The organism is Cytobacillus sp. NCCP-133, assembly GCF_026011715.1.
GTDB lineage: Bacteria > Bacillota > Bacilli > Bacillales > Cytobacillaceae > Cytobacillus.
Window position 1 is genome coordinate 113,350 of record NZ_BRVM01000005.1, and the last position, 57,671, is coordinate 171,020.

A 57,671-nucleotide genomic window follows, 5' to 3' on the forward strand; every position below is an offset into this window, starting at 1 on the left:
TTTTTTGTATAGTAAGAATATTGGAGGACTGAACAATGAAAAAGATCCTTGTCGCCGAAGATGAATTGGCCATATCCAAAGTTTTATGCGCTTATTTACAGCGTGAAGGATTTGAAATCCTTCCAGCTTATAATGGGAAAGATGCACTTGAATTATTTTTCAAAGAATCTCCTCATCTCGTGCTTTTGGACATCATGATGCCTGGAATGGATGGCTGGAGTGTACTTGGAAAAATCCGAGAAAAAAGCGCCTGTCCTGTTATTATGCTGACTGCACTGGGTGACATTGATTTCAAATTAAAAGGCCTGAATACAGGTGCAGATGATTATATTTCTAAGCCTTTTAACGGGGGCGAAGTTATTGCGCGAGTAAACGCTGTTCTTAGGCGTTCTCCAGATATATACCAGGATGAACATATTAAGCAATTTGGCAGTTTGGCCGTTCATTTTGATTCGCATACTATTTTCCTGAATGGAAAAGAAGTTACATTAACCCCGAGGGATTTATCCTTGCTGTTATTTTTAGCCAAGAGCCCAAACAGGACCTTTACAAGAGAACAGCTGATTGAGCATGTCTGGGGAATGGATTATGATGGGAGCGACCGTGCAGTTGATTTGGCCATCAAAAGAATTCGGCAGGCATTATCCGAATGGCCAGATGCAGAAGGCGAGATACGAACGCTGAGAGGGATGGGGTACCAATTCCATGTTTACAAAAAAAAATAAACGGACCACGCTGCTGCGATATTGGACGACCCGCTATTTATTTACCCTTGTAGCAGGACTCCTGATTTTAGCGGCCGGTTCTATGTGGTGGATCAGGCAGAAAACTCTTGATAATCGGCTGAATTTAATGCAGTACTTAGCTGTTGAAACTGCAGACCGTGTGGTGAAACAGGACGGCAATCTTGAATTTGACCCATTTTTTAACCGAATGCTGGAAGAAAGGGCAAAATTGCTTGAATTTAAATTTGAGCCACAGGTTTTTATCAGTGACTTAGATGGCCAGGTTCTTTACAAAAAAGCCGGACGCATGCAGAGAAACAGCCAAGTTGGACCTGGACTTGGAACATTGCCGCCTGAACTGGTCGACGGTGAAGAGAATGTTAAAAAACTGGAGATACAAGACGGCCAGGCTGTATATACAGTTAAGGCGCCAATATTGGTAAATGAAAGTCAAGTAGGCTGGGTTGTCGTCGTTCAGAATGCTGATGATTTGACGAACGTCAATCAGGAGTACCGGCTCCTATTAATTATGCTTATTGGACTTGGACTGCTTGGCTGGAGCGTGATTTACTTTCTGTCCCGGAAAATTTCACGGCCGATTCAGGAAGTCGCTTTTGCTGCTTCCAAGGTAAGCGAAGGAGATTATGACATTGACTTAAAAGCATCTGCTAATGAGGAAGAAATCCATGACTTGATTACTTCGTTTAAGGAAATGACGGACCGTCTCATGCATCTGGAAAAACTCCGGGCAGAATTGCTTGCCGGCGTCACTCATGATCTCAAAACACCGGTCACATCGATCAGCGGATTAATTCAGGCTGTCCGGGATGATGTTGTTACCGGTGATGAGAAGCAGGAGTTCCTTGATATTTCGTTAAAAGAAGTCAATCGCCTGCAGAAAATGATTGAAGACTTGCTTGATTTTAATTCCTTATCAGCTGGCGCTTTTTCCATTAGGCCAGAAAACTGCGATATGAATAAGCTGATTGAGGATATTGTCCGCCAATGGGCAGTGACACAAAAAGGGGATTTTCAATATAAGGTCAAGGTTCCCGATACCACTATTTACAGGACTACGGATCCCTATCGCCTGCAGCAAGTGTTAATCAATCTGCTGAATAACGCCGTCCAAGCGATTGATGCAGATGGGGTCATTACGGTCACTGTAGGGGAAAAGGCTATTGAAGTGCATGACAATGGATCAGGAATACCTGACCAAGAGCAGCCATTCATTTTTGAACGCTTTTATCGCGGAGAGCAAAAAAAGCTGAAAGTTAGAGGGCTAGGCTTGGGATTGCCCTTCAGCAAACTGCTTTTAAGAGCATTAAATGCCAATTTGCTATTAAAAGAAAGCTCAAAAAATGGAACTTCTTTTATAATCGAATGGGAAGAGATTCATGAAGGTGAAGAGAGCCATTCTATTGTATATAGACATGAATAGGATTATTTGTTTTATACAAGGAGGGAAATTGAATGAATGTAAAAGCAATATTTTTTGATGCATATGGAACACTATTTGACGTTCACTCTGTTTTAGAAACATGTGAACAGTATTTTCCGGATCGAGGGATGCAGATAAGTGAAGCCTGGAGACAAAAGCAGCTTGAGTACACCTGGCTCCGCTCCATGATGGACAAATATGAAGACTTTTGGAAGGTCACTGAAGATGCACTAGCTTACGCATTAAAAGCGCTCGGTCTGGATGCTGGAAAGGAAGTCCGCAGTGCTTTAATGAGGGAATATTTGCATTTGAATCCTTATCCTGAAGTTCAGAAGGCTTTAGAGAAATTGAATAGCCGCAAGCTGGCAATTTTATCAAACGGCACTCAGGCCATGCTGGATCTGCTTGTGGAAAATGCACGCTTAACACAAGTCTTCAGTGATGTAATTAGTGTGGATGAGCTGAAAATCTATAAGCCTTATATGGGTGTATATGAATTGGGAATAGATAAATTATTTATTGATAAAAATGAAGCTCTTTTTGTCACTTCCAATCCGTGGGATGCAGCAGGAGCAAAGACATTCGGATTCCGAGTGTGCTGGATAAACCGTTTTAACAAACCTTTTGATGAGCTAGGGGTACACCCTGACGTAGTGATCAGGAATTTGGAAGAACTGGCTGACAAGCTGTAAGTAGAAAATTCCTGAAAAATGCCTCCTATCCTTGATTGAATGATATTTATTCAATCAAGGATAAATTTTTAGGCGAATCAAATGCTATTTTTTTAAAGAAAAGAAGTTCTTATAAAATGGGCAGCCTTTGCAGACCCATGGGGAAATAGGATCGGATATTTTTGAATATATTGATGGTCAGGAAAAAGAGTCTCAAACCAATAGGGTTTTCCGTTAAAAAAGGTTGGGGGAAATTGCGGGTTAATACTCTTGAAGATTATCAGATTAGAATCGCAAGTGCAGAGGATAATGAAGAAATCATAGAACTGCTAAAAGAGACAGCATTATGGATTCTATCACAAGCAATTAATCAGTGGCAATATCTATTGGATGGCGGGGAGGATAAAGAGATTAAGGAAGCAGTCTATGAAAAAAAGACTCGATAAACAGAGAAAACTTATCTTAGAATCTGCTGGGAGAATGGTGAAAGCTGTGAATGCTGCATGGGATGCCGGCAATGTTGTTTGTGTTGCTGCAGGAAATTCAGGTCCGGCCAAAAAAGCTTGCAACCATTTTGGGCAGAGCCAGAATAATGGTTACCGATGTGAGAAATTTCATGACCATATTTAGATTATTGGAAATAACTGAGGCAAAGGCGTCCATCATTCCGCTTAAAATTGAACTATACGCTTCTGCCATTTCAATTGCCTGCTGGTTTTCAACCATAACATCTTCGAGCAGATCTTTGTCCTTTTCATACATTTTTACATAATTCATGCGCAGGATTTTTTGCAGCACAACTTTATTTGACTTCAATGAGGTCGGAAAATAAACGAGGCTTTTTTCTAATGCCAGAAAAGCATACAATTCTTTATTTTTTAGGACTGGTATTCAGAAGTTAGGGGTTTCAACCAAAATTTATAAAGCTTCATATTACTGAAAATTTCTAATTAATAATTCGGGAAGGAATTTTATTGTTAATAGAGTAATTAGGAAAGGAGACACGATTATGTGGTGGTTGATCATTGTGATTATTGCGTATCTCCCAATTTTCTATCGAATCTATAAACGCCTTGATTACTTGGAAGAAGAGGTTAAAAGACTGAAAAGAGAAAAGGGTGAACTGCTTGGGGAATATAGAGATACTTGAGATTGAATCAATAGAAGGGTACTTATCTGGATTAACAGAACTTTTAGTAAAGGTAGTAGGCGAAGGGGCATCAATCGGTTTCTTGCTCCCATTAGATAAATCAGCAGCGGAAGTCTATTGAGGAAGAGGATTTGCCCGGAAAGGCATGTCAAAGCTCGATTCATTTCTAAAGAGGGAATTTCCGGAATGCAGTGAGGTAGTTTTGGCAGTGAACAGATGAAATCATGCTGCCGAAAAAATTATATGAAAAAGCAGGTTTTCAGGGTACAGGCAGGAGAAAGATTGGGAAAATCGGTGAACAATCCATATACAGCTATTCCATTAAACAATAAAATCAGCATCCCTTTCTTCTGAGGGGTGCTGATTTATTTAAACCATCTATGAATGATATACAAAAAGAATATCGTAGCACTTGTTAGAATGATAACCATTAGATGAGCATCTGCCATTCTGTTTGCCTGGACAGCATCATAAATGGCGATAGATAGTGTCTGCGTTTTACCGGGGATATTTCCCGCGACCATCAAGGTTGCACCGAACTCCCCCATTGCCCTTGCAAAACCAAGGACCAGCCCGGCCAGAATTCCTTTATATGAAAGGGGGATAATGATATAGACCAGCAGCTGAAAATGGCTGGATCCGTCAAGTTCCGCAGCATCTACGGTGTCTTTATTGATAGATTCAAAAGCTGCCTGTATTGGGCTAATCAGTAAGGGCAGGGAAGCGATCATTGCAGCAATAACAGCAGCCTTCCATGTAAAAATGATCGGCCCTCTGGTCATTGCTTCAAACCATTGCCCTATAAAAGAATTTCTCCCAAGCAGCAAAATTAAATAATACCCTAAAACAGTTGGCGGTATTACAAGTGGAATAGTTACAATGATTGATAAAAACTTCGTCAGTTTGTTTTTCTTAAAAGCAAACCACCAGGATAAAAAAATCCCAATTACAAAAGATAATAGGGTTGCGAAAATAGAAATCCTCAATGACATCATTAATGGCGTAATAATATTTTCCATTATGGCAAATCAATCCCATACTTCATTAAAATTTTTTGGCCCTGTTTGCTCAGAATAAATTCTGCAAATTGCTTGCTTTCTTCTTTTTTCTCCGAATGAACAGGGATTCCAAGTGTTTGTTTAATTGGTGCGTGAGCTTTTGGATCTATGAGCTCATATGGCAAATCAGTTTCCTGGAGAAGTGCATATGCAATAATTCCTGCATCCGCATTGCCGGATTCCACATATTGATAGGCTTGTCTGATATTTTCAGCATAGACGATTTTAGGTTCAATATCATCCCTAATACCCGCAAATTCAAGGGCTTCTTTTGCAGCCTTTCCATATGGGGCATGCTCAGGATTGGCGATTGTTATCGTTTTAATTTCCGGTTTTAACAAGCCATTTAAATCGATTGGCTTACCGTCGGAATCCTTGCTTAGAATCGCGATTCTTCCTAATGCGTAATATTCTTTTGAATCCTTTTCAATCGCATTTTTATCAATTAGTTTATTGATATAAGACTCCTGTGCTGCTGTAAACAAATCGAACGGTGCGCCTTCCTGGATCTGCTGTGTAAGCAGGCCGGTTGAGCCAAAGGTAAATTCAACCTCAATCTTTGTTTCCTCCGTGAATTCATCCCCTATTTCTGATAGGGCATGGTATAAATCGGAAGCAGCTGCTACATAAATTTTCTCCTCTTTCTTTTCTTCCTGGCTGCATCCGCTAAGCGCTAAACTAAACGCTAAAAAGACCACCGCAAATAAAATTACTCTCATTAAAATCCGTACCTTCCGTAATTATGTAAGATTTTTATATAAAGTCATTATAACACCATCAACGATTATTCCGGGAATGATCACCGTGAAAAACATTGAAGTTCTACTATAAATGTAATGATAAGGGTTGTATGAAAATAGTATTCAACCATAAGAAAGCTTCCCGTCTAAATAGATGAAAGCGTGTGGAAGGTGATTGAGAGAAAGAGAGCGGAGATCGAAAATAAGGATGATCTCAATAAGGAAAAGCGGGTAGAGTGGCTGATAAGTGAGTATGGCAGGAAAGTTGCTCGCTTGGCGTTTACTTACACGAAGCATTGGCATTTAAATATACCTTTATGTTTAAGAGGGTGTCAATATGTGGAATGAGATAAATAGGTTTTCAATCGAAGCATGGTTTGACAAGGCCATAAATCTGATTTATAATTATCTTGAATTCAAGATAATTTAATTCGAAGTATTAAGGAAGGTGATAAAATGGCTCGGCATTGCCCCAATCAAACATTCCTGCTTCTAATGCAAACATCGAAGTCTATTCAGGAACGTGTTAGGGAAAATATCACCAGCTGCAGTCTAAGCATGACAGAGTTCTCGGTATTAGAGGCTCTTTATCACAAAGACATGCAGACAATCCATGAGATTGGGAAAAGAATTTTAATTACGAGCGGGTCGATGACTTATGTGATTGATAAACTCGAGGAGAAAGAACTAACAAAAAGGGTTGCATGTCCTAAAGACCGGCGTGCAATTCATATAGCATTAACAGACAAAGGAAATGAATTCCTTGAGGAGGTTATGCCTAAGCATGAAGGGTGGGTGGATTCTTTTTTTGAAGAATTAAACCCCGTTGAAATGGAAAATCTAAAGAATTTGCTTGAAAAAATTAAGCGGAAAACAGAAAAATAATGTTTTTAGTAAATATCTCGAAATAAAAATATTTGAATTAGAGAGTATGAATCCAGAAGAGATCGCATTGAACGATGATTGATCCCCTTCGAAGTAAGAGAATTGGACTGACAAAGGAGACAATAAGATGAAACATATTTTCCAAAAAGGGAAGGACCCTTCAAATCCCACATTATTATTGCTGCACGGAACAGGCGGTACAGAAGCAGACCTGCTTCCGCTTGCCGGCCACATTGACCCAAATGCGTCAGTATTGAGCGTACGTGGAAATGTACTGGAGAATGGCATGCCCAGATTTTTCCGAAGATTGGCTGAAGGAGTGTTTGATGAAGAAGATCTTGTTTTCCGTACGAAGGAGTTAAATGAGTTTTTAGATAAAGCAGCAGAAGAATATGGTTTTAATCGAGGGAATATTGTGGCGGTTGGCTACTCCAATGGAGCAAACATTGCAGGCAGTTTATTATTTCACTACCAAAATGCATTAAAAGCGGCAATTCTTCATCATCCGATGGTGCCAAGACGAGGGGTAAAGCTGCCTGATTTAAGCGGAAAGTCAGTTTTTATTGCTGCTGGAAACAATGACCCTATTTGTCCTGCAGAGGAGTCAAATGATTTAAAGACATTCCTTGAGAATGCAGGTGCTAAAGTAGAGCTTCATTGGGAAAATCAAGGACACCAGTTAACCTTTGGCGAAGTGCAGGCAGCGGCAAGCTGGTATAAACAGAAAAAATGTTAATGGATGAGGAAAAAGGGAAGATAATGAAAGAATAGGTGATAAAAAACATGGGGATATTATCAAGGTTATTCGGTAATTCAACTAAAAAGGAGTCGATCGATATGGCAAACATTAAATTGGCAGTTATTTATTACAGCATGGGGGGGACAAACTATCAATTATCAAGATGGGCTGAAGAAGGGGCAAAGGAAGCAGGTGCAGAAGTAAAGGTATTAAAGGTTCCTGAACTTGCCCCGCAATCTGCAATCGAAGGCAATCCCGCATGGAAGGCACATGTAGAATCCACAAAAGATGTAAAAGAAGTAACCCATGATGATCTGGAATGGGCAGATGCCATCATTTTTAGTGTCCCAACGAGATTCGGCAATATGCCATCTCAAATGAAACAGTTCCTGGATACAACAGGCGGACTTTGGGCTCAAGGAAAATTGGCTAATAAAGTGGTAAGTGCGATGACTTCTGCACAAAATCCGCACGGCGGCCAGGAAGCAACGATCCTTTCACTATATACAACGATGTATCATTGGGGCGCAATTGTCGCGACACCTGGCTACACCGATCCTGTTCTTTTCGGCGCTGGAGGAAACCCTTATGGAACAAGCGTAACCGTAGATCAGGACGGAAAAATGATTGAAGACGTAAAAGAAGCCGTTAAATATCAGGCAAAGAGAACAATCACTGTTGCTGAATGGGTTAAAAAAGGAAATCAATAATTGATTTGGCTAGGAGAGCAATTGGTTTTTGCCAATTGCTCTCTTTATTATGTTTTGAAGAAAGCAAAATTAAGTTTATAGCAGAAGAGCCCCTACACTTTTGCAATAACGCAGGAGAGCCTGTCAAAGAACCAGTGGCGAAAAGCTGAAGCTTTTAATATAACTTTTTTTAAAGGAATCAGATCAAATATAGAGAAGTATTACACATCAAATTATGGAGGTGCTCTGTAAATGTACGAATTAAAAACAAAAGAGAATGATAATAGTGTTCTTGAATTTATAGAAAAAGTGGAAAGTCCCAAAAAACAGGAGGATGCCTATAAGCTCCTCGATCTTTTTACAGAGACCACTGGCTATCTGGCGAAAATGTGGGGACCGAGCATAATTGGGTTTGGATCTTATCATTACAAATATGCGACGGGGCATGAAGGGGATGCACCACTTGTTGGCTACTCACCGAGGAAAGCAAAAATCAGCTTATATTTTGCGACAGGTGACCCAAAGCGCGAAAAATTGCTTGAGAAATTTGGAAAACATACTTCAGGAAAAGCGTGTGTGTACATAAACAAAGTGGCCGATATAGATGTAGAAGTCTTAAAGGAATTAATTCATCAATCCATTACATTTTTAAGAGAGACCTACCCGGAGAAATAGAATCCTGGCTCTGGCAAAGAGAAGTCGATAAGATTGCCTCTTAATATTTAAGGGCTTATTTGTAAAATGCTCTTAGACATGCTGTAAATATATAGGACTTAAGAGCCTATTTGGGGCCATCCAATTTACACTATTTAAAAAGGGTACTGGTCCTATGTTGTGGTATAGGATTTAATAAGTGCAAATAAGGAAACGAATAAAATAGGATGGAGGTTACATGATGAGTGATCAAGCAAAAAGTAGAATGAAAAGAAAAAGATGTACTAAATGGTCAAAAGTGGGACTTGATGGCATTATTTGAATCAATGGAAAACTGGGAAAAAGAATTGGAAGCGGTAAAAGAAGGTTTTTCGAGCGTCACAAAGTATAAAGGCAGGCTAAAGGAGAATGCTAACGTATTGCTGCATTGCCTGGAGGCAAGAGAAAATCTGTTGGAACGGTTTAACCTTGTTTCTATGTATGCAGACCTGCGTTTGTCGGGATCACACTGAGACTGAAAGACAGAAAGATGCAGCAAAAGCTTCAGATGCACGTTCTGAACTAAATGCAGCACTTTCATTTGTAGAAGCGGAAATACTGGCCATTCCTGATGGGAAGTTAGAAAAGTATCTGGAGGAAGAGGCGGAGCTTACCCCTTATAAAAAGTATTTAGAGGATTTGCATGAAAAAAAACCACATGCACTCGGGAAGGAAACAGAAGAAACCCTGGCTGCGCTTGGCTCACTTTTTAGTGCCTCTTTACCATTTATAACCGGGGAAAATGTCAGATATGCAGTTTGGATCATTTACAGATGAAGAAGGAAATGAATTGCCGCTTTCATTTGCACTGTACTCTGGAAAATATAGTTCCTCTCCATCCACTGAGATACGCAGAAATGCCTACGAATCTTTTAATAAAACATTGAATCAGTATAAGCATACATTTGCAGCAGCCTACTCTGCGAATGTGAATCATGAAGTAACCATGGCAAGATCGCGAAACTACGATTCTGTTACAGATATGCTGCTTCAGCAACAGCTGGTTACGAAAGAAATGTATCATATCCAGTTAGATGTGATTCAGGAGGAATTAGCACCACATATGCGCAAGTTTGCGAATCTGAAGAAACGGGTCTTAGGCTTGGAAAAGATGACGTTTGCCGATCTTAAGGCCCCGCTTGATCCGGCCTTCAAACTGGAGACAACCTATGAGGAAGCAGCTGAAACTGTGAAGGAAGCTTTGGAGATTATGGGTATTGAATACATGGAGATGATTCATACAGCTCTTTCTGAAAGATGGGTAGACTATGCAGATAACGTTGGCAAATCAACAGGAGCATTCTGTTCCAGCCCGTATGGTGCACATCCCTATGTATTGATGACTTGGCCAGATACCATGCGCGGTGCTTTTACGCTTGTACATGAACTTGGTGGTCTTGCCGGCCATTTTTACCTGGCTGGAAAAAACCAAAGAATGATCAATACAAGATCATCAAGATATTTTATTGAAGCACCATCCACAATGAACGAAATGCTGTTGAGCAACCACCTGCTTTCTAAAACAAATGATAGCCGAACGAAGCGATGGGTCATTCTTCAGCAGCTTGGAACCTATTACCATAATTTTGTCACGCATCTGCTGGAAGGAGAACTGCAGAGGAGAGTATATCATCTTGCCGAGAATGGAGAACCGCTAACAGCAAGTCTGCTATCCGAGCAAAAAGGAGAGGTACTGAAATCCTTCTGGAGTGACTCGGTGGAATTGGATGAAGGAGCAGGACTTGCATGGATGCATCAGCCCCACTATTATATGGGATTGTATCCATATACGTACTCAGCAGGATTGACTGTCTCAACAATTATATCCAAACAAATCCTTGAGCAAGGAATACCTGCAGTCGAAAGATGGCTGGAAGTTTTAAAAGCAGGAGGAACATTAAAGCCTCTTGAACTAATAAGAAAGGCCGGCGTAGATATGTCCAAACAGGATCCAATCCGAGAGGCAGTTGCTCATGTCGGCAGCCTGATTGATGAGCTTGAAGAAAGTTACAGCAGCAATAATTGAATTAAGAAGGCATTACCATTCCCTCCCGTATGGTATTTTCGGGCAGGGGATTTTCATTTAGTTTAAAGGTTATTATTTCATGAAATTTTTTTAGAAATAAAGATGTCTTTTACTTATGCACACTTTTGTTTGAGAATCTTATAATAACTAGGGAAAATTTTAAAAATAGCTTTATAGATTTACAGAAACACAGTGTTTTTCATTGCATTTCGTTTGCCTTGGAGATAAAATGTTTACCAAAGTAAACTTTTTCAGTTAGGCGCATATACTTTTATAAAAAATGAATATATATTTTTTTAGCACAAAAGTTTCTCTAGGGAAACTTTTTGGCGGCAATAAAAAAGGAGAGAAGAAAATGTCGCAGGAAGTATTATTTGCGTTTAGTTTAACGTTGTTTGCGGGATTAGCGACAGGGATAGGCAGTTTAATGGCATTTTTTACTTCTAGAACCAATACAAAGTTTTTGTCATTAGCTCTTGGTTTTTCTGCAGGGGTCATGATATATGTTTCCATGGTTGAAATATTTGTTAAAGCGAAGGATGCACTTGTAGGGGCAATGGGTGTAGTAAACGGGAACTGGGCAACCGTCGGCGGCTTTTTTGGCGGTATGATCCTGATTGCATTAATTGATCGATTTATTCCTAAAGGAGAAAATCCGCATGAAGTGAGAACAGTGGAAGAAATGAATGATCATGGCAAGGTTGTGGAGAATCAGGGACTATTAAAAATGGGGACATTTGCAGCGCTTGCTATTGGCATTCACAACTTTCCTGAAGGAATTGCGACTTTTACATCAGCACTGCAGGACCCAGGCTTAGGGATTGCCATAGCAACAGCGATCGCCATTCATAACATTCCAGAAGGAATTGCTGTATCTGTACCGGTTTATTTTGCAACCGGAAGCAAAAAGAAAGCTTTTAAGCTATCTTTTTTATCTGGACTATCGGAACCAATAGGCGCATTGGTGGCTTATTTGATTTTAATGCCTTATTTAAACGATATCATGTTTGGTGTCATTTTTGCTGCGGTTGCCGGTATTATGGTATTCATCTCACTTGATGAGTTATTGCCGGCAGCGAAAAAATATGATGAAGCACATACCTCCATTTATGGCCTTGTTGCCGGGATGGCGGTTATGGCGCTTAGTTTGCTTCTTTTTATCTAAACATGTTAAACAAAAGGCAGCCACTTTTCACAAGAAGGGACTGCCTTTTTTCGTTTGAGAATTCCTAATGTGCTCCGCCTTTATCAAAATTGCTTCCGCTAACGTCTGCAATATTCTCAATAGCCACTAAAGCATTTGGATCAATGTCATACACAATGGAACGAAGCGCTGATAATTCAATCCGGGTAACAATGGTATAAATAATTTTCTTTGGCTCGCCCGTAAATACACCCTGGCCTTGAATATAAGTCATTCCGCGCCCTAATTGCTTAATTAGTGCATCTGATATTTCCTCTGGCACATCCGAAATGATCGTTACTGATTTTAATTCTTCTAAACCTTCCACGACAATATCAATCATCTTATAAGCGATATAATAGGTGATAATCGAATACATCGCCGTTTCCCAGCTGAAAACGAGAAAAGCTGCCAGAATAAAGATGAATACATTGACAATCATAATAAACTGTCCGACAGATACAGGACGTTTTTTGCTGACGAGGATGGCGATAATTTCGGTTCCATCCAATGAGCCGCCTGTTCTGATCACAAGACCCACACCCGTTCCCAGAATGACAGCGCCGATTACTGTTGCTAAAAATAAGTCGTCCGTAACCGGTTGGAAATGATGTAAGTAAGCAGTACTTGCTGATAAAACAATTACCCCATATAAAGTATGTACTGTAAATTTCGTCCCAAGTTTTCGATAGCCGATATAAAGAAATGGCAAGTTCAAAATAATCAGGAATAAACTCATGGTAATCCCCGTTAATTCGGCGGCAATAATGGAAAGGCCAATCACTCCACCATCCAGAATTTTATTAGGTACCAGGAAAAACTCTAGTCCAGCTGCCGCAATCATGGCGCCAATCGTGATCATGAACAGCTGTCTTACTTCTTTTAAAATACGTTTATTCTTCCTCAATGCCACACGCCTCAAGCCCTTCTTTTGCTAAATACCTTCATATTATAGCATTTTTAGAGAAAAACCTTTAAAAATAAGCTTTCCAAAAAATAAAGTAAGGCATGTATAAGCCATTGCAGAATGTGATAAATTGGAAAAATCAACTAAAGCGAGGAAAGGAAGATGACTGCTATCTATGTGTACCGGGGGAAGGCAAGAGTCAAGCTAATATGAAAAAAGAGACATAAGCTGCCGTGCGATGAAAAAAGTTTTTAAAAAAAGAGCGCAGGAGCTCTTTTTTTGTGGCTGTATCTTAGGAACCACTTTTATTTGCAGCGAGTTTTTTCCGGTCTTTTGTGCCAGGAGGCTTTTCCATCCAGCGGTGCTTGATCATAATATCAGCACCGGTTTTCGCATATTTGGCAATTTCTATTGACAGCCGTTCGTAATTCATGGCCAAATCGCTTCGCTGGCTCGCGGCAGCTGCTGTTGCATAATTTCCTGTTCCGGCAGCGCTTATTAAGCTCATATGAAACATCATTAGCTTATCAGAAAAGGTTTGCGTGACTGAATTGCTTACACTGACATCAGGCAAGCGAGGAGTAGGTATGTCATTTTGCAGCAAAATGTCTGTAAAGATTTTTATATGTTTATTGGCGATTTCAGCTCCTCTAAGCATAAAGTCCGACACTTCTTTTACTGGCGATGTCTGAGCAAAGCTGAGGCATAAATTAACACCCATAGCGTTGGTCAAGACATTCATGTATAAATGGGATATCTCAATGGCATTTAATGGCCTTTTATTAGAAAGCGGATTGAGGCCGCTTAAATAATTCTTGCTTTCAATATATTCAGTTACATTCGGAGTTTCTATGTAGGGATGCCTCGCAAGCAGTCCTTTTTTGAGAGCAAGCCTATTGGACTTATTATATAGCACAGAGGTTTCATAAAGCCCTTTTGTATAGTAATCGCAAATGTCTTCTCTTGAACTCATGGACAGGAGGCCGCCATAAGAGATTAATCCTGTTCTGGCCATATGATTAGTATACGTCAAACAAAAGATATCAGAAAAAAGCCATGGTGCGTCCATATTCACGTCATTGTCAGAAAAGCCATCCGGAATGGCAAGCTTATCCTGTTTGAAGATCTTTTCCAATTTTTTTAGATGGGTGGAAGATAAGTCGTATGCATATTGGACGATTCCTTTTGTTTCTTTATCTTCAAGATGTTTAAGCATAAATCCCAAAATGCACTTTGCCATACTGTCATTCATATATGAAGTCCACAGGGAAGCGATTTCCGCTGCTGTTAAACGCGTTTTGTTCTGTTGCATTCCAAAGCCTCCTGAAAAAGCAGATATGGATATTCTCTCCAAGGATTGGATTATTATTCATCGAAAGGGGGATGATGTTATGTGAATCGGATTATGGTAATCGGAATTTCAGCAGGGGTAGGCAAATCAACATTTTCGCGGTATTTAGACGAAGCCTACAAGCCTGTCATTTGGACGCGCTCTATTGGAAGCCTGGCTGGGTCGAGAGCGAACTTGATGATTTTTCGGCAAGTCAGCTTGAAGTTGTGAAAAGGAAACAGTGGATTATAGAGGGGAGTTACAGCAGCACTTTTAACATTAGGGGCGAAAAATGCGACACCGTTATTTATCTGGAGCTTCCATTATATCTGCCTGTACAGAGTATTGAGAAGGTGGATCACGAACCTCGGCAAACCCGGCCGGACATGGCTGAAGGCTGTCAGGAAAAAATGGACTGGGCGTTTTTAAAGTTCATTATTACAACGTACGGACCCAGGAAAAAGAAAATGGAAAAGCGATTGCTGAAATTTGAAGACGCAGGGAAAAAGTTATCGTGCTGAAGGGAAAAAAAGAAATCAATTTATACATAAAAGAATTATTAAAAAAAAATGAAATTTTATTGATTAAGAGTCCGCGTAGAGGCTGGGAAATGCCTGGCGGACAGGTCGAAGAAGGCGAGTCTATTATAAATGCTGCAATTAGAGAGACGAAGGAAGAATCAGGAATTGAGATCGAGGTAACCAAGTTCTGCGGTGTTTTCCAAAATGTGAATAGCTCCATTTGCAATACGTTGTTTTTAGGTAAACCGGTCGGAGGAAAACCGGCTACAAGTCCAGAAAGTCTTGAAGTGGGATTCTTTCCTATTAAAATGCCATGGAAATGGTGACATGGAATAACTTTAAGCAGAGGATAGAGTATTGTTTGAATAATGAACTTCAGCCGTTTTGTGTGGAATTTTAACCAATGCCTGACTCTGCCAGCAGTATGTATTTAATGATATTAGAAATGGCAAAAACCCTCTTTAGGCAAGAGGGTTTTTATGTTTATTTTTTCGCAATAGGCCCTTCGAAGACCTCAGAGGTTTTTGCAAACTTAAATTCCTTCATTGCTTGTCCGCCAGATGAAAGATTCGGATAGAAGTTAACATGGTTTCCAGTGCTTTCATTTTTCCTGCTTCCCATTTCCTTTGCACGTTCGATTGCTTCTTCGAATAGAGTTGCATGGGCCGCTTCACGGTCAATCAGGAATTGGAACATTTCTCTTGCTCCGGGGTCCGCAACATGGCGATAAAGTTCTTCGTATACTTTTTTTGCACGAAGCTCTGCTGCAAGGTCTGATTGAAGGTTGGCAACGAGATCACCGACATTATTAATGAAGTTTCCAGTAAAAGGAGTTCCGGAAGAATCCACAAAATCAAGCCCATGTCCGTCAAGGATGGTGCTTTTTTGTACAGTTGAATTTTGATGGATCATACTATTGACATACCCTTTTGCATCTGACAGCATATTTCCCTCTCCGGTCATTTTGCGTTCGTCACTGCCCATTTCATTCATCATCTGGTCTTTGTCCGGTCCACCCATCAGCTGAGTAATACAAGAGCCAACCATTTCGAGATGAGAGATCTCTTCAGTAGAGATATCCATTAACAAATCGCGAATGGCAGGATCAGGAGTACTAAAGCTCTGTGCAAAATACTGTAAACAAGCCTTGAGTTCACCATTTGCCCCGCCGAACTGCTCGAGCACTGCAGCTGCATAAGCTGGATTTGGTTCTTTCACTTCAACAGGGAACAATAGCTCTTTTTTGTGGATATACATAGTCAGCCTCCATCCATATTTGTTTTTACATCATCCACATTCCCATCTGGTATTTGGATAAACATAATTTTGGAAAATTTATAAGAGCGGAATTGAATTCTTTTAAGTGGGAATCGCAAGGAAAACTGCCATAAAGAAAAGACAGGAGATTGTCCCTGTCTTTAAAAAAACCTACAAACATATTCAATGATGCTCAGATTTAAATCTTTCACAAAACGATTTCCACATTTACCCGTCCCGAAAAAAACACTGCACCGCCCCCCATATCAGAGAGCCGGTCCGGAGTCAGTGAATTGACAAGCTGCTGGGTGCCGGGCATATCTGCCCAAAGCCCTTGTGAAACGACGACCCCAGGAAGGACGAGTTCGCCAACAGCTGCTTTAAGTTCGCATTCTCCACGTTCATTCCACACGCGGACCCTATCACCATTCTTGATTCCTGTCCTTTCCGCATCTTTGGCATTTATATGAAGCCGAGGTTCTTTTTCAAGCTGAACATGTTTCTCATTATTGGAAAAGGTAGAGTTTAAGAAATTATGGTTTGGTGCCGGAACAAATAGGTAAGGATAGTTGCCTTGTTCCTCCAATGCTATGTATTCGGGCAAAGGAGGGTAGCCGGCATCTTTCATTCTTTGAGAATATAACTCTATTTTTCCGCTTGGTGTCAGAAGCCTTCCAGGGAATAGCGGCTTGGTTTTCGCTTTGATAAATTGTTTTTCCTTAAGGGTTTCAAGATTAATTTCCTCAATAAAAGGATTAGCAGGGAAATCAAGAGCTTTTTCAATCATTTCCTCTTCTGTTTCCTGAAAAGCTTGTTCATCATATCCCATGCCTGCAGCTAATAGACGGAATACCTCTACATTTGACTTGGACTCTCCAAAAGGCTTCATGACCGGCTGCTGGATTTGCATGTAATGATGCCAGTAGGAAGAGTAAAGGTCCATATTTTCATAGGAAGATGCTGCAGGCAATACGATGTCAGCGAATTTCGCAGTCTCTGTCAAAAATAAATCATGGACAACAAGAAATAAATCCTCCCGCATCAGCCCTTGTCTGACTTTATTGCCTTCCGGAGCTACAACAGCGGGGTTTGTCCCGTACACATACAGTGATTTAACCGGCTTTTCCAGTTCAATCAGGGAATGGCCGAGCTGATTCATATTGATGATGCGTGTATTCTTTTGTTCCTGGAGGTCTGGCCGCTGCAGGGCAGATGTATTAAAAGCAAGGTAACCTGAATTTCCTTTAATGGCACCTCCGCCTTTCAAAAGCCACTGTCCGGTGATGGCAGGAAGGCAGGAAATGGTTCGTATGCACATGCCGCCATTATCATGATGCTGCGGTCCATTGCCAATCCGGATAAAGGAAGGGGACGTGTCCCCGTATATTCGTGCAAGCTTATAAATGTCTTTAATAGGCACACCTGTAATAGCTGAAACCGTTGCCGGATCATATTGACCCACATGATCTCGGAGCTCTTCATGGCCCACTGTGTACTTCTGAAGAAAGTCTTGATCCTCCATGTTTTCGGCAAACAATATATGCATCATCCCAAGTGCTAGCGCAGCATCAGTTCCAGGTTTAATCGGAATGAACCAATCGGCCATTTTTCCGGTCTGATTTTTATGAACATCAATCACAACGATTTTGGACCCATTTTTCCGCGCCTTTTGGGCAAGGACCACCTGATGCATGTTGGTGCTAACTGCATTGATGCCCCAGAAAATGATCAGTTTTGAATGAATGGTGTCTTCTGGATCGATGCCCAGGCTGCCTCCCATTGTATAGCTGTATCCGACAGTACCAGCAGATTGGCAAATTGTCCTGTCCAAATGGGATGCGCCAAGTTTATGAAAGAAACGGCGGTCCATACCTTCTGCTGAAAGTCTGCCCATATTGCCATAGAAGCTATATGGAAGAATGCTCTCCGGCCCATATTCTTTAATGAGACTTTTCCACTGGGAAGTTATCGTTGCAATAGCTTCCTCCCAGCTGATTCGCTCAAATTGGGCTTCACCCTTATTTCCCACTCTCTTTAAAGGAAATTGCAGCCGCTTCCCATCATATAGCCGGTTGGGCATGTTACGGACTTTGTTGCATATATTCCCATTTGTAACGGGATGATTGGGATCACCTTCTATCTTCACGATGATCCCGTCTTTTTTATGGACAAGAAGACCGCATTGATCCGGACAATCAAGCGAACAAACGGAAGGGAATATACCATTGGAAATATCCCTGTAAGAGCTCATGACAAAACTCCTTCTCTGAATGTATTAAAATGATAATATCACAAAAAAAGAAGGAATGGTGATTGGTTGAACGGGATTTAAGCAATAAGCAATCTGATTGAAAAAAATAAATTGCAAAGTGATTATATTATCTATACATAGAAAAAACCGCGGATTATATCCTCGGTCTTTATTAGTTTGAAAACCCAAAATTTATTTGCGCAGTTCTTGTTCATTCGCCCGCATGCCTTGATAGGGGCTTGCCGCTTTAAGATTTTTTAGGAGCCTGCGGTGTTTTATTTCCATATTCTGAATATGATTCAGTTCCTCTATTAAATCATGAATGGACAGAATCTCATATAAGATGGCTGTTTCCGGCTGGACATGATGGTGTGTACGCGGTTTTAATCCGCCTGCGGGAACCTGCTGTTTTTGTTCAATAAACCATTGGGTAACCTCAATTATTTTTTGATGATGACTATCCGTTATAAGAAAGCCGGGATCATACAGGCTTGCTCTCAGATCATCGAGCACATCTTTTCTAAATTTTTGCTTTTTTTTATTTAATGTTATTTGGCTTGGTGGCAGAAAGATTAAGTTGCCAATGTGATAAGTGATTTGCCTTAATATCGTTAGCTTTTTGTATTCATAATGAAAGTCCCGCATATCATCCCGGCTAAAACGGTGATATTTATATTCCGCTTTTTGGTAAGTACATAAGATCTCTGTTTTTTCAATGTTTTTTATCAGATTCTGGAATGCCAAACGAATTTCTTGGTCAGGAGTCTGTAAGTTAAAAATTTCTAAGCCACGCTTATGTAATAGATCCCCAGCTCTTCTGTATAGGGAGTGAATGCTGCTCATAATGGAATTAGAATAATCCGGCGGCATAACAAAAAAGTTCACAGCAGTTGAAACGACAATGCCGGTAGAGGTTGTCCCCATTCTAATTAAAAAAGAGGATAAATAATGATCATGGACGGTAGAAATCATCGCGACACCTGTCAAGGTCGCGACCAGCATTCCGTCATGAAGCTTCAGCTTATGGCAGGCAATGATCGTAGCCAGTGAAACTGAGGCATAGGTATAAGGGCTGTCTCCGAATAAGAAAGTAAAAAGCACTGCAAATCCGGCGCCAATTGCTGCTGCAGGAAACCGGACATAAGCTTTTCGGATCGAGTCGGCAACAGTTGGTTCAATGGTAACGATGGCTGTTATGACCGCAAACATGGCTGGCCAATTCAGCATATGGCAGATAAAAGCCGTTATAAAAACAGCCAGTCCTGTTTTAGCAATTCTTCCGCCCATAAACTTGTAACGAATAGATAGTGTCATAAGCAATCCTTCTTTAATGCATCTTTATTTCAAATTATATAATCTATAGTAGTGCACAAAAGCATTAAGAGCAAATGGGAATTTTCTGATAAAACGGGGGATCTTCCCTGACAGCGAAGGATAGTATGTTAAAATAAACAACTATATAGGATCAAATAGAATGGTGTACATAGGGGGAAGAAGTCCTGGAGAAAACCGGCCATGCTGTAGGGGGAGTATGCCCATTCGGATTGGCTAAAGAACTTGATATTTACCTTGACGAATCGATGAAAAGGTTCGAAACACTATTCCCTGCATGCGGAAGCAGCAATTCGGCAATTGAACTGACACCAGCTGAAATAGAGGAATATTCGCCTGCAAAGGGCTGGGTGGATGTGTGCAAAGGCTGGGAAGCTGAACTAATCATTGAATGGCCGCCTGAGAAAATTACCAATAAGAATTAAAATTTTTCGATGAATGACAGGCATCTATACCAGGTATAGGTGCCTGTCACTTTGTAGTAATAAATTGAAAAATTAGCTGGTTAAGCTCTTTCGCAGCCTTTGTGGGAATACGGTGGTCAACATCCTCGATTACATGCAAGTCGTTTTGGGGCAATTTTTCATGCAATTGTCGGGCGTAGGGATGAAAGGGCTTATCTTTTTTACCGTAAACCAGTAAGATAGGCAGAGTGATTTCATTTAGCTGGTTGACACAATTGTATTTCAAACTATATCGATAATATTGCTCAATGTTTCGAAAATCGCCTTTTTTTGCTTCAGAAAACATTTGTTTAAATAGCTTTAGATTATCGGAATTACTCCAGGAGATAGACCAAGCCAATAAGTTTATAGCACCCTTACTTGAAAGCTTAATTCCCAATGAAATCTTCTTCCTCAAATAATCGTCATCTACATCTGGCATTGCCCCAATCACGATTCCCCCCAGAGCTCTTTCAGCAAACGTCAACATGTACTCCAAAACAATAGAACCACCCGTTGAATATCCACACAGGAACGCTTTGTTTATATTTAAGTGGTCCAATAGGCGAATGATATCTTTAACAATAAGGGGATAGGATACAGGTTCAGGGGAGTAGGGACTTTTTCCGTGTCCGCGAATATCAAAAGCAATTACTTGAAAATTGTTCGAGAGTCCGTCTAATTGATATTTGAAGTTCACTGAAGACAAAGTAGGCGGGTGGATAAAAACAATCGGAGTACCGCTTCCTTTTACAGTATAATACAGGCTGGCACCGTCCATATTCAGCATTGGCATGGATATGACACCTCAATTTTTGAATGTTGGCTTTCATAAAAAATTTTCTGCTAATATGTCTAATCAGATACACAGGGCATCCCTCTTACGGACACAATGAATATTTTTCCTTAGTTTATTACAAAAAATACATAGAACGGATTTATGTTCACTTTAATAGGCTCGTTTCTAAAAGATTGTTTTTTTAAAAGATAAAAAACCGGTGATGAATAAGGTTGGTTGGAATGTAAGGTGCTAATCCCGCGAAAATACATTCGCATTTCCTTTGTGTGGTGTTACTCAAGAAAGCTTATTCAAAGTCCTGCGGGAGGAGCGGGACAGGTGAGCCCCTAAAGGTCCTGCGCACCGAGGATGCTCACTCCCGCCCCGTGGAAAGCGAGCATCCTGGAATAGGAAACAACCTATGCTCACTTCCTGTTAAAAAGCACTAAAGTCTGCGAAACCAGCTTTTCATAATAAAGAAAGTATTTAATAGTGAAAAAACAGGAAGGCTGTATTATCATTGGTATTAATAAAGAACAAATCGATTTATAAGATGGGAGAGCGTTTTGATGGGGAAAAAGTTAATTATTGATCAAATTGACAGTTTAAAAGCTGATTTTTATAACATAAGCAAATATATCGGTGAAAACCCCGAGCTAGGGCATGAAGAATTCAAGGCCTGCAAGGTGTTGTCGGATGAATTAGAGAAGCATGGCTTTTCAGTAGAGACAGGCACGTGCGGATTGCCAACAGCTTTTACGGCAACCTTTGATAGCGGGAAAGAAGGGCCAATTGTTGGCTATATGTCTGAATACGACGCGCTTCCGGAAGTCGGACATGCATGTGGCCATAACTTAATTGGCACGATGGGGATTGCAGCAGGAATTGGATTAAGCAAAGTCATCTATGAAACAGGCGGGAAGGTCATCGTCTTTGGAACACCGGCTGAGGAAACAAAGGGCGGCAAAGTGACAATGGCGGAAGCGGGTATTTTTGACGAACTGGATGCTGCCATTATGCTTCATCCCTTGGATAACTACGTGAAGAGCGGTTCATCACTGGCAATGGACGCAATCCAGTTTGAGTTTTTTGGTAAATCAGCACATGCTGCTGCGAACCCGCATCTGGGAATCAATGCACTTGACGCTGTTCTGCAAACCTTCAATAGCATTAACGCACTGCGTCAGCATATTACTCCCGATGCCAGAATTCATGGCATCATCACAGAGGGCGGAAAAGCAGCCAATGTGGTTCCAGATTATGCTGTTGCACAGTTTTACGTCCGTGCTGCAAAAAGGGAATATGTAAATGAACTTGTTGAAAAGGTGAAGAAATGCGCGGAAGGTGCTGCTCTTCAAACCGGCACCACAATGAAATGGTCATTTTATGAACTTTCTTATGATAATATGGTCACTAACAATCCATTGTCTGATGCTTTCGCTAAAGAATTGATATCATTGGGAGTGAAAGAGGAAGAAATTATGGGACAAAAAGATGGTTCCGGTTCTCTCGACATGGGAAACGTTAGTCAGGCCGCTCCTTCTATTCATCCATACATTAAAATCTGCAGGGAGGCATATGCATGCCACACGCATGAATTCCGCGAAGCTGCCATGAGTGAGCAGGGAAGAGAAGCGATGATTCTCGGGGCAAAGGCAATGGCTCTAACGGGCTATGAAGTTCTGACGAGTAAAGAGCTATTAAAACAGATTAAACTGGAATTTGAATCCCAGAAAGCATTTGTATAACATAAAGAAAAGCATGATCCTTTTTCGCTTTACGAGCGGGATCATGCTTTTAATTTTTAAGAAAGGCTATTCCATTCAGAATATAAACCGGTTCCATTGCAGCCAGGGCAGTCAAACTGGTTTGCATGATAAGCAAATTCATTGCCAGGATAAAGTGAGAAGCCTCTGCCGTAGCAGTCCGGACATTTATTTTCTTCCTTCATGCGGTTGACATGATTTTGATATCTCGTTTCCCGCCATTCATTAAAGGCATTCAATAATCCCATCTTTTTCACCTCAGCCATTTTTTCTTTATTTTGAATAAAATGGGCAGATTTTATACATTCCTTTCCTACATCGTATGAAAAAGTGGGGACAAGTGTGAAAAAGTGTTCATCCAAATTTATTGAATGTCATAATAAGTTATTTTGCTGGAATATCTTCGAGCCATTTTTTCCGTACTGCATCAATGAAAATGCTGACATTCTTTTTTTCCTGCATGATGGGGGATAGAACGTAAGACAGTGTCCGTTTAAACTCCTGGTTTTTAATCCTGATGACAGATAGATTGTTTTGTATGATATCTCTTTTTACCACACTTCCCGATAATATGCTGATGCCCATCCCGCTTATGAGTGTTTCTTTTATCCCCTGGTTGCTGCTGATCGTGAGCAGGGATTTCACTTTTAGCCCATTTGAACGAATAAAATGGTTAAAATATTCACGGGTGCCAGAGCCGGTTTCCCTCATGATCCACGCCTGATTCTGAAGATCTGAAATGTTGACCTCATCTTTAGGGACCAGTGGGTGATGAATAGAAGACACAATGAACAATTCATCCTGCATAAAAGGGGTAACGGCTAGCTCTTTTTCATTTGTCTGGCCCTCAATCAACCCAATGTCAACGTGATGCGAACGGGTGGATTGAATAACTTCTTCAGTGTTTGCAATGGTTACCTGAAGGTTTAGTTCAGGATATTCCTTTTGCAAATCAAGTAATAAGGGGGGCAGAATATATTCGCCGATTGTAAAACTGGCCGCTATTTTTAGTTCGCCTTTAATTGTATTTTGCTGCTCAAGGATTTCCTGCCTTGTTTGCTCATAGATTGTAATCATCTGCTTGGCCCTGTCATATAATATTTCACCACTAGGCGTGATCTTTAAATATTTGGGAGACCGATGAAATAGCGTAGTCTGGAACTCCTTTTCAAGGTTTTTGATGTGGAGGCTGACACTTGGCTGAGACATTAGCAGAAGCTCGGCTGTTTTTGTGAAATTTTTCACTTCTGCCAATGTGACAAAAGTTTTTAATGCATCGTAATACATTTAATCACCACTTTATTATTAGTTTTATTAATAGCTATGATAATTAATATTTATTTTACTAATGTTAAATCATTCGGTAAAGTAATAGATATATATTTTTTACTATTAAAACCGACTTTTTTTATAGGAAAAGAGGAAATTTAAAGAAATACTATAAAACCAGTCATTTGTGCTGGTTTGTGAGGTGGATCGTGTTGCAACTTCAGGTAATGAACAGTCCGTTTAATCAGGAGCAGGCAGAGCTCCTTAATCGTTTGCTGCCGACTTTATCAGAAACCCAAACTCTTTGGCTTAGCGGCTATCTTGCAGCTCTGCAGTCATCATCATTACAGGCTGCACCTGCAGTCGCAGTGGAGGAAGTTCCAGCTGCAGCATCTGGCAAGGCAATTTCTAAGGAAGTGACCATATTGTTTGGATCGCAGACAGGGAATGCACAAAGCCTTGCCAAAAAGGCAGGAAAAACACTTGAGGAGCGAGGCTTTAAAGCAACAGTCTCTGCAATGAGTGACTTTAAGCCAAAGGATTTGAAAAAGGTTAACAATTTATTAATTGTAGTAAGCACACATGGTGAAGGGGACCCGCCGGATAATGCATTGACTTTTCATGAGTTTGTGCATGGGAGAAGAGCGCCGAAGCTTGAGGATTTGCGTTTCTCTGTATTGGCACTTGGCGACAGTTCCTATGAATTCTTCTGTCAGACTGGTAAGGATTTTGACAAGAAGCTTGAAGAACTTGGCGGATCAAGAATCACCCCTCGGGTTGACTGCGATCTTGACTTTGAAGAGCCAGCTGCAAAATGGATGGAAGCAGTGTTAGATGGATTGAGTGTAAGTGAAGGACAGAATGTCAGCCATTCAGAAGTAACGGCTGCGTCTGTTTCCGCACCTGTCGAATCCATTTACTCCAGGACCAACCCGTTTAGAGCAGAGGTTCTTGAAAATATCAATTTAAATGGGCGTGGATCCAATAAAGAAACACGCCATCTTGAATTGTCTCTTGAAGGGTCGGGACTAACCTATAAGCCGGGTGATAGCTTAGGCGTTTATCCGGAAAATGACCCTGAGCTTGTAGATTTGCTTTTACAGGAAATGAATTGGGATCCAGAGGAAGCAGTAAAGGTTAAAGATGAAATAGTAACATTGAAAGACGCGCTTCGTTCTCATTATGAAATTACGGTTTTAACGAAACCGCTTGTGGAAAAAGCAGCAAAGCTTTCTGAAAAGGAAGAATTGCAACTGCTTGCTTCAGACAGGGATCGGTTAAAATCTTATATGGAAGGCCGGGACCTAATTGACCTGGTACGCGACTATAAACCGTGGAATGGTTCGGCACAGGAGTTTGTTTCAATCTTACGAAAGATGCCTGCCCGCTTATATTCGATTTCCAGCAGCTATGAAGCAAACCCGGATGAGGTCCATTTAACAATCGGGGCTGTCCGGTATGATTCAAATGGCCGTGAGCGCAAAGGCGTCTGCTCGATTCTATGTGCGGAGCGCCTGCAGTCAGGTGACACGCTCCCTGTATTTATCCAGAATAATGAAAATTTCAAGCTTCCTGAAAATCCGGATACGCCAATTATTATGGTTGGTCCTGGAACAGGAGTTGCACCGTTTCGCTCGTTTATGCAGGAACGTGAAGAAAACGGGGCAGAAGGAAAGTCCTGGATGTTTTTTGGCGACCAGCATTTTGTGACAGATTTTCTCTATCAGACAGAATGGCAAAAGTGGCTTAACAAAGGTGTCCTTTCGAAGATGGATGTTGCCTTTTCCCGCGATAGTGAGGAAAAAGTTTATGTCCAGCACCGTATGCAGGAGAATAGCAAGGAACTCTACCAGTGGCTGGATGAAGGTGCAGCTGTGTATATCTGTGGCGATGAGAAAAACATGGCACATGATGTCCATAACACGCTCATAGATATTATTGAAAAAGAAGGCAGCATGAGCCGCGAACAGGCTGCAGCCTATCTTAGTGACATGCAGAAAAATAAACGCTACCAGCGCGATGTATATTGATGTGGAATGAAAGGAGTTTTCAGCATGGTGAACCCCAATTTAAAAGCGCCGGACGGACCTCCGAGTGACGTTGAAGGCATTAAAGAACGAAGCAATTATTTGCGCGGAACGCTCGCGGAAGTGATGCAGGACAGAATCAGTGCCGGAATTCCGGATGATGATAACCGGTTAATGAAGCATCACGGAAGTTACCTGCAGGATGACCGTGATCTTCGGAATGAACGACAAAAGCAAAAGCTCGAGCCGGCTTACCAGTTTATGCTTCGATTGCGACTGCCAGGAGGGGTGGCATCACCCGGACAATGGCTTGTTATAGATGATTTGGCAGAAAAATATGGAAACGGCACTTTAAAGCTGACCACACGCCAGACCTTCCAAATGCATGGGATATTAAAATGGAATATGAAAAAGACGATCCAGGGTATACATGCCACAATGCTTGATACCATTGCCGCATGCGGAGATGTTAACCGTAATGTTATGTGTATTTCAAATCCGGACCAATCGGAAATTCATTCGGAAGTGTATAATTTGTCCAAAATGCTGAGTGATGATCTGCTGCCTCGTACACGGGCTTATCATGAAATCTGGCTGGATGAAGAAAAAGTAGCCGGATCCCCAGAGACGGATGAAGTGGAGCCGATGTATGGCGCGCTATATTTGCCTCGTAAATTTAAGATTGGGATTGCTATTCCGCCTTCCAATGATATTGATGTCTTTTCACAAGACCTTGGTTTCATTGCGATAGTGGAAAACGGCAAGCTAGCTGGCTTTAATGTGGCAATTGGCGGTGGAATGGGCTTCTCACACGGAGACAAAGAAACCTATCCTCAGCTATCCAAAGTAATCGGATTTATTACGCCGGATAAGATCTATGATTTAGCGGAGAAGGTCATTACCATTCAGCGTGATTATGGCAACCGCTCTGTCCGGAAAAATGCCCGTTTTAAATACACCGTGGACCGTCTTGGTTTGGAGACTGTGAAAGAAGAGCTGGAGAATCGCCTGGGATGGAAACTTGAAGAGGCTCGGACCTACAAATTTGAATCCAATGGAGACCGATATGGCTGGGTGAAGGGTGTCCGCGGGAAATGGCATTTTACGATGTTCATAGAAGGCGGCCGTGTAGCTGACTTCGAAGGCTATAAGCTGAAAACGGCATTGCGCGAGATTGCTAAGGTTCATAAGGGTGACTTTAGACTGACCGCAAATCAGAATTTGATTATCGGGAATGTGGCTACGAAAGATAAGGCACAGATTGAAGCGCTGATCGAGCAGTATCACTTAACGGATGGCAGCTGCTATAGCGCACTGCGCCGCGGATCAATGGCCTGCGTGGCTCTGCCGACATGCGGATTGGCAATGGCCGAAGCAGAGCGCTACCTTCCTGTTTTAATAGATAAAATTGAAGGGATTGTAGACGAAGCAGGATTGAGAAACGAAGAAATCACCATTCGCATGACCGGCTGCCCGAACGGATGTGCACGACATGCATTGGGTGAAATCGGCTTTATCGGGAAAGCGGTTGGCAAATACAATATGTACTTGGGCGCCGCATTCGACGGCAGCCGATTGAGCAAGATGTACCGCGAGAATATCGGGGAAGAAGAGATTCTGAGCGAGCTGCGCGACATTTTGCCGCGGTATGCCCGTGAGCGGCAGCAAGGCGAACGCTTTGGCGACTTTGTCATCCGGGCCGGGATTATTGAAGCGACTACAGATGGAACGAATTTTCATTATTGAGATTAAGTTGGGAAAAGACAGGGCTTGTGAGCCCTGTCTTTTTTTGTACGGTAAGGACTGGTGGCTATAAGGCGGATAAAAGTATGTATGTAAGGGATAAATTTTTTTATACGGTAGATAAAAAAATTTATAAGGTGGATAAATCCCTTTAAAAAGGAGATAACCTAGAAAGTAATCAGAAGAAAGGTTATAGCAGCAAGCTAAAGTCGGTATTGGCGGCAGATTATTGAGAAGAAAAAGTGCTAAATAGATGTAAAGCAGGAAAAATTTTTTATGCAGTGGATTAGCTCTTTTATATGTTAGATAAAATAGGCAATAAGATGGATAAATCCTTTTATAAAGGAGATAACCAAGAAGGATATCTGTTACCTCTAGCCCAAAAGAAGGAATTTGATAATTAAACAAAGAAAAATTTTATAAAATTTATAGGGAGTGAAAATAGGATTATTAAAGAACGAAAAATTCCCCTTGTAATCTTAAAATTAGAAGCACTTCTTCGCAGATTACCGCCAACACATTCGAAAGTTCCACTGATAAAAGAGGAACTTGGAAAAAGAAAGGCGGGATTTAAAGGGGAAGTTTCATTGGATTTTCCACTTGACCTCATTCATAAGAAAAAATATTTTATATTGCATGATTTAAGGTTGCCTAGTGGTCCGCATTATTTACAAATTGACACACTTCTCCTTTCCGAAAAGTTTATACTTATTCTCGAGGTAAAGAATATAAGCGGCATTTTATATTTTGATACAATTTATAAACAGCTTTTTCGAGTAAAAGATGGGGAGGAAACAGTTTTTCCATGTCCATTGATGCAAATTGAAAGACATGAAATGCTATTTAAAGAATGGGTTTTGAATAATGGGTTCCCTACTGTGCCTGTTTATTCAATGGTAATTATCAGTAACCCTCATACTGGCATCAAAACCATTCCCTCAAATATTCGCCTCAATAACAAAATTGTCCATAAAAATAATCTTCCTTCCAAAATAGATAGTATTGAAGAATACTTGAATCAAAATTCACTCCCTGAAAAGTTTCTTAAAAAAATGATCCGTATGCTGAAAAAGCAGAATAGTGAGGCTGATCCGGATATTCTAAAAAGATTCCAAATAGAGGAAAGAGAAATATTAAGAGGAATTCACTGCCCGGACTGCAACTATTTACCGTTAAAAAGGTTAAAAAGAACATGGCATTGCCCTGAATGCAGAAAGAATAGCCATAATGCTCATATTCAAGCTTTGAGTGATTTTTATCTGCTTATTGGAGATTCAATTACAAATAAAAGATTTAGAGAATTCCTTCTGCTTGCTTCTCCAATCACAGCTACTAGATTAATAAAATCCCTAAACTTCCCCCATTCAGGAGCAAATAAGAGTCGAAAATATACTATAGTATTTCAGGATAGCGATAAATAAATGATTATCCTGCAACCCCAAAAAGAAAAAGAGGTATTCACCTAAAAATGTCGAAACATTTAGATAGTTAAAATGGATAAGGAGGATGGATCATGCGTAATGAAGAGATGCTGCTAATTCCAGGACCGACACCGGTTGTGGATTCGATTTATGATGCGATGGCACAGGAGACGAGGGGGCATACGGATCCGAGGTTTGCTGCAATTTATAAGAGTGCGATAGAAAAGACTCGGGAAATGCTTAAAACGGATGGCGAGGTGTTTGTGATCTCCGGCTCGGGAACAATTGCGATGGAAATGGCACTTGTCAATACGGTTGCTGCAGGGGAGAAGCTTTTAATTATCAGCCAGGGATTCTTTGGGGACCGTTTCATTCATTTAGCAAAAGCTTTTGGAATTGAGGCAGAAGTGATTCAGTCTGAGTGGGGGAAGCAGGCAGATCCTGCTTTGGTCGAGGAAAAGCTTGCAGGTGAAACTTTTAAGGCAGTGACGATAACGCATGCGGATACATCGACAGGAGTTGCTGCTGATTTGGATGCACTCGTGCCTATAATAAAAAAGCATGGGGCCCTTGTTATTTTGGATGGAGTCTGTGCAACTGCGGCAATGGAAGAGGACATGAGCAAGTCTTATGGAGACGGAAAGATTGATATCGTTTTGACGGGTTCACAGAAAGCCATTGGGGTCCCTCCAGGTTTGGCTATTGTTGCCTTTAACCAGACTGCCCTTGCTGCTCGGAACCAAATTGAAAGAGTGCCTGCCTATTATTGTGATATTTACAATTGGCTCCCAATTATGCATGATCCTCAAAAATACTTTGCCACTCCGCCTGTCAATCTTATTTATGGATTTGATGAGGGAATGAGATTGGTGCTTGAGGAGGGAATGGAGAATCGCTATCAGCGCCATGCAGCATACGGGAAAGCAGTACGTGCAGCGCTTGCCGTTTACGGGATGAAAGCACTAGCGGAAGAAAATGCTGCAGCTGACACTCTTAGCTGCATTCTATATCCAGAAGGAATGAACGACGCTGAATTCCGGAAAGCTTTAGCGGAAAAAGGAGTAATTGTTGCAGGAGCACTTGCCCACCTGGCTGGGAAAGCATTCCGGGTAGGACATATGGGGAATATAAATGAAGAGATGCTAGAAAACGCGATTGTTAAGATTGGTGAAGCAGTACAGGAACTCGGTTTTGAGGCTGATCTTGAACAGGCAGTTAGACGTTTTAGAGAGCTTGCTTTGCCTGTTGCTTAGGAAAGAGATAGATGTCTGAACAAGCATTGGCCCATTCTGAAGTAAAAGTATGGAAAAGTTGAAGCTTGTAGGATTTCGGGTTCTTTGCCCGCCTGAACAGTATTTAAAAGAAATATCGAAAGCAATCTCTTTACTATCTCTTCGCTTCGGAGAAATTAAGAACAAGGTAGGTGCTTTTTTTGCAGAGGACAAGCCGATAGAAGAAGAGGGTTATTGGATTTGTGTTGAAGTGAAGGAAATAGAGGATGTCTTAACGGGGATGACATCTTTGGAAATCCCTGCACAAAATATGCAGCCTATAGGCATAAGGGGTCAGATCATGAAGTCCTTAATTCAAAAGGAATCTATGCAATTGACTATGGGAAACAAGAAAGCACATGCACTTTTGAATTGATAAATAAAGAAACGATGGCTGCATCCTGTATTCTTCTATCCGCAAATAAATCGGGAATATCCATCAAGTGAAAATTTCTATCCGCATACATTTTAGTGCTGTCCTCACTTAAAGGCTGTTTTTGCTTCCTTAATGGAAAAACACCCTCTGCCTGAGAGGGTGTCTAATCTTTCAATTATAAATCCGACTTCGGATTGGTATTAAATGTGCCGTTTTTGTTTTCTTTTTCATGTCCGCGTACCTGGTCGCCACCATTCCCTTTTTCATGGACTTTTTTCCCGCCGAGCTTCACATTTGGATATTCTTGTTCTGCCATGGTTTTCACCTCCATGATATTTAAATTATCCAGATTGGAAGAAAATATATAAATTTTGGGGTTAATGTATGGAAATCACTTTGATCAGACATGGCCGGTCCTCCCATATTAATGACAGCCCCATGACTTTTCCTGATTTTAACGAATGGGTTAAGAAGTATGACAGCTATGGAATTTTAGAAAATGAGACGTTCCCTTCTGGATCAGCTGAAATAGTGAGATCAGCATCTATGTTGATCACAAGTGATTTGCAGCGGTCGATTGAATCAGCAAGGCTCTTGAATCCTGCTGCAAAAATTAAAGCAGAACTTCTCTTTAGAGAAGCGGAATTGCCATCAACAGGAATTGGGCCAAAAAGCTTGAAATTAAAACCAAAGTATTGGGCTGTTTTATTAAGAGTATTGTGGTTCCTAGGATATGGGAAGGGCTGTGAATCATACCCGGAAGCAAATGCCAGGGCAAAAGAAGCAGCATTAAAATTAATATCTTATGCTAAAGAGCATCAATCAGCAATCCTGGTTGGACATGGAATCTTCAATCAAATGATTGCTAAGGAACTTCAAAAGATGGGCTGGAAAGGCCAACACAGGACTAATTCAAAACATTGGCATGAAACAACATATAAAATTTGATAGGGGGATTGTGAAATGGATCAAAAACTTCTGTCAGTAAGGTTCAAAATTTTCGCATTAGAAGAGTGTCGGAGGTTAATCCCATAAGAGCGTTGGGCAAGCAGAGGGGTATGTTCCATATATATAACAACATTCGGAATCGTATAATTATTTAAAAGGGAAAGAGCATAAAAAGCATGTTGGGCAGCAGAAGGGCACGGAAAATAGTTTACTTGGGAGGCATAATTGCCTTTTGGAAATAATAAATTTCGGGCAGCTAAAATTTTGAATCTTGACAGCATCTGTTATACTTATCTAGGTAAGTATATATTGTTTTAACCTATTAACAGATATATCTTGCAAATATAAAGTGATAGGTGGAAATAAAAAAATGAGTCAAAAACCATACAGAGTTTTGCTGTATTATATGTATGTTCCGATTGAGTCTCCAGAGGAATTCGCGAGTGAGCATAAAGCGTTCTGTAACGAGCTTGGCCTGAAGGGGCGTATACTTGTTGCGAATGAAGGGATCAACGGGACAGTCTCCGGGACAGTGGAACAGACCGAGCGTTATATGGAAGCAATGAAGCAGGATCGTCGTTTTACGGAGATGGTGTTCAAAATAGATGAGGCGGATGGCCATGCCTTCCCGAAAATGAAGGTTCGTGCCCGTCCGGAATTGGTAACTCTTCGTCTTGAAGATGATGTCAATCCGAACCAGATAACAGGCCAGTATCTTGAGCCCAAGGAATTTTATAAAAGGCTTCAGAGTGAAGATACAATTGTTTTGGATGCACGAAATGATTATGAATATGACCTTGGCCACTTTAGAGGGGCAATCAGACCAAATATTAAAAATTTCCGCGACCTGCCTGAATGGGTCCGTGAAAATAAAGAGCTTCTAGGCGATAAGAAGATTATTACTTACTGCACAGGCGGAATCCGCTGTGAAAAATTCTCCGGCTGGCTTCTAAAAGAAGGCTTTACAGATGTTGCCCAGCTTCATGGCGGAATTGTCACCTATGGAAAAGATCCTGAAGTGCAGGGAGATCTATGGGACGGCCAGCTGTACGTATTTGATGATCGTATAGGCGTTCCTATTAACCAGAAGGAGCATGTGGTCGTAGGGAAGGATCATTTTACTGGCGAACCATGTGAGCGCTATGTAAACTGTGCCAACCCTGCATGCAATAAAAAAATCCTTTGCTCTGAAGAAAACGAGCATAAATATATGCGCAGCTGTTCAGATGAATGCCGCACCCATCCGAGCAACCGCTATATTGCAGAGCATGAGTTAGCAGAAGCGGAAGTTGAAGAACGACTCTAAAAAGTGAATGCATAATAAATGGAGCAGATTTTCCAAAAGAGAAATCTGCTCTTTTTGATGCTAATCTGCTATAATAAATTCAATATTTTGAATTTTACAAGCGGGGTGTGAAGCATGGAGAATTTTCATATATTCTTAATTATGTCATTTTTATTAGTGATTCTGCCGGGACCTGATACAGGCATCTTAATACAGAACACTATTACCTGCGGGAAAAAAAGCGGGATTAAGACCATGTTTGGTTCGGTGGCAGGATTGCTTGTTCATACGATGGCTGTTGTATTTGGCTTATCAGCGCTTATTGTAAAATCTGCCTACATCTTTTCAATCATTAAATATGCAGGCGCGGTGTATCTCATTTACTTAGGGATCGTTTCACTGAAATCACTCACATCGATACAGGTTCATTCGGAAGGGGCGAAAAAGCATAGGAAAAACAAATCCCAATTTCTGCAAGGATTTTTCACCTGTGTATCCAACCCAAAGGTTGCGGTGTTCTTTCTTACGTTTTTCCCCCAATTTGTAAGTGCGAAAGGGAATCATTTTGTACAATTTTTAACAATGGGAATTATCTACAGCTTGATTACGATCGTTTGGTTTGTTTTCTATGTGTATCTTATTGACTTTTTCAGAAGCTGGCTGAAAAAGCCTGCAGTAAATAATGTGCTGCAAGGTGTTTCAGGTGTTGTATTAATGGGATTTGGGATTAAACTGGCCCTGGAGAAACAGCCGTGAGGAGAAGGACTGCTTTTAGTTAAGCAGTCCCTTCTTGCTTTCCTGCCATGTCCTGCTTATTTTTTGAAAATTGCCGTTCCTTGGCCATTTGCACCTGATAGAAGTGGGAAACCAAACTAGAATGTATGGCCATAAATAGGGTTGATATTTAGAAGATGGATCAGTATGCTCTCGACAGTCTTCCCAAGCGTGGTATGAGAGCATTTTTTAATCTCTTTCAATTTAATTTCCATATTGTTACCAAATAAGGAATAATAAAAGCCAGTCAAGAGACATTAACAAATAAAAAAGGATTTTACATATGATTGGACTGCTTCTTTCGATTGCCCTTTTTAATTTTGCTGCTTTCAAGTCAAACAAACTGCTGACCAAAAATCAAATTGTGCATATATGGACCTTTACGATTGCAGCTCAGCTTATATTTGACTGCATGATTGAATTTAAATACTGGGGCTATTGGTATTTCGAAAAAGAACCTAACTGGGGCGGACTGATAGCGCATATTTTTTTAGTGCCGCCGGTTAATATGATGTTTTTGAATTGGTATCCATTTAATTCAGATCTTATTAAAAAGGGAGCTTATATGGCCATTTGGGTTATGGCCATTGTGCTTTATGAAGTTTTAACTTTGCTTCCGGAACCTTGGGGATTCTTTCATTATGGCTGGTGGCGATTGTGGCATGCAGCACTTCTGGATCCGATTCTTTTATTAACTATACTTAAATATTATAAGTGGATTTATCGCCTGGAAAAACAGACTTGTATCTGAAGACGTGGAGAGAGGCAAGGGTCTCTCTCCAAATAATGAATTTTCTCCCTTCCTTATGGTACAATTTTTATATCATTCCCTGGAAGGAGAAGGTGTGTGGATATTAAGTTAACTCATAAAAGCATTAATGAATTATGCGGCTCGGTCTCCTTCAAAAGAGGGGACGCTTTTTTTCGGAATAATAAAGTAAGTATTCATGAATATATGAAAGACCGCTGTGAAGCAACGGTCACTGCAGCGGAAGATTTTAATGTTACGGTTGAAAAGGGTTCAGGCAGGAGCTTTATAACTTCATGCACCTGTCCAAAGCTGGCATCCTTCGATAAAGAATGCCAGCATGTGGCGGCTGTGCTGCTGGCCATTTATGAAAGGCAGCAGCTGGGAGCAAGGGCCTCAGAAAAAAATGCCTCCCATTTACCGGAAGATATGCTTTCCAATGATTTATTTTCACTTTTCAGTGAGTCGCCTGTCCGATCAAGCGGACATCAGCTTCATTTTGAAAACAGGCAATTGCTTGATTCTGAATTCACTTGTCAGCCGGTGCATTTGGGCAAAGGGCAATATTTGTTCGCCTTAAAATTAAAATTTGGGAAAACGCCAGTGCTTGATATTCGTGATTTCCTTCTATCGGTGAAAGAGGGAAAGCCATGTTTACTATCTTTGACATTTACATATAATCAAAGTTTGCATTGTTTTTCGCCGGAATCGGATGCCGTCATTCAGCAGCTAATCCAGGTTGTACACGATGAATCCGTTTATCTGAATGCCTTGCTGGATGAATTTGATTATACTGCAAGCAAGCATATGGTGCTGATCCCGCCATCAACCTGGGAACGGTTAAAGCCCTATATCGCCCAGGCTAAAATCGTAAAGCTTGAGATAGGTGGAAAAACATTTGACAAGCTGCACTTTTCAGACGAAGGTCTGCCATTACGATTTGAATTAGTAGAAGCTGATGGGAAGTCTTTCTTGAAAATTAATGGGCTTGACCGAATGCTTGTCCTAAATTCATATACTTCGGTTGTGTATGCTGGAAAATTCATCACACTAAATAAGGAGGATTGTCAGCGGCTGTTCGACCTTACCCAAATGCTTGAAGCATCAGGAAAAAATAGGATTCCGATTGCATCGGAACAAATGGAGCTGTTTTTGGAAAAAGTCGTACCTGGCCTTCGGAAATTAGGAGAAGTCCAAATCTCCGAGGAAATGTCCAAAAAATTTCTGAAAACTCCGCTTGCTGCCAAACTTTTTTTAGACCGTGTTCATAATCGCCTCCTTGCCGGACTGGAATTCCACTATGAAAATATTGTCATCAATCCTTTGGAAAGGCGGGAACCTCGTGGCGGTGCAAGGATTATAAGGGATGTGGCAAAGGAAGATGAAATTCTGGAGTTGATGGAGGAGAGTTCATTTGCGAAAACGGACGGTGGCTATTTTCTTCAAAATGAAGAGCTTGAATATGAGTTTCTTTATCATGCCATTCCAAAACTGCATAATCGTTTGCAAATCTATGCTACAACAGCTGTAAGAAATCGCATCTTTAAGGAAAACGCGAAGCCCCAGATTCGGATCCGAATGAAAAAGGAACGGACGAATTGGCTGGAGTTCAAGTTTGAAATGACCGGAATTGCTGATCAGGAAATACGGGATATCTTATTTGCCCTTGAGGAAAAACGGAAATATTACAGATTGCGAAATGGTTCGCTTCTATCCCTGGAAGCAAGGGAGTTTGAAGAAATTCAGCGTTTTCTTAATGCTGTTCCTAATCAGGCAGAGGATCTGGTAAGCGGATTGAATATCCCGATTGTCCAAGGACTCAAAATGATTGATCGTGTTGATGAACAGAAGATATTCTCACAAGAGGAGTCCTTCCGGTCGTTTTTAAAGTCTCTTAAAGATCCGGGCAGCCTGAAGGTGGAAGTGCCTGATTTTCTTGATTCAGTTCTGAGGGACTACCAAAAGCATGGCTACAGATGGATGAAGACACTGGCCCATTATGGCTTTGGCGGTATATTGGCAGATGACATGGGTCTTGGAAAGACGCTGCAAAGCATTGCGTTTATACAATCAGAGGTTCCGGAGATTCGGGAAAAAAAGCTTCCTGTTTTAATTGTGTGTCCATCTTCCTTAACGTATAACTGGTTGAGTGAACTGATCAAGTTTACACCTGAAATACAAGCCGTTGTTATGGATGGCAACCAGCGGGAAAGGGCAAAACTGCAGCGGGATATAACAGGGGTTGATGTGTTGATCACCTCATATCCGCTCCTGCTGAAAGATCAAAAATGGTATGAAATCCAGGAATTCCATAGCGTATTTTTTGACGAAGCCCAAGCGTTTAAAAACCCGGTAACCCAGACAGCAAGATCTGTAAAAAAGATACAGGCGAGCAACCGTTTTGCGCTGACTGGCACACCGGTTGAAAACTCACTGGAGGAACTTTGGTCAATATTCCATGTTGTTTTTCCCGAACTCTTTCAAGGTTTGAAGGATTACAGTCATTTAACCAGAAAAACCATTGCTAGAAGAATACAGCCATTTCTATTGAGGAGACTGAAGGAGGATGTCCTTTCCGAACTTCCTGAAAAAATGGAGTCGATTGATTCTGCTGAGCTTCTCCCTGAGCAGAAAAAACTGTATGCTGCCTACTTGGCAAAGTTAAGGGAAGACACACTAAAGCACCTTAATAAGGATACAATCCGTAAAAATAGAATTAAAATACTTGCCGGGCTGACCAGACTGCGCCAAATTTGCTGTCATCCTGCTTTGTTTATAGAAGGGTATAATGGAAGTTCCGCCAAATTTGAGCAGCTCAAAACCATTATAGAAGAATCAAGGCTATCAGGCAGAAGGGTGCTCATTTTTTCGCAGTTTACCAAAATGCTTGATCTGATAGGCAGAGAATTGGCTTTGGAAGGATTGCCATTTTTCTATCTTGATGGACAAACACCTTCTGGCGAACGGGTCGGGATTTGCCGGCGTTTTAATGAAGGAGAACGGAATTTTTTCCTTATTTCGTTAAAAGCCGGGGGAACAGGTCTAAACCTGACAGGAGCCGACACTGTCATCTTATATGATCTTTGGTGGAATCCTGCTGTTGAGGAACAGGCAGCTGATCGGGCACATCGCATGGGCCAGAAAAAGGCTGTCCAAGTGATTAAGCTTTTGGCCCGTGGTACAATCGAAGAAAAAATGAATGAATTGCAGGACAAAAAGAAAAACTTAATTGAAGAAATCATCGATTCGGATGACCGAACAGCAAAGGGTCTAACAGAAGAAGATATCCGTGAAATATTAATGATTTAAATTTAAATAGGAGAATAACAATGTCTGAAAAATAAATCAAAGAGAACCATTTTCCTGAAAAGCTTGCTAAACCCGCTCGGCGGGCGCTTGAAGGTGCTGGCTATTTTCATCCGGAGCAGCTTTCCGGTGCCGCTGAAGCCGAAATCATGAAGCTGCATGGAATGGGGCCGAATGCAATGGACAAACTTCGTAAGGCATGGCAAATAGGGGATTTGCATTTGCAGAAAAATAAGTAGGGTCGCGTCTATTTTGTTTTTACTGCCTTTAGGATAGTCAAGTGCATTTTGAAGAATCCTGTTTTCCAGGTCAAATTGTGTGTAATGTTAAATAAATTGGAATTTCAGCTTGATAAAACTCGAGACATGTTAGATAAGCACAGAAATAAATGATAACCGCCCAGGGATCACTGAGCGGTTTTTTGTCCAAATATCAGAATTTATATCCTTTTGGAACTTAGATAACTGTCTAGCTCCAGGCGTCTACCCCCTCGAGGTCACAAGCCGATCCTCCCAAAAAGCAAAGGACGTCTTTCCGTGAGGCTCGTCTTGTGCTTGTCGGGGGTGGTCAAGGCGCCTTGCGCTTTTCTTATCATATTTCTTTGGACGAAATGGGGAGAAACAGCTTAATGCCCCGTTTATTGAAAGGCAGCAATTTCAAATCGGCAGCCAAATGGAAGATATATCCTGCAAGGCAGGTATAGTAAACGCCATGGATTCCAAGGGACATTTCGAATCTGAATGCGATATAGCCAAAGAAAATGACACCAATGATGGAATGGGTATAACTCCGATGTGCAATAAATGAAGCGATAAACATATAAACCCCAAATAAGATCATCCACAATTCCTGAAGGGATGCACCACCTGCCAAGACACCGATTCCGGTAAGTGTAAGCATATGTTTTTGCTTAATCCGGGAGGCTATGCTAATCATTCCAATTCCAATGGCAATCCCCATCCATTTCTCTATAGAGCTTCCCTCGCAAAAGCTGTAGATAACCATTAATATTCCGATCAATTGTGAGACAGTACGAACCACTTCATGTGATAAGGTGATCCGGTCCCGGAGCTTTCCATCGATGTCCAAATCGGGAATTAACCCGGAAATTACGCCTAAGCCCACCAATAATAATGTTTCAGATGTGCTGGCGTTAACAGTGTTCGCAACCACGTATCCTGCTGCTGCTCCAATCGCTGCATGAGCGGTCCCATTCAAATTTTTTCCACCTTCATGAGTTATTTGCAAATTTTTCATGCTCTCTTATTTTATAACAAAACGTTTGTTCTGTTCAGTTTTTTATTGAAATTAGTACTTTATTCCCAACTAACTTGGACATTGTTAGAATCGTTCATGGTATAATGAAGAGATAAAACATATATAAGATTGTAAAATGAATGTTTGCAAGAATTTTGTTTCTTTCAAAAGGAAGGTATTTATGGCAGAGGAAAACATAACGAGGATTCACTTAGATGGCAAGGAATACATACTGATTGGAACAGCGCACGTTTCAAAGCATAGTGCAGAACAAGTAAAAGAGGTCATAGAAGCTGAACAGCCCGATTCAGTTTGTGTAGAGCTGGATGAACAAAGATATCAATCGATTAACGAAGGCAGCAAGTGGAAGGAAATGGACATCATTCAAGTCATAAAGGAGAAAAAAGCTTCTCTATTATTAATGAATTTAGCTATTTCCTCTTTTCAAAACCGCATGGCAGATCAATTTGGCATTAAAGCGGGACAGGAAATGATACAAGGAATTGAGTCAGCGAGAGAAACGGGAGCCAAACTGGTATTGGCTGACCGAAATATCCAAATTACGTTTGCAAGAATTTGGGGAAATCTCGGTTTAAAAGGGAAGGCACTTTTACTTAGCCAGGTGATTGCCAGCATCTTCAGCAAAGATAAGATTTCAGAAGAAGAACTGGAGAAGATGAAAAATCAGGATACAATTAATGCGATTCTGAATGAATTTACGGAGAGCTTCCCGCGTCTGAAGACACCCTTAATTGATGAGCGAGACCAATATCTCGCCCAAAAAATCAAAGAAGCACCGGGAGAAAAAATAGTAGCTGTGCTGGGTGCAGCTCATGTTCCCGGAATTAAGGAAGAAATTAAGAAAGAACAGGATATGGTTCGCCTGACTGCACGCCCGCCAAAATCAAATGCCCCTAAAGTGATTGGCTGGAGCATTCCGATCTTCATCTTAGCAATCATAGCTTATACCTTTTATGCAAATCCTTCAGCTGGTTTTGCACAGACCATTAGCTGGATTATTTGGAATGGTTCGTTATCAGCTCTTGGAGCATTGATTGCGATGGGGCATCCGCTCACGATTTTAACAGCATTTGTGGCAGCACCGATTACTTCACTAAACCCGCTGCTTGCAGCAGGCTGGTTTGCAGGGCTCACGCAAGCATATATCCGCCGTCCAAGTGTAAAAGACTTTGAAACTCTTACGGAAGATGTTTTTAGTGTGAAAGGCTTTTGGCGAAATAAAGTCAGCCGGATTTTGCTGATTGTGGTGCTTGCCAACCTGGGCAGCTCATTAGGAACATTTATTGGCGGTGCTGATGTGATCAGAGTCTTTTTTGAAAATTTATAAGAACAACTTTTTTTAGGATAGAACCTTTTGGTTTCGTCCTTCTTTTTTTAATGCCAATTATTTATAAAAGAGGGAAGATAGGCCATACTAAATCAGACAATTGACAGGAGGCAAAGTTATGCTAGGGATTTCCCGCTCGTTCGGGGCTTGGAGTTAACGATGAATTGTGGAAAAAACGGTCAATAGATAGTACATTGCAGATGCAGGGATCGTTCCCGATGATCGAGGGGGGAATGAGTGTGAATCTTACAGTCTTTCTTGGGGTGGTCGCATTTTTTAAATCAGTAGCGTATAATCAAACTATAGAAACACAATTTCCTAGTCTATTTCTAACTGATTCTACAGGAGGCTGAGTTTATCATGAAAAGTGAACAAATGCTACCAGCACATATAACGTTTAAATCCAAAAAAGCTGTAATAACTGGAGAAGTGGTCCGGACCGCACTTTTCGCAAGATTTAAGGTTTCAGAGGTCGAAACTGAACCTAATGAAAGATTCTATTTCGTTTTCTATAACAATAATCTTATATATGGCGAGCGTCTTGAGCATATCCAAAAAGGCACTTTCTTGGAAAAAATGATGGAAGAAGGGATTGTATTAGAAAAAAATCATCCGTTCATCCCCGTTTTGAACCCGGATGCACCTTTAACCATTCCTGCAAAAAATAAGCTCTTCACCATACTTCAACGCAAGTATTCCCTCCTGGAAATACCCTGCATCACAGCAGCACTTGATTCTTTTTTTACAAAAGAAGAACTCAGTCGAATCATCGAAAAAATCTTTTTTCACTTCAGGAGGAATGGAAGCTTTTTAAAGGCTTTTCAATCCACTCACATATTGTCTGGTCTTTCACCTTCCCTGGTGAGTGTGGACGATATCCTCAACACCCGTGAGTTCAGCTCTTATGCAAGCTTCTACAAGAATTCACCCATTTCAGCTATCCATCAAAAAGATCCTTTATATTCAGAGTTCTTCTGCTTCGCCAATCGTAAAAATACCAACTGCATTAAATTGCTTGAATCCATTTTAAAAAGTCAGGACCGCTATGCTGAATGGCTGCTGGTATGGATGGAAGATAAAAATAATCTTACACCTGATGCAGTAAAAAGCAGCACAGATCTAGCCGTGCATTATATACCTCTGGAAAATTGGATTCTTGCATTATCACAAGAAAAAATAAATCCATATCATGGTATCCATCAATCTCTTGGTTTTATCGAAGAATTGATTCAAGATCGCCAGTATGAGAAAGCAGCCACCTATTTGTTCCCCTTTATGGAGGACATGCCGGATGAATATAATGAGGTTCTAAATGAGCTGCGAAAGCACCTGAATGCTCAATTTGTCGCTTCGCATTTGGATGAGTTTCTCTTCCTCCTGAAGCAGATTGATGAGGAAGATGATCCCATGCAGACTGAGCAGCGGATTCTGCAGCTTATTGCTAAACTGATGGAAGGGCATGATATAGCAGCTGTTTATGAAAAAATAAAGCCTATTTCAAAAAAGTTCCCGCACAGCCTGGCAATTAGAAAAATTAATAGAATGGCAGCAATCGTGGAGGATCCTGACAAAATGATGGAACTTGGCCAATATTATGCAGAGTTTAGCCAATATGATCAAGCCATCGAATGCTTCTTCTGGGAAATGGAGCTAAAACCAACAGATCCATCTCCGGTTTTACAGCTTTGTAAAATGTATCAGAAAAAAGGCATGGTGAAAGAGGCTTCAGCTTATCAGCAGATATACTCACAATTAAAGAGCAGCAGGGAGACAGGGTGAACACTGTAAAAGGAGCCATTTCGGTTCGATGTTCATCAAAGGGGGATTTTTCGAATCAGAGGAAGATCGAATAAAGGAAATGATGAGTTTTCTTAAAGTGCATTTTTAGAAAGTCAGCTTCCTTTAAATGAAAATGAAAAATAACAATTTTACAGCACAAAAATGAGCCTCTCCTGAAGGGATGGCTCATTTACGAACTTTTATTTACAGATAAGAAAATTCGAACTTAGATCATTGGATAAATCCAGCGCCTTACCCCATCGAGGTCACAAGAAGGACCTTGGAAAGAGGCAAGAAACGCCTTTCTGGAAGGGCCATCTTGTGCTTGTCTGGGGTGGGCACGAAGGAAAGCTACTTTGAAACCTCGCGGGAAGAGACGGTCTTTGCTTGTTACGAAGGCGCACTGCCTTCTTCTTGTTAAGTCAGCCTTATCTGTGTATGTAAGTCATAAAAATCCCGATAGGATCGGTATGATACAAATTGATAGCCATTTGATGCACCATCGAGCTGTAAGATGCGGCCGTTATTGGTTTCCATATAAAGAAAATCGTCATTTATTTTTAAATGGTAAAAAGTAAAGGTATTTCCGAGGAGCACTTTCTTTGATATTTGTGTTTCTGGGTGCTGCTGAATAAATTCAGCAAGCTGTCTTACCGATATGGAAGGTGTATCCGTCATTTCGAAGAATTTCCCTTTTATATTAGCCTTTATTTTGCTGACTGCGTTTTTAGCCTTATCCTTATATCTGTTTTTCGACATATGTTCACCCCTTTGTTAATATTATTTAACATAATTCCCATTTGTTAAAAACATAAACTAAGCTATTATTATATACCTGTTTCCAAGAAAAAAACCTTAATATTTAATCACTTGACAATAGGAAGTGAGAGGGAAAATCTGAAATATCAAATTTCATGAAGGGAATTTGAACCTTTCTCAAACAGTCTGCAGGATGGCAAAACCTGCTGTTAGCCAGCACACATCTATAATAGCATCTATCTTTAGCAAAATTCAGCTGAAGATAGGTGCTTTTTTTATGCATTTTCATTACAAGCCTGTTTTTCCATTTCCACCCATTATAAAATAATAGATGTGCTAGAACTTACGAAATAAGATTTCAATCTTAAGAAATTCTTAAGATTTCTATTACGTTAATGTTAAGATTTTACGTTTAGTATAAAAATATGAAAACGGGCCGCGAGAAAGTAGGGGGATTATGGAAAACTATAATGTACTCGTTGTAGATGATGAAAAAGAAATCCGGGATGCGATTGAAATTTATCTCAAAAATGAAGGCATAACCGTATTGAAAGCAAAGGATGGTATTGAAGCACTGGAAATGTTGAATGAACAGCCGGTGCATTTGATTATTTTAGATGTGATGATGCCAAAATTGGACGGAATTTCTGCTACATACAAAATCCGGGAGAAGAAGAATATACCGATTATTATTTTAAGTGCAAAAACGGAGGATACTGATAAGATTCTGGGATTGCAGGTTGGGGCTGATGATTATGTCACAAAACCCTTCAATCCAATGGAATTGGTTGCCCGTGTCAAATCTCAGCTGAGACGATATGTGACATTCGGTACCTTTGAAGGAGTCAAAAAGGTCATAGATTTGAATGGCTTGCAGCTGGATAAGGAAGCAAAAGAAGTATCTGTAAATGGAGAACCGGTGAAGTTGACTCCGATTGAATATAAAATTGTGGAACTCCTAATGACAAATGCTGGACGTGTTTTTTCAATAAATGAAATTTATGAAAGGGTTTGGAATGAGCCTTGCTATAATGCGGAAAATACGGTGGCGGTTCACATTCGAAAAATCCGTGAAAAAATTGAAATCGATCCGAAGAATCCAAGATATTTGAAGGTGGTATGGGGAATTGGATACAAAATGGAAAAATAAATGGACAATCGCTATTATAACACTTCTATTTGCGTATGGGGCAAGCGGGGTTTTATCTCTATTAAGTTATGGCCAGGAATATACGAATCCTGACTATTTCCACACCGCTCAATTTAGAAGCGATGTGGACGAATTTGCTGGATTTCTAAATGCGTTTGAGCTGAATGATGTGACACTTGAGGAAGCAAAGGAAGCCATTGAGGTTACGGAAGAGGATATTCAGGAGCACCGCTATCGATATGGCACATTGCCTGAACAAATAGATAATATTAAAGCCCAATATGAAGATAGGATTCAGGAGGCAAAGGCCGCTGAAAATAGTGAATTTGCAAAAGCTTTAACAGATCAAATGAATAAGAAAATAAATGACATTAACAAAAACTTTGAGAGCGATGAACACGTTCGCCCTAAAGTGATAAAGGATAAAGAAAAGCGGTTAGAGGATTTTTTTAAAGAAAAGGAACAAGTAAGGGATCGGTACAGGTTTTATTCCAAATCATTTACTTACTATTTCAAAGATACGGCTACGGGCGAAGTATATACGAATTTAAAATTGTCCAATGATGAGTCGCCAGAAAAAGTGATGAAGAAGGAGAATATGTTATTTCTCACAGATTACACAATGGACAAAGGTTACTACTTTCATTATTTGGATGGATATGAAGAGATTGCTCGGTCTTTAGTAGAATCCGAAGGCGGTTATTTTGAAGGTCAAATCGGCCTTGCTAAAAATCTTCCCGACACGAATATATTTGTAGAACAAAATAATAACTTTAAGGAAAAACAGATTGTTTTATTCGTCTATGCTGGCTCTGCTGTTTTAGCACTGATAATCGCTTTGGTTGCAGGCAGAAAGTCAAAGGCAATACCTGCTGAAATGGAAAGATGGAGGCCATTATTCAATAAGCTGCCAATTGATTTGAGAATATACTGTTTTGGGTTTACTGCAATCGGGATGCTGCTGTCACTGTTTCTATTGAATGATCTGCTTATGTTCAATTATGAGATGTCTTCAGATGTAATGGAAATGATCATTATATTAATTGGGGCATCTGTTCTATCCGGACTGGCTTTTGTACAGGGAAAATACATTGCTGATGAATTCAAGAATTGGCAGCATGTGAAGGCTATATGGAAAAAAAGTCTGATTCTTAAATTTTGGATACTGCTTAAGGAATTGGCGAAGAAAACTACCGTTACCTTACAGGAGGCATTTCTTAACCGAAGTACAGGCACGCAGCTGTTTATTGTGATCGGGATCATATTTGGGCATGGGATGGGCTCTGTTATCATGTTTTTTCATCCGTTCTTTGCATTATTATATCTGATGATTCTTGCTTTCGTCGGCATTCCGCTTATAATGGCACTTGTCAAACGGATAGGCTATTTCAATCGGATCATCGAGACAACGAATGAACTGGCAACCGGACATATGGGAAAGGACCTCCCGATTACTGGTAAAAATGTACTTTCCACACTTGCTGGAAATATAAATATCCTTAAGCAGGGGGTCAAAACCTCCCTTAGCGAGCAGGCAAAAAGCGAGCGACTCAAAACAGAACTAATTACAAATGTCAGCCATGATTTAAGAACACCATTAACTTCTATTATTACGTATACAGAACTATTGAAGTCTGGAGAGGTTACGGAAGAGGACCGTTTAGCTTACCTGGAAATCATTGATCGAAAGTCCAAACGATTGAAGGTATTGATTGATGATTTATTTGAAGTTTCAAAGATGGCCAGCGGAAATATTGAACTTAGAAAGGAAAGAGTCGATCTCGTTCAGTTGCTGCAGCAGGCACTGGGAGAACATGATAATGCGATCACAGAGTCTAATCTTCACTTCCGGGTTACAAATCCTGGCTTTCCGATCATTGCAAGTGTCGACGGTCAAAAGCTTTGGCGTGTGTTTGATAATTTAATAGGGAATATATTGAAGTACTCTTTAGAAAACTCTCGGGTATACATTGCGATTAGAGCCAATAAAGACCAGGCAGTGATTACATTTAAAAATGTTTCCAAATATGAACTCGATGATCAGAGTGAAGAACTGTTTGAACGGTTTAAACGGGGAGATAAGTCAAGGCATACAGATGGTTCAGGGTTGGGCCTAGCCATAGCCAAATCGATTGTCGATCTTCATGAAGGTAATCTTGATATAGATACAGATGGTGATCTGTTCAAAGTGACTATTTCACTGAATATAGAACAGTAAGGAAAAGAGGATGAAAGAATGGATTTTTCAAAGCTTTACAGACTACATTACAAACGCCTTTTTTATATAAGTTTCTCGATTACAAAAGACGCTTTTCTCGCAGAGGATGTGGTACAAGAGACTTTTATTAAGGCCATGAAAAAGGCTGAAACGATAAATAATGAAGACAAAGTTGAAGCTTGGCTGTCTGTGATTGCCCGAAGGACCGCACTGGATGTTATTAGAAGGGAAAGGAAGAAGACCGCGGTCCCGATGGAGCAGGAAATGCTAGAATGTCTTTGCTTAATTACAAAGCATAATGTTGAACAAGAAGTAGAATCAGAGTTTGTTGCTAAGGAAATAAAGGCAGCAATTCGGCAGCTGGCAAGAACCTACCAAGATGTTCTTTTACTCAAGGTTGATGGAGGATTAAAGGAACAAGAAATTGCCACCGTCTTAAATTTAAAGCCTTCGACTGTGAAAACAAGGATTTTCAGGGCGAGAAAGCAGCTTAAGACGATGGTGCAGGTAGGGGCATAGTATAAAAAGGAGAGCACATAGTCCAAAATAGTCTGTGTGCTCTTTGTTGTCATTTTACCTTTCTGGCATTGGCGTAGGGGTAGAAGCTGTGCCTAGTGATTCATATTTCTTGTCAATGTTTGTACGAATCGTTTTTATGTTCGTTCCTTTTTCAAATTCCTGTTTTGCCTCACGGGCAATATCTACACATATTCCTCAGCCAAAGCCCATGCTGTCGAGCTTTGCCGTGTCGCCTGCAACAGAATCAACAAAACAATGAGTATTGCTAATATGTCCATCTTCTTCATAACATCCGCAATAGCAGGGCATATAGTCAAGCACTTCCGAATGTTCCACAGCAAATTGATAAGCTTCAAGAACTTTAGTGCTGTTAGTGAGAGAAGTAACCGCAGACCAATCATTACTGCCTATTTTGTATTCAAGCTTAGGCTTATGCAAATCGGAATCCTCAGAGCCTTGTCCATTAGCAGAACAGCCTGAGATTAAAAGAGTTCCAAGAAAAAATGGGATGACTAATTTTTGCACTTAAGTCCACTCCTGCTTCAATAATAACATTCAGTTCTTATTAAGATTACCATTGAAAATGAATCGGTGCAGTGACAAAAATCGCAACTTTTATTATTTTTTTACCAGGTTATAGTGGCTTATGGAATTAGTACCTGTTATTTAATTTATGTAGATATATTTACCTCTTTAAAAATTGTCCTCCTTTTTAAATGCATTTTCTTTCAAGGAGGTTTATGCTTTTTAGGAGAGTAACTATGCATTTCCTTTGCAATTGTTTCATTCTTTAGATGCCTTGCTGACCGGTTGCGGAAAAACTTCACTGCCTCTTTGTTCAAAGCTCTGCGGAGTTTGCCTATGATTTTCATTTGTCATCACCCCTATAAAAATTATGTGTCAGAGTTGGTTTTCATGTTAGGATTTATAAAGAACGAACTTGATAGATGGCAGAAGTGCGTTTATGCCGCTGGGAGACTATTCGTTCAGTAAAAAATATGGATGGGTTGCTGATCAGTTGGGAGATTTTTAGTTTTGGGAGGAAATAATCAAATGATCTATTTTTTTGTCGGTTTGGCGGGAATGCTGGGAGCTTCGCTGAGATACATTGTCGGAGTAATATTATTTACGGAGAGTGTTTTTCCGTTTGCCACCTTGCTGGTTAACTTGATTGGAAGTTTTTTATTGGCATGGCTAACCACAAACATTATTAAGAAATTTTCCATCTCCCCAATTGCGGCTGCAACGATTGGAACGGGTTTTGTCGGTTCATTCACTACTTTCTCCACGTTGAGTATTGAAACTGTCACCTTGTTTCAGGATGGAAAGCTGCTAATGGGACTGAGTTATGTCCTGATAAGTGTGCTGGGAGGATTAGTGATGAGCAGGCTCGGATTTAAAATAAGCGAAGAGGTGCGGGAATCATGAGTGTCATAAACATTTTATTGGTGGGAATTGGAGGATTCCTGGGAGCAGTTGCCCGATTTTCTTTAAGCAAGCTGTTAAACAATAAAACGGACACTTCCTTTCCAATCGGGACACTTACTGTCAATTTATTGGGGTCTTTTTTATTGGGCGTTATAATAGGGACTGATCCTAATGAAATGGCTGTTTTGTTAATGGGAACTGGTTTTATGGGCGCGTTTACGACATTTTCCACTCTTAAGCTGGAAATGATGCACCTCCATTTAAATGAGCACAGAAAGGTTTTCATGCTGTATATTGCCATTACATATGGGGCGGGAATTACGCTTGCGTATGCGGGATTCATGCTGGGAAGAATGTTTATTGAATAAGTGTTCGGGAATCAACTGAAAAAAGAACATATTTCTGCTCTTTTTTCAGTTGGAATTCCCATTATTTACTTTTTTCTGGAATACCATGCGGATTGTAGCTTGGGGGAATTCTTAGCCAGCCTCTTTGTTTCATTAAATTCTTGAGTGGAGAAGCAAATTCCATTAAATGAACCTGTATTGAAAAAAACAGCATCCCGACATCCATTCTTACCGTTTTGATCATAGCCTGTGCACAAAATACAATGCTTGCTGCTACTTTTACAGATATTAAGTTTGCAATTTCATCATCCGTTAATTTTACCCCTTCTGGTACAGAATCCGGATCCGAGAGCGGCTTTTCAGCATTTGTTAACGGCAAGGGAACGCCCTCCTTAAGCAGAAAATCCTCAATCATTTGGGTATCTGCCTGGCTTCCTTCGATTGCCTTCCGAATGGTGTGCAATAGTTCAGTGTCAGTGGTCATATTAAGGGCAATATAGTAGAGGGAATGAGCTTCATGAAAGGCTGTATAAAGCGTCCATAAATCCATAACCTCACCAACATGCAAAGGCGGTTTCGGTTCATTATCAGCAAAGTTCTTTATGGTTTCTGCAATGGCTTCAAACGGGTTCTTCATCATTTCACTCCTGAGGATTTTGTTTGGTAGTTATTTTTACCTGCTTTATACCTTTTATTCCATATGGCTAACGGAAGCTATATTTTCCAAAAAATACATACTGATTCAAAATGAAAATCTATTACAATAAGTACGATAAAATTGCTATAATAATTTCTTGTACAGCGGTGGTGCAAAACACACCTTGATCCTATACTCGGAGGAATTATTATCCTTATTTTTACACTAATGGTCAGTGAGCAAAGATTCAATAAATACGGGCCAAATCCAATAAAGGCAGCAATATAAACTAAAAACCCAGCCATCAATTGGCTGGGTTTATTTAATCCATTAATTCGCTTTCAATCCTTCTCTTTTCGCCTCTGTTTCCGCCACAATAACAGCGCATGCGGCGTCGCCTGTAATGTTTACAGCCGTACGAGTCATATCAAGCAGTCGGTCAATTCCAATGATTAAGGCTATGCCTTCAACTGGCAGGTTCACTGAATTCAGAACCATGGCGAGCATGATTAATCCTACTCCAGGAACACCAGCAGTGCCGACACTGGCAAGAACCGCTGTCAGGACAACAGTGATCAGCTGTGTAAAAGTCAAATCAACACCGAATACTTGGGCAATAAAAATTGTAGCAACCCCCTGCATGATTGCCGTGCCATCCATGTTAATAGTCGCTCCAAGCGGCTGAACAAAGCTGCTGATCGACTCTGGCACTTTCAAATTTTTCTGGGCTGTACTCATAGAAATTGGCAGGGTCGCATTACTGCTCGAAGTACTGAAGGCAACACCCATTGCAGGAGCAAAGCCTTTAAAGAACCAGATTGGGCTCTTTTTAGCAAAAAACGCTACAGAAGTTCCATATGTCAAAATGGCATGAATAAGAAGTGCAGCGACAACCACGATCATATATAGTCCCATTGCTTTAATTGCAGAAAGCCCTTGGCTGCCGACAGCAGATACAATCAGGCCAAATGTTCCGTATGGTGCAAACTTCATAACCAGATTAACCAGGTACATCATAATGTCATTGCCTTGTTCAATGAGGTTCAATATCCCTTTTGTTTTGCTGCCAAGCATGGTTAATGCAAATCCGACAAATATGGAGAAAGCAATAATCTGCAGCATATTTCCTTCAGTGAACGCTTTCACAGGATTGGTTGGAATGATATTTAATAGTGTATCAGTTACTGGCGGAGCTTCTTTTGATTCAAACTCAGCATTTGTAATATCGAATTCTCCGATATTTCCCGGCTGAATGACAGACGCAAGACCAAGTCCGATTGTAATGGCAACACTCGTTGTGAGCAGGAAGAATCCAATGGTTTTAATTCCAATCCGCCCAAGCTTCTTCGGATCACCAAGGCCGGCAGTTCCAAGTGTGATTGAAAAGAAAACAATCGGAACAACAAGCATATTGATAAGATTCAGAAAGATTTTTCCAAGTGGTGTAAAGATAAATTGATCAAGTTCGGGATAAATGCTTGATGCAAATAAATTAATCAGAAGGCCGGTGATTCCGCCAGCGATCAAGGCAAGAATGATCTTAGTTGATAACTTCATATTCAAATTCCTCCAGTGGTTAGAATAACAAAAAAATACTTCTTGATAATATCCATTTACAGGATATACCCCAAAAAAGGCAGTAAAAAAACACAGAGGCAAAAACCACTGTGCAATACGGCCGTGTTTTCCTCTCAATGCGCTTACGAGGTTAGCTGTCGGATTCGGGTTTTGAGAGTACCCTACCTAAAAAGGATTCACCCCAGGTACTTACTTTATAAGTACGATTGGTTCCCCCGCTCAAAAGATTAAGCGAAATAATTTATAAGTTTTTTTGAAGTATAACTTTAGTACTCTAAATTATAAATTAATTTATATTCTTGCATCCTAGTTATGTCGATATAACTATCGATATGATAGTAATTTAATATGAAACGAATAATTTGTCAATTTATTAAGCAATAATTCATTCTATTGTCCCATCTGTAACTTAGAGATTAAATTTTTGTCAATTTTATTTAACAAATTCCATCCACCGCAAGAATGGATGTCTATTTTTATCTTTAATTTTTACGTCTTTCATATTCAACTGATGCTCATGATCGGATAGCCATTTTCTTAATTCAGCGTTATCTTTAAAATGTGAATAATACATTTCTCCATTTTTGCCTGTGGCACTAACACTTGACTCCTGCGGGAGGAGAGGGAGCGGGAGACCCCGCAGACGCAGGGTGTCGAGGAGGCTCTCATTCCTCCCCGCGGAAAGCAAGTGTCCCGCAGCGGAAATCAACGGGCTGAATTATAAGCAAAAACAACAATCTATGAGAAATAAGCCTTAATAAAAGAGTATGTGACAAAATCTTTTTCGGTATTTAGTTTCCGAATGCCTGCAATAATCAGCCACAAAGCAATAGCTTAATAGCCAAGCTGATGAAAGAATGCAGCCGCATTTATGTAAGGAATCCAATAAATAAAAAAATGCCCATATATTTGGGCATTTTATAATACATCCGTTAATTCGGTAGCAGAATACACGGAGATCAGGACTACTGCATTTTCATCCGTAATATTTTTGACAAAATGCGGGACACTGGCATTCCAGCTGAATGAGTCTCCTGCTTCAACAATAAAAGACTCCTCTCCTTGCTCCGCCAAAATTTTTCCTTCAAGCACCAGGTGGCATTCCTCACCTTCATGCGCATGGTACTGTCCCATGGATGCGCCAGGAGGGAATTCAACAATCATCATCCTCAGGCCGCCTTTTGATGTTAAATGTTCGACTTTAAGATTGTTAAAAGTGGAAGTCGTTCTTTCGCCTTTTCTGACGACTCTCATATGCTGTTTCTTTTCTAGCAGTAAATAGGGAAGTGGCACGTCAAGAAAATCTGCAATCGTACTCAACGTATTAATGGAAGGAGATGTATTATTATTTTCCACATTGCTGATAAATCCTTTAGATAAGCCTGTTCCATCAGACATTTGTGCAATGGTGATTTTTTTGCGGTTTCTTATTGCCCTTATCTTTGTTCCGATATCCAGTGTAATCACCTCAAAAGTTTCCTAATAAAAAACATATTTATATATTAGCAAAAAAAGATTTGACAATCCAGAGGCTAAATTGTTATCTTATAAATAATTAATATTCATATTGCAAAACATTTTGGCAGCCCTATTTGTTTTATTATATGAATTTTTAATTACTATAAAGATAATAAATTAAGGAGGGTCTATTTCATGATGCCATCATTTTTTATTGCCCATGGTGCACCGCTGCTGGCAATGGAAAAAAATATATATACTCAGTTTTTGCAATCATTGAGTGTTTCACTTCATAACCCAAAAGCAGTTGTTTTGTTTTCAGCTCATTGGGAGTCACCTGTCCAAATGGTGAGCAATGTAGACAACTTCAGAACGATCTATGATTTTGGCGGATTTCCTGAAGAATTGTATCAGATCGAATACCCTGCAAAGGGAAGCGTAAAGGTAACACATGAAATTGCAGATTTATTTACAGAGCAGGAAATACCTTTTGAAATTGATGAGAAGCGGGGTCTGGACCATGGCGCCTGGGTCGTGCTCAGAATGCTTTACCCTCAAGCGGATATCCCGGTCATTTCGATGTCTGTTAATCCAAGATTGGCACCAGAGGAACAGTACAAAATTGGAAAGTCACTTGTAGCATTAAGAGAGCAGGATATTATGATTATTGGCAGTGGAGGAACAGTTCACAATCTTGGTGCAGTTGATATGTCCAAAGATAGTGGACCTGCTGACAGCTGGGCAATTGGATTTGAGGAGTGGCTCGAAACACAAATAACTGATTGGAATTTGGAATCACTATTCAATTATAGATCATTGGCTCCGAACGTGGATATTGCAGTGCCGCCTTATGGAAATGAGCACTTTATCCCTCTTTTTTATGCAATGGGAGCAGCTGATCAGGAGAAGTCAGCAAAGTTATTGCATCGTAGCTTTCGATACGGAAACCTAAGCCATAGTGTTTGGCAGTTTGGAGAATAATATTATGGAAAACAAATATGAGGCAGGAACATTTTTATTGCGAGTTGTTTTAGGGTTAACATTTTTTGTGCATGGAATAGTGAAATTCCTGGGAGGCATTGAAAACATAGCTGGATGGTTTACTTCTATTGGGTTGCCTGGTTTCCTTGCTGTGGTTGTAGCAGGAGTTGAGCTGGTGGGCGGAATTGCATTAGTCCTCGGATTGTTTAGCAGAGTGGTATCTGCAGTATTCATTTTGCTGATGGCTGGTGCTATCATAAAGGTGAAATTAGCCGGAGGATTCCTTGGCAATGGAACAGCAGGGTACGAATTAGATCTCGCTCTGCTGGCTATGTCAGCGTCGATTGCCATGACCGGCTCGAAGTTATTTGCATTGGATCAGATGTTTTTAAAAGGAAGAGAAAATACCGATTCTGTTTCGATTAATAAATAAAATTTTATGAGGTTTGTACTCCGTCTATAGATACAGGCCTTCTTCATGCGAAAAAAGCTGCCGAAGTTCAGAATTGACTCACGGTAAATTTTAATCGAACTTGGCAAAAGAAAAGGAGGATGCGGCCAGGAAGATATGACATGGGATGTGGGAGCCGCATTGGCAAACTAACTTAATCATCTAGAAAGAGTAAGATAAATAGAAAAAGAAAGGAAGCTCTGAAAATGAGCTTCCTCACAATAGCTTCTTCAAAAACACATAACTAACCTTGTCGTAATCCATTTTCTCCTCGTAAAAACGGTGGGCAGCTTCTCTTTGCAATCCTGATGAAAGGGAAACAGCGCTATATCCATTATCCTTGGCCCAATTCTCAACATATGAAAGGAGGGCACTGCCAAAACCCTTGAATCGCTGGTCCGGGTCTGTGACTAGATCGCATACCCAAATAAATCTGCCATTATACAAGGTGATCATCGGCATGAATCCGGTGACAGCTTTCATTTTTCCAGACTCATATAAAGCCGCTATTCTGTAGTTTTCTTTTTGGACGGCTTCTGAAACTAGTGCTAGATAACTTTCCACATCCAAATGGGTACGCAGATGCTTCATCAATGGGTAAGCTTTTTTCCATTCTTCCGGTGTGGTTAGCTCCTTGATCAATGATGACTCCATGTTTCTTCTCTCCAATTCTATTTGTTTTATTTGTAGCGTATCTATCGCTTTTTTCTTAAAACTGTAATAAAGCCATCCAAAATATCATGGCTAACCTTAACTTGGTATTAATCGCGATTGCACTTGGAATCTCATGGATTGGATCTGGAGTTATCTCTCTTGATGACTTATATAACATCAACTTTTAGTAAGCAATCATTAGAAACAGGACAGAGAAGGGTCTCTATCCTGTTTTGTTATCTATTAATGCTTAATAATTTTAAGAAAGGGTTTTTCTTTTTGTCTGTAATTTTGATTTCGTTCTGAGAAATCCGATCTTGATTTTCCAATATCCATCTTTGAAGTTCTTTCTTATCTTTACATTGAGTATGGTATGTTTCTCCGCCTTTGCCAACAGCGTTGACTACGAATCTGCAATTATTATCCATAGACATCACCTTGTTTCCTTTTAATAGAGTCTAGATGCATTATAACAGCAGAGAATTAAATTTCAATGGTTTTTATGTAAAATTACAGCCGGATTAATACCATCTTTAGGAAAGAATATAAATAAATAAATAAATAAATAAATAAATAAATAAATAAATAAATAAACTCAATCCATATGAAATAGAAAATAAAATAAGAAACTAAAGACTTTCCACTCTTTTTTGAAGTAAAATGGAATTATGAAGCTAGTGAAAAATCGTATTAGGGAGAACCCATACATGGAAACTTTACTTATTTATAAAGATGATGTATCCAATAAATTTTGGAAAATAAACGTGACAGGAAAAGTTATTACAGTTACCTATGGAAAAGTTGGATCCATAGGAGCTGTTAAAACGAAAGAATTTGAATCGGAAGATCGGTGCCAAAAAGAGGCAAATAAACTCATCCAATCAAAGCTGAAAAAGGGTTATGCAGGGGCAGCTCTATATGCAAAAGTTATCAAAGAAAGCACCATGACTGAAGCACTTTTTTGGGAATTGCTTATGACCGCCAAGAAAAAAGGGGAAAATCCTGAAGAACAGCTTGAGTGGCTGATAAACAATTTGTCAAAAAGGCCTTTAAAAGACATTGTGATGTTTGATTACTGGTTGAATCAGAATTATAACAAATCATATTTATCCAGTCTTTGGGCAGCAGCATACATCATTATGGGCGGCTGTTCAGACGATTGCTTCGATTATTTCAGGGCGTGGCTTCTTTATCAAGGAAATAAAGTATATGAGTCCAGTTTAAATGATCCTGAAACATTAATCCCTTCTCTTGGCTGTCTTGAAGAAGAAAGAGATATTCCCCAGTTTGAAGACTTGCTCTATGTGGCCAGTATGGCATACGAAGAAAAGACCGGCTATGATGAGGAACATTATGATCATTTATACGAAAAGCTATCCGGGGATGTATATGTTCAGCCCGACATCAAACTGGATTGGGATGCAGATGATGAAGAAGGGCTAAAAAGAATGTATCCGAAACTATGGGAGAGATATGGAGAGAACCCTCTGGAATATTGAATTATTTAAATTCGGCTGCCTCATTAGGGCAGTCTTTTATTTGGTTTAATAAGGGGCTTGAGGTTGAATCAGTGGCTGGTTTGTATGAAGCCGGAAAACAGTTGAGTGAGAGAAAAAGGCCGCTTTGAATCCCCTATCTCGCCACCAAATAACTTCAAAAAGAGAAAATGATAACCACAAGGCGATCTCAAAAGCATCACAGTTTCCCACTCACAACCAACACGTAAAAATCTGAATTTATAGGTAAATCGGTTTAGCCGCTGTCAGATAAATAGTATAATATTGATAGTAATAGAGTAAAGTGACAATGATTTCAGGGAGTCATCCTACAGGGGGAAATCAGATGGCAAAGATAATGCAGATATCAGACGAACTGAAGGATTGGATTGTAAGTACTTTAAAGAATGATGTTAGCCCGATTGCGATTGCGAATGCTTTGATTAAAAAGGGCTTTGATAATCGGTTTGCTTATGAAACGCTTTTTAAAATTGTTGGAAATGAAGCGATAAAGACGACAGATGGGGAGCAAGTTCGGTATAATAATGAGGTTCCCGGGATTGGCAGGAAGGGAAATACCCTTTATACAAGCGACAGTGAAATAAAAGTTCTTTCGAAAAATGAAAAGCCGTTTGTTTTGCATTTGGATAACGTGCTAAGTCATCAAGAATGTGATGAAATCATCGGCCTTTCGAAGAGCCGCCTGGAGCCATCCCGTGTTGTAGACACAGCTTCCGGGGAGGAGCGCGCTGCAACTGGGAGGACAAGCAAAGGGATGGCTTTTCATATTAGAGAGAATGAGCTTGTAGCCAGGATCGAGAGAAGAATCTCGGAATTAACAGGTTTCCCGACTGAAAATGGGGAAGGCTTGCAAGTGCTAAATTACGGGATTGGTGAAGAATACAAATCCCATTTTGATTTTTTTCCACCTAATATGGCGGATGTCAAAAAAGGCGGTCAGCGTGTAGGTACCTTTTTAATCTATTTAAATGATGTGGCAGCAGGCGGGGAAACGGTTTTTCCTAAGGCTGGTTTATCTATTGTTCCAAAAAAGGGGACGGGTATTTATTTTCACTATGCAAATGAAGATGGCCAGTTTGACCGTTTATCTGTACATTGCAGCCTACCTGTCACAGTGGGCGAGAAATGGGTAGCGACCAAATGGATTCGGCAAAACAAAATTAATCATGAATAGAAAAAGCAAAAGGATGTTTTCCAGGTGAAGCTGATTAATAAACTATTCTCAAAGCAAAAACCAGTTATGATTGAATTTTGCCAGCGAAATCTTGACCAGTTTTTAAAAGAAGAAAATTATTCTGATTTTAACCGTTTTCTAAATCAGAAATATATCAATTATAAAGAATATGAATGCCAAAGCAAATGCAAGGAATGCAGGCAGTCTCCATATGCTGTGGTGGACGGCAAGTTCATCTCTGCGGAGAATTCCGATGAATTATTGGCGAAGCTGAAGGCACAGGCAGAAGAAAAGTAAATAATGTAAAAGGAATTGGAGCAATCCAGTTCCTTTTTTCATATTATTATTCAAATAAATATTTGAATAATTTTTCTCAAGAGGTATAATATACTCAAGTGAAGGTTTGAATATAGAGGGGGAATCAACTTGGGGTCTAAAGATACTTGTGATATTTATTGTTATGACAAAGAAAAGGTGACTCGGATACAATGGGAACTGCAGAAGGAAGACCTTTCTAGTGTAGCACAATTGTTTAAGGCGCTTGCAGATGAAAATAGAGCAAAGATTTCCTATGCACTTTGTCAGGATGAAGAACTGTGCGTCTGTGACATTGCCAATATAATTGGTTCCACTATCGCAACAGCATCCCACCATTTACGCACC

55 protein-coding genes, 4 pseudogenes and 1 riboswitch (1 of these 60 running past the window's edge) are annotated in these 57,671 nt (G+C 40.3%); of the genes and pseudogenes, 39 read left to right on the forward strand and 20 right to left on the reverse strand.

The features are described 5' to 3' along the window. The first annotated feature begins 35 nt into the window (after positions 1-35). From NCCP133_RS08580 to NCCP133_RS08595, 4 genes are all read left to right on the forward strand, one after another. A complete protein-coding gene (locus tag NCCP133_RS08580) occupies positions 36-725 on the forward strand; it encodes a response regulator transcription factor (RefSeq protein WP_264804515.1) in 690 nt (229 codons plus the stop codon). Then, the gene (locus tag NCCP133_RS08585) at positions 706-2,166 is read left to right on the forward strand and encodes a sensor histidine kinase (RefSeq protein WP_264804516.1); all 1,461 of its coding nucleotides are present in this window, start codon (positions 706-708) and stop codon (positions 2,164-2,166) included. The genes NCCP133_RS08580 and NCCP133_RS08585 overlap by 20 nt, the downstream gene beginning before the upstream one ends. A gap of 32 nt (positions 2,167-2,198) precedes the next feature. Continuing rightward, entirely contained in the window at positions 2,199-2,858 is a 660-nt protein-coding gene (locus NCCP133_RS08590) for a haloacid dehalogenase type II (RefSeq protein WP_264804517.1), read from the forward strand. Positions 2,859-3,091: 233 nt separating this feature from the next. Further along, on the forward strand, positions 3,092-3,283 hold the full coding sequence (locus NCCP133_RS08595) for a hypothetical protein (protein WP_264804518.1): 192 nt from the start codon (positions 3,092-3,094) through the stop codon (positions 3,281-3,283). Between the two features lie 106 nt (positions 3,284-3,389). Here the strand turns inward: NCCP133_RS08595 and NCCP133_RS08600 are convergent. Then, positions 3,390-3,719, reverse strand: a pseudogene (locus tag NCCP133_RS08600) (magnesium transporter CorA family protein); the annotation flags it as partial. 127 nt (positions 3,720-3,846) lie between these two features. On the opposite strand from NCCP133_RS08600, the gene NCCP133_RS08605 reads away from it, so the two are divergent. Next, complete coding sequence (locus NCCP133_RS08605) at positions 3,847-3,987, forward strand: hypothetical protein (protein WP_264804519.1); 141 nt, start codon at positions 3,847-3,849, stop codon at positions 3,985-3,987. Next, positions 3,965-4,108, forward strand: a complete 144-nt coding sequence (locus tag NCCP133_RS08610) for a hypothetical protein (protein WP_264804520.1) — start codon at positions 3,965-3,967, stop codon at positions 4,106-4,108. Before NCCP133_RS08605 ends, NCCP133_RS08610 begins: the two co-directional genes overlap by 23 nt. A gap of 244 nt (positions 4,109-4,352) precedes the next feature. On the opposite strand, the gene modB is transcribed toward NCCP133_RS08610, so the two are convergent. Both modB and modA read right to left on the reverse strand, forming a co-directional pair. Next, positions 4,353-5,006: a molybdate ABC transporter permease subunit gene (gene modB / locus NCCP133_RS08615; protein WP_264804521.1), complete on the reverse strand. Its 654-nt coding sequence runs from the start codon at positions 5,004-5,006 to the stop codon at positions 4,353-4,355. Then, complete coding sequence (gene modA / locus NCCP133_RS08620) at positions 5,006-5,764, reverse strand: molybdate ABC transporter substrate-binding protein (protein ID WP_264804522.1); 759 nt, start codon at positions 5,762-5,764, stop codon at positions 5,006-5,008. The genes modB and modA overlap by 1 nt, the downstream gene beginning before the upstream one ends. A gap of 477 nt (positions 5,765-6,241) precedes the next feature. Between modA and NCCP133_RS08625 the strand changes: the two genes are divergently transcribed. The 6 genes and pseudogenes from NCCP133_RS08625 (at position 6,242) to zupT (ending at position 11,982) form a co-directional block, all read left to right on the forward strand. After that, on the forward strand, positions 6,242-6,670 hold the full coding sequence (locus NCCP133_RS08625; protein WP_264804523.1) for a MarR family winged helix-turn-helix transcriptional regulator: 429 nt from the start codon (positions 6,242-6,244) through the stop codon (positions 6,668-6,670). A 127-nt stretch (positions 6,671-6,797) separates the two neighbouring features. Beyond that, a complete protein-coding gene (locus tag NCCP133_RS08630; RefSeq protein ID WP_264804524.1) occupies positions 6,798-7,406 on the forward strand; it encodes an alpha/beta hydrolase in 609 nt (202 codons plus the stop codon). A 101-nt stretch (positions 7,407-7,507) separates the two neighbouring features. Then, the gene (gene wrbA, locus NCCP133_RS08635; RefSeq protein WP_264804525.1) at positions 7,508-8,119 is read left to right on the forward strand and encodes an NAD(P)H:quinone oxidoreductase; all 612 of its coding nucleotides are present in this window, start codon (positions 7,508-7,510) and stop codon (positions 8,117-8,119) included. Between the two features lie 231 nt (positions 8,120-8,350). Next, positions 8,351-8,773, forward strand: coding sequence for a DUF1801 domain-containing protein (locus tag NCCP133_RS08640; RefSeq protein WP_264804526.1), 423 nt, complete (start codon positions 8,351-8,353; stop codon positions 8,771-8,773). Between the two features lie 287 nt (positions 8,774-9,060). Further along, positions 9,061-10,817, forward strand: a pseudogene (pepF, locus tag NCCP133_RS08645) (oligoendopeptidase F). Positions 10,818-11,172: 355 nt separating this feature from the next. Continuing rightward, complete coding sequence (gene zupT, locus NCCP133_RS08650; protein ID WP_264804527.1) at positions 11,173-11,982, forward strand: zinc transporter ZupT; 810 nt, start codon at positions 11,173-11,175, stop codon at positions 11,980-11,982. A gap of 64 nt (positions 11,983-12,046) precedes the next feature. On the opposite strand, the gene NCCP133_RS08655 is transcribed toward zupT, so the two are convergent. Together NCCP133_RS08655 and NCCP133_RS08660 are read right to left on the reverse strand one after the other, a co-directional pair. Continuing rightward, entirely contained in the window at positions 12,047-12,862 is an 816-nt protein-coding gene (locus tag NCCP133_RS08655) for a YitT family protein (protein WP_264804604.1), read from the reverse strand. 337 nt (positions 12,863-13,199) lie between these two features. Further along, a complete protein-coding gene (locus NCCP133_RS08660) occupies positions 13,200-14,219 on the reverse strand; it encodes a DUF3231 family protein (RefSeq protein ID WP_264804528.1) in 1,020 nt (339 codons plus the stop codon). A 71-nt stretch (positions 14,220-14,290) separates the two neighbouring features. Between NCCP133_RS08660 and NCCP133_RS08665 the strand changes: the two genes are divergently transcribed. Both NCCP133_RS08665 and NCCP133_RS08670 read left to right on the forward strand, forming a co-directional pair. Further along, on the forward strand, positions 14,291-14,758 hold the full coding sequence (locus NCCP133_RS08665; protein WP_264804529.1) for a topology modulation protein: 468 nt from the start codon (positions 14,291-14,293) through the stop codon (positions 14,756-14,758). Beyond that, a pseudogene (locus tag NCCP133_RS08670) lies at positions 14,755-15,158 on the forward strand (NUDIX hydrolase). Before NCCP133_RS08665 ends, NCCP133_RS08670 begins: the two are co-directional and overlap by 4 nt. Positions 15,159-15,241: 83 nt before the next feature. Here NCCP133_RS08670 and NCCP133_RS08675 read toward each other — a convergent pair. The 3 genes from NCCP133_RS08675 to NCCP133_RS08685 all read right to left on the reverse strand — a co-directional run bounded on the left by NCCP133_RS08675 (position 15,242) and on the right by NCCP133_RS08685 (position 19,580). Further along, on the reverse strand, positions 15,242-16,015 hold the full coding sequence (locus tag NCCP133_RS08675) for a manganese catalase family protein (protein ID WP_264804530.1): 774 nt from the start codon (positions 16,013-16,015) through the stop codon (positions 15,242-15,244). Positions 16,016-16,223: 208 nt separating this feature from the next. Then, entirely contained in the window at positions 16,224-18,266 is a 2,043-nt protein-coding gene (locus tag NCCP133_RS08680; protein ID WP_264804531.1) for a molybdopterin oxidoreductase family protein, read from the reverse strand. Between the two features lie 192 nt (positions 18,267-18,458). Next, positions 18,459-19,580 (reverse strand): aromatic acid exporter family protein, encoded by a 1,122-nt coding sequence (locus tag NCCP133_RS08685; RefSeq protein ID WP_264804532.1) that lies wholly within the window; start codon positions 19,578-19,580, stop codon positions 18,459-18,461. Positions 19,581-19,756: 176 nt separating this feature from the next. On the opposite strand from NCCP133_RS08685, the pseudogene NCCP133_RS08690 reads away from it, so the two are divergent. After that, positions 19,757-20,023 (forward strand): annotated as a pseudogene (locus NCCP133_RS08690) (YbaK/EbsC family protein); the annotation flags it as partial. A 46-nt stretch (positions 20,024-20,069) separates the two neighbouring features. On the opposite strand, the gene NCCP133_RS08695 reads toward NCCP133_RS08690, so the two are convergent. After that, entirely contained in the window at positions 20,070-20,837 is a 768-nt protein-coding gene (locus NCCP133_RS08695) for an alpha/beta fold hydrolase (RefSeq protein ID WP_264804533.1), read from the reverse strand. 551 nt (positions 20,838-21,388) lie between these two features. Between NCCP133_RS08695 and NCCP133_RS08700 the strand changes: the two genes are divergently transcribed. Then, the gene (locus tag NCCP133_RS08700; protein ID WP_264804534.1) at positions 21,389-22,567 is read left to right on the forward strand and encodes a M20 family metallopeptidase; all 1,179 of its coding nucleotides are present in this window, start codon (positions 21,389-21,391) and stop codon (positions 22,565-22,567) included. A gap of 56 nt (positions 22,568-22,623) precedes the next feature. Here NCCP133_RS08700 and NCCP133_RS08705 read toward each other — a convergent pair whose 3' ends face one another. Both NCCP133_RS08705 and NCCP133_RS08710 read right to left on the reverse strand, forming a co-directional pair. Next, complete coding sequence (locus NCCP133_RS08705; RefSeq protein WP_264804535.1) at positions 22,624-22,833, reverse strand: methionine aminopeptidase; 210 nt, start codon at positions 22,831-22,833, stop codon at positions 22,624-22,626. Positions 22,834-22,969: 136 nt separating this feature from the next. Then, positions 22,970-23,872 (reverse strand): LysR family transcriptional regulator, encoded by a 903-nt coding sequence (locus tag NCCP133_RS08710; protein ID WP_264804536.1) that lies wholly within the window; start codon positions 23,870-23,872, stop codon positions 22,970-22,972. A gap of 194 nt (positions 23,873-24,066) precedes the next feature. On the opposite strand from NCCP133_RS08710, the gene NCCP133_RS08715 reads away from it, so the two are divergent. The 5 genes from NCCP133_RS08715 (at position 24,067) to NCCP133_RS08735 (ending at position 30,692) form a co-directional block, all read left to right on the forward strand. After that, positions 24,067-25,884: an assimilatory sulfite reductase (NADPH) flavoprotein subunit gene (locus NCCP133_RS08715; RefSeq protein ID WP_264804537.1), complete on the forward strand. Its 1,818-nt coding sequence runs from the start codon at positions 24,067-24,069 to the stop codon at positions 25,882-25,884. Between the two features lie 24 nt (positions 25,885-25,908). Next, entirely contained in the window at positions 25,909-27,627 is a 1,719-nt protein-coding gene (cysI, locus tag NCCP133_RS08720; RefSeq protein WP_264804538.1) for an assimilatory sulfite reductase (NADPH) hemoprotein subunit, read from the forward strand. Positions 27,628-28,100: 473 nt separating this feature from the next. After that, positions 28,101-29,045: a nuclease-related domain-containing protein gene (locus tag NCCP133_RS08725; RefSeq protein ID WP_264804605.1), complete on the forward strand. Its 945-nt coding sequence runs from the start codon at positions 28,101-28,103 to the stop codon at positions 29,043-29,045. A 92-nt stretch (positions 29,046-29,137) separates the two neighbouring features. Next, on the forward strand, positions 29,138-30,298 hold the full coding sequence (locus NCCP133_RS08730; RefSeq protein ID WP_264804539.1) for a pyridoxal-phosphate-dependent aminotransferase family protein: 1,161 nt from the start codon (positions 29,138-29,140) through the stop codon (positions 30,296-30,298). Positions 30,299-30,347: 49 nt separating this feature from the next. After that, a complete protein-coding gene (locus NCCP133_RS08735; RefSeq protein WP_264804540.1) occupies positions 30,348-30,692 on the forward strand; it encodes a GyrI-like domain-containing protein in 345 nt (114 codons plus the stop codon). Between the two features lie 175 nt (positions 30,693-30,867). Here NCCP133_RS08735 and NCCP133_RS08740 read toward each other — a convergent pair whose 3' ends face one another. Beyond that, a complete protein-coding gene (locus NCCP133_RS08740; RefSeq protein ID WP_264804541.1) occupies positions 30,868-31,008 on the reverse strand; it encodes a hypothetical protein in 141 nt (46 codons plus the stop codon). Positions 31,009-31,076: 68 nt separating this feature from the next. Here NCCP133_RS08740 and NCCP133_RS08745 point away from each other — a divergent pair, with 68 nt between their 5' ends. The 5 genes from NCCP133_RS08745 (at position 31,077) to NCCP133_RS08765 (ending at position 37,756) form a co-directional block, all read left to right on the forward strand. After that, complete coding sequence (locus tag NCCP133_RS08745; protein ID WP_264804542.1) at positions 31,077-31,640, forward strand: histidine phosphatase family protein; 564 nt, start codon at positions 31,077-31,079, stop codon at positions 31,638-31,640. A 370-nt stretch (positions 31,641-32,010) separates the two neighbouring features. Continuing rightward, the gene (trhO, locus tag NCCP133_RS08750; protein ID WP_264804543.1) at positions 32,011-32,946 is read left to right on the forward strand and encodes an oxygen-dependent tRNA uridine(34) hydroxylase TrhO; all 936 of its coding nucleotides are present in this window, start codon (positions 32,011-32,013) and stop codon (positions 32,944-32,946) included. Positions 32,947-33,060: 114 nt separating this feature from the next. Beyond that, entirely contained in the window at positions 33,061-33,681 is a 621-nt protein-coding gene (locus NCCP133_RS08755) for a LysE family translocator (protein ID WP_264804544.1), read from the forward strand. A 301-nt stretch (positions 33,682-33,982) separates the two neighbouring features. After that, positions 33,983-34,450, forward strand: coding sequence for a hypothetical protein (locus tag NCCP133_RS08760; RefSeq protein WP_264804545.1), 468 nt, complete (start codon positions 33,983-33,985; stop codon positions 34,448-34,450). Between the two features lie 96 nt (positions 34,451-34,546). Then, positions 34,547-37,756 carry a DEAD/DEAH box helicase gene (locus tag NCCP133_RS08765; protein WP_264804546.1) on the forward strand — a complete coding sequence of 1,070 codons (3,210 nt, stop codon included), beginning with the start codon at positions 34,547-34,549 and terminating at the stop codon, positions 37,754-37,756. A gap of 588 nt (positions 37,757-38,344) precedes the next feature. On the opposite strand, the gene NCCP133_RS08775 is transcribed toward NCCP133_RS08765, so the two are convergent. Beyond that, positions 38,345-38,971 carry a metal-dependent hydrolase gene (locus NCCP133_RS08775; RefSeq protein WP_264804547.1) on the reverse strand — a complete coding sequence of 209 codons (627 nt, stop codon included), beginning with the start codon at positions 38,969-38,971 and terminating at the stop codon, positions 38,345-38,347. 220 nt (positions 38,972-39,191) lie between these two features. Between NCCP133_RS08775 and NCCP133_RS08780 the strand changes: the two genes are divergently transcribed. Together NCCP133_RS08780 and NCCP133_RS08785 are read left to right on the forward strand one after the other, a co-directional pair. Further along, on the forward strand, positions 39,192-40,358 hold the full coding sequence (locus tag NCCP133_RS08780) for a TraB/GumN family protein (RefSeq protein ID WP_264804548.1): 1,167 nt from the start codon (positions 39,192-39,194) through the stop codon (positions 40,356-40,358). A gap of 360 nt (positions 40,359-40,718) precedes the next feature. Continuing rightward, positions 40,719-42,137, forward strand: coding sequence for a hypothetical protein (locus NCCP133_RS08785; protein ID WP_264804549.1), 1,419 nt, complete (start codon positions 40,719-40,721; stop codon positions 42,135-42,137). Positions 42,138-42,554: 417 nt separating this feature from the next. Here NCCP133_RS08785 and NCCP133_RS08790 read toward each other — a convergent pair whose 3' ends face one another. Continuing rightward, on the reverse strand, positions 42,555-42,896 hold the full coding sequence (locus NCCP133_RS08790) for a hypothetical protein (protein WP_264804550.1): 342 nt from the start codon (positions 42,894-42,896) through the stop codon (positions 42,555-42,557). A gap of 457 nt (positions 42,897-43,353) precedes the next feature. Here NCCP133_RS08790 and NCCP133_RS08795 point away from each other — a divergent pair, with 457 nt between their 5' ends. The 3 genes from NCCP133_RS08795 to NCCP133_RS08805 are packed head-to-tail and all read left to right on the forward strand — an operon-like array spanning position 43,354 to position 46,783. After that, positions 43,354-44,046, forward strand: a complete 693-nt coding sequence (locus NCCP133_RS08795; RefSeq protein ID WP_264804551.1) for a response regulator transcription factor — start codon at positions 43,354-43,356, stop codon at positions 44,044-44,046. Beyond that, positions 44,024-46,264 (forward strand): histidine kinase dimerization/phospho-acceptor domain-containing protein, encoded by a 2,241-nt coding sequence (locus tag NCCP133_RS08800; protein WP_264804552.1) that lies wholly within the window; start codon positions 44,024-44,026, stop codon positions 46,262-46,264. Before NCCP133_RS08795 ends, NCCP133_RS08800 begins: the two co-directional genes overlap by 23 nt. Positions 46,265-46,282: 18 nt before the next feature. Continuing rightward, on the forward strand, positions 46,283-46,783 hold the full coding sequence (locus tag NCCP133_RS08805; protein WP_264804553.1) for an RNA polymerase sigma factor: 501 nt from the start codon (positions 46,283-46,285) through the stop codon (positions 46,781-46,783). Between the two features lie 54 nt (positions 46,784-46,837). Here the strand turns inward: NCCP133_RS08805 and NCCP133_RS08810 are convergent, their stop codons facing one another. Further along, entirely contained in the window at positions 46,838-47,308 is a 471-nt protein-coding gene (locus NCCP133_RS08810) for a PCYCGC motif-containing (lipo)protein (RefSeq protein WP_309298049.1), read from the reverse strand. Positions 47,309-47,836: 528 nt separating this feature from the next. Here NCCP133_RS08810 and crcB (NCCP133_RS08815) point away from each other — a divergent pair. Both crcB (NCCP133_RS08815) and crcB (NCCP133_RS08820) read left to right on the forward strand, forming a co-directional pair. Then, complete coding sequence (gene crcB, locus NCCP133_RS08815) at positions 47,837-48,211, forward strand: fluoride efflux transporter CrcB (protein WP_264804554.1); 375 nt, start codon at positions 47,837-47,839, stop codon at positions 48,209-48,211. Then, on the forward strand, positions 48,208-48,579 hold the full coding sequence (gene crcB, locus NCCP133_RS08820) for a fluoride efflux transporter CrcB (protein WP_264804555.1): 372 nt from the start codon (positions 48,208-48,210) through the stop codon (positions 48,577-48,579). The genes crcB (NCCP133_RS08815) and crcB (NCCP133_RS08820) overlap by 4 nt, the downstream gene beginning before the upstream one ends. A 61-nt stretch (positions 48,580-48,640) precedes the next feature. Here crcB (NCCP133_RS08820) and NCCP133_RS08825 read toward each other — a convergent pair whose 3' ends face one another. The 3 genes from NCCP133_RS08825 to NCCP133_RS08835 form a co-directional block, all read right to left on the reverse strand. Then, positions 48,641-49,195 carry a DUF3231 family protein gene (locus NCCP133_RS08825; protein WP_264804556.1) on the reverse strand — a complete coding sequence of 185 codons (555 nt, stop codon included), beginning with the start codon at positions 49,193-49,195 and terminating at the stop codon, positions 48,641-48,643. 330 nt (positions 49,196-49,525) lie between these two features. Continuing rightward, positions 49,526-50,752 (reverse strand): dicarboxylate/amino acid:cation symporter, encoded by a 1,227-nt coding sequence (locus NCCP133_RS08830; protein ID WP_264804557.1) that lies wholly within the window; start codon positions 50,750-50,752, stop codon positions 49,526-49,528. A gap of 126 nt (positions 50,753-50,878) precedes the next feature. Beyond that, positions 50,879-51,017: riboswitch (cyclic di-AMP (ydaO/yuaA leader) on the reverse strand. Between the two features lie 674 nt (positions 51,018-51,691). Beyond that, positions 51,692-52,231 carry a helix-turn-helix domain-containing protein gene (locus NCCP133_RS08835; RefSeq protein WP_264804607.1) on the reverse strand — a complete coding sequence of 180 codons (540 nt, stop codon included), beginning with the start codon at positions 52,229-52,231 and terminating at the stop codon, positions 51,692-51,694. 195 nt (positions 52,232-52,426) lie between these two features. On the opposite strand from NCCP133_RS08835, the gene NCCP133_RS08840 reads away from it, so the two are divergent. Together NCCP133_RS08840 and NCCP133_RS08845 are read left to right on the forward strand one after the other, a co-directional pair. After that, positions 52,427-53,212 carry a dioxygenase family protein gene (locus NCCP133_RS08840; RefSeq protein WP_264804558.1) on the forward strand — a complete coding sequence of 262 codons (786 nt, stop codon included), beginning with the start codon at positions 52,427-52,429 and terminating at the stop codon, positions 53,210-53,212. A gap of 4 nt (positions 53,213-53,216) precedes the next feature. Further along, positions 53,217-53,645 carry a DoxX family protein gene (locus NCCP133_RS08845; RefSeq protein WP_264804559.1) on the forward strand — a complete coding sequence of 143 codons (429 nt, stop codon included), beginning with the start codon at positions 53,217-53,219 and terminating at the stop codon, positions 53,643-53,645. 234 nt (positions 53,646-53,879) lie between these two features. Here the strand turns inward: NCCP133_RS08845 and NCCP133_RS08850 are convergent, their stop codons facing one another. Beyond that, positions 53,880-54,317 carry a GNAT family N-acetyltransferase gene (locus NCCP133_RS08850; RefSeq protein ID WP_264804560.1) on the reverse strand — a complete coding sequence of 146 codons (438 nt, stop codon included), beginning with the start codon at positions 54,315-54,317 and terminating at the stop codon, positions 53,880-53,882. Positions 54,318-54,553: 236 nt separating this feature from the next. Beyond that, a complete protein-coding gene (locus tag NCCP133_RS08855) occupies positions 54,554-54,745 on the reverse strand; it encodes a hypothetical protein (RefSeq protein ID WP_264804561.1) in 192 nt (63 codons plus the stop codon). Between the two features lie 279 nt (positions 54,746-55,024). Between NCCP133_RS08855 and NCCP133_RS08860 the strand changes: the two genes are divergently transcribed. The 4 genes from NCCP133_RS08860 to NCCP133_RS08875 form a co-directional block, all read left to right on the forward strand. Beyond that, complete coding sequence (locus NCCP133_RS08860; RefSeq protein ID WP_264804562.1) at positions 55,025-55,816, forward strand: DUF4240 domain-containing protein; 792 nt, start codon at positions 55,025-55,027, stop codon at positions 55,814-55,816. Positions 55,817-56,159: 343 nt separating this feature from the next. Further along, on the forward strand, positions 56,160-57,008 hold the full coding sequence (locus tag NCCP133_RS08865; RefSeq protein ID WP_264804564.1) for a 2OG-Fe(II) oxygenase: 849 nt from the start codon (positions 56,160-56,162) through the stop codon (positions 57,006-57,008). Between the two features lie 24 nt (positions 57,009-57,032). Further along, positions 57,033-57,305: a YuzB family protein gene (locus tag NCCP133_RS08870; RefSeq protein WP_264804566.1), complete on the forward strand. Its 273-nt coding sequence runs from the start codon at positions 57,033-57,035 to the stop codon at positions 57,303-57,305. A gap of 129 nt (positions 57,306-57,434) precedes the next feature. Next, on the forward strand, positions 57,435-57,671 hold the 5' portion of the coding sequence (locus NCCP133_RS08875; protein WP_264804567.1) for an ArsR/SmtB family transcription factor. The gene runs 132 nt beyond the window's last position; 237 of the gene's 369 nt are visible here — the first part of the coding sequence; the start codon lies at positions 57,435-57,437; its stop codon lies off the right edge, out of view.

Bases quoted from the DNA above. Each gene is read 5' to 3' on its own strand.
- NCCP133_RS08580 (WP_264804515.1), top strand. From the start codon at position 36: ATGAAAAAGATCCTTGTCGCCGAAGATGAATTGGCCATATCCAAAGTT.
- NCCP133_RS08585 (WP_264804516.1), top strand. From the start codon at position 706: ATGTTTACAAAAAAAAATAAACGGACCACGCTGCTGCGATATTGGACG.
- NCCP133_RS08590 (WP_264804517.1), top strand. From the start codon at position 2,199: ATGAATGTAAAAGCAATATTTTTTGATGCATATGGAACACTATTTGAC.
- NCCP133_RS08605 (WP_264804519.1), top strand. From the start codon at position 3,847: ATGTGGTGGTTGATCATTGTGATTATTGCGTATCTCCCAATTTTCTAT.
- modB (WP_264804521.1), bottom strand. From the start codon at position 5,006: ATGGAAAATATTATTACGCCATTAATGATGTCATTGAGGATTTCTATT.
- modA (WP_264804522.1), bottom strand. From the start codon at position 5,764: ATGAGAGTAATTTTATTTGCGGTGGTCTTTTTAGCGTTTAGTTTAGCG.
- NCCP133_RS08625 (WP_264804523.1), top strand. From the start codon at position 6,242: ATGGCTCGGCATTGCCCCAATCAAACATTCCTGCTTCTAATGCAAACA.
- NCCP133_RS08630 (WP_264804524.1), top strand. From the start codon at position 6,798: ATGAAACATATTTTCCAAAAAGGGAAGGACCCTTCAAATCCCACATTA.
- wrbA (WP_264804525.1), top strand. From the start codon at position 7,508: ATGGCAAACATTAAATTGGCAGTTATTTATTACAGCATGGGGGGGACA.
- NCCP133_RS08640 (WP_264804526.1), top strand. From the start codon at position 8,351: ATGTACGAATTAAAAACAAAAGAGAATGATAATAGTGTTCTTGAATTT.
- zupT (WP_264804527.1), top strand. From the start codon at position 11,173: ATGTCGCAGGAAGTATTATTTGCGTTTAGTTTAACGTTGTTTGCGGGA.
- NCCP133_RS08655 (WP_264804604.1), bottom strand. From the start codon at position 12,862: ATGATCACGATTGGCGCCATGATTGCGGCAGCTGGACTAGAGTTTTTC.
- NCCP133_RS08660 (WP_264804528.1), bottom strand. From the start codon at position 14,219: ATGCAACAGAACAAAACGCGTTTAACAGCAGCGGAAATCGCTTCCCTG.
- NCCP133_RS08665 (WP_264804529.1), top strand. From the start codon at position 14,291: ATGATGTTATGTGAATCGGATTATGGTAATCGGAATTTCAGCAGGGGT.
- NCCP133_RS08675 (WP_264804530.1), bottom strand. From the start codon at position 16,015: ATGTATATCCACAAAAAAGAGCTATTGTTCCCTGTTGAAGTGAAAGAA.
- NCCP133_RS08680 (WP_264804531.1), bottom strand. From the start codon at position 18,266: ATGAGCTCTTACAGGGATATTTCCAATGGTATATTCCCTTCCGTTTGT.
- NCCP133_RS08685 (WP_264804532.1), bottom strand. From the start codon at position 19,580: ATGACACTATCTATTCGTTACAAGTTTATGGGCGGAAGAATTGCTAAA.
- NCCP133_RS08695 (WP_264804533.1), bottom strand. From the start codon at position 20,837: ATGCCAATGCTGAATATGGACGGTGCCAGCCTGTATTATACTGTAAAA.
- NCCP133_RS08700 (WP_264804534.1), top strand. From the start codon at position 21,389: ATGGGGAAAAAGTTAATTATTGATCAAATTGACAGTTTAAAAGCTGAT.
- NCCP133_RS08705 (WP_264804535.1), bottom strand. From the start codon at position 22,833: ATGGGATTATTGAATGCCTTTAATGAATGGCGGGAAACGAGATATCAA.
- NCCP133_RS08710 (WP_264804536.1), bottom strand. From the start codon at position 23,872: ATGTATTACGATGCATTAAAAACTTTTGTCACATTGGCAGAAGTGAAA.
- cysI (WP_264804538.1), top strand. From the start codon at position 25,909: ATGGTGAACCCCAATTTAAAAGCGCCGGACGGACCTCCGAGTGACGTT.
- NCCP133_RS08730 (WP_264804539.1), top strand. From the start codon at position 29,138: ATGCGTAATGAAGAGATGCTGCTAATTCCAGGACCGACACCGGTTGTG.
- NCCP133_RS08735 (WP_264804540.1), top strand. From the start codon at position 30,348: ATGGAAAAGTTGAAGCTTGTAGGATTTCGGGTTCTTTGCCCGCCTGAA.
- NCCP133_RS08740 (WP_264804541.1), bottom strand. From the start codon at position 31,008: ATGGCAGAACAAGAATATCCAAATGTGAAGCTCGGCGGGAAAAAAGTC.
- NCCP133_RS08745 (WP_264804542.1), top strand. From the start codon at position 31,077: ATGGAAATCACTTTGATCAGACATGGCCGGTCCTCCCATATTAATGAC.
- trhO (WP_264804543.1), top strand. From the start codon at position 32,011: ATGAGTCAAAAACCATACAGAGTTTTGCTGTATTATATGTATGTTCCG.
- NCCP133_RS08755 (WP_264804544.1), top strand. From the start codon at position 33,061: ATGGAGAATTTTCATATATTCTTAATTATGTCATTTTTATTAGTGATT.
- NCCP133_RS08760 (WP_264804545.1), top strand. From the start codon at position 33,983: ATGATTGGACTGCTTCTTTCGATTGCCCTTTTTAATTTTGCTGCTTTC.
- NCCP133_RS08780 (WP_264804548.1), top strand. From the start codon at position 39,192: ATGGCAGAGGAAAACATAACGAGGATTCACTTAGATGGCAAGGAATAC.
- NCCP133_RS08785 (WP_264804549.1), top strand. From the start codon at position 40,719: ATGAAAAGTGAACAAATGCTACCAGCACATATAACGTTTAAATCCAAA.
- NCCP133_RS08790 (WP_264804550.1), bottom strand. From the start codon at position 42,896: ATGTCGAAAAACAGATATAAGGATAAGGCTAAAAACGCAGTCAGCAAA.
- NCCP133_RS08795 (WP_264804551.1), top strand. From the start codon at position 43,354: ATGGAAAACTATAATGTACTCGTTGTAGATGATGAAAAAGAAATCCGG.
- NCCP133_RS08805 (WP_264804553.1), top strand. From the start codon at position 46,283: ATGGATTTTTCAAAGCTTTACAGACTACATTACAAACGCCTTTTTTAT.
- crcB (WP_264804554.1), top strand. From the start codon at position 47,837: ATGATCTATTTTTTTGTCGGTTTGGCGGGAATGCTGGGAGCTTCGCTG.
- crcB (WP_264804555.1), top strand. From the start codon at position 48,208: ATGAGTGTCATAAACATTTTATTGGTGGGAATTGGAGGATTCCTGGGA.
- NCCP133_RS08825 (WP_264804556.1), bottom strand. From the start codon at position 49,195: ATGAAGAACCCGTTTGAAGCCATTGCAGAAACCATAAAGAACTTTGCT.
- NCCP133_RS08830 (WP_264804557.1), bottom strand. From the start codon at position 50,752: ATGAAGTTATCAACTAAGATCATTCTTGCCTTGATCGCTGGCGGAATC.
- NCCP133_RS08840 (WP_264804558.1), top strand. From the start codon at position 52,427: ATGATGCCATCATTTTTTATTGCCCATGGTGCACCGCTGCTGGCAATG.
- NCCP133_RS08845 (WP_264804559.1), top strand. From the start codon at position 53,217: ATGGAAAACAAATATGAGGCAGGAACATTTTTATTGCGAGTTGTTTTA.
- NCCP133_RS08850 (WP_264804560.1), bottom strand. From the start codon at position 54,317: ATGGAGTCATCATTGATCAAGGAGCTAACCACACCGGAAGAATGGAAA.
- NCCP133_RS08855 (WP_264804561.1), bottom strand. From the start codon at position 54,745: ATGGATAATAATTGCAGATTCGTAGTCAACGCTGTTGGCAAAGGCGGA.
- NCCP133_RS08860 (WP_264804562.1), top strand. From the start codon at position 55,025: ATGGAAACTTTACTTATTTATAAAGATGATGTATCCAATAAATTTTGG.
- NCCP133_RS08865 (WP_264804564.1), top strand. From the start codon at position 56,160: ATGGCAAAGATAATGCAGATATCAGACGAACTGAAGGATTGGATTGTA.